This window comes from Paenibacillus sp. FSL F4-0097 (genome assembly GCF_038593125.1).
GTDB classification, from domain to species: Bacteria; Bacillota; Bacilli; order Paenibacillales; family Paenibacillaceae; genus Paenibacillus_AQ; species Paenibacillus_AQ odorifer.
Genome location: NZ_CP151965.1, coordinates 5,075,086 through 5,132,200 on the forward strand (window position 1 = coordinate 5,075,086; position 57,115 = coordinate 5,132,200).

The 57,115-nt window shown below is 43.5% G+C and carries 63 protein-coding genes and 4 tRNA genes (2 of these 67 running past the window's edge); 17 read left to right on the top strand and 50 right to left on the bottom strand.

What is annotated here, in order from left to right; translation table 11 throughout:
• From ascB to MHH86_RS22805, 13 genes are all read right to left on the bottom strand, one after another.
• Positions 1–137: the 5' portion of a 6-phospho-beta-glucosidase gene (ascB, locus tag MHH86_RS22745; protein WP_076099841.1), read on the bottom strand. Its footprint begins 1,324 nt before the window's first position; 137 of the gene's 1,461 nt are visible here — the first part of the coding sequence; it begins with the start codon at positions 135–137; its stop codon lies beyond the left edge, outside the window.
• An 18-nt stretch (positions 138–155) separates the two neighbouring features.
• Positions 156–1,454: a PTS transporter subunit EIIC gene (locus MHH86_RS22750; protein WP_036683289.1), complete on the bottom strand. Its 1,299-nt coding sequence runs from the start codon at positions 1,452–1,454 to the stop codon at positions 156–158.
• Between the two features lie 3 nt (positions 1,455–1,457).
• Positions 1,458–1,763, bottom strand: a complete 306-nt coding sequence (locus MHH86_RS22755) for a PTS sugar transporter subunit IIB (RefSeq protein WP_036683292.1) — start codon at positions 1,761–1,763, stop codon at positions 1,458–1,460.
• Position 1,764: 1 nt separating this feature from the next.
• Positions 1,765–2,103 (bottom strand): PTS lactose/cellobiose transporter subunit IIA, encoded by a 339-nt coding sequence (locus tag MHH86_RS22760; RefSeq protein WP_038572728.1) that lies wholly within the window; start codon positions 2,101–2,103, stop codon positions 1,765–1,767.
• A gap of 29 nt (positions 2,104–2,132) precedes the next feature.
• Positions 2,133–4,055, bottom strand: a complete 1,923-nt coding sequence (locus tag MHH86_RS22765; RefSeq protein ID WP_339210463.1) for a BglG family transcription antiterminator — start codon at positions 4,053–4,055, stop codon at positions 2,133–2,135.
• A 392-nt stretch (positions 4,056–4,447) separates the two neighbouring features.
• Positions 4,448–4,906: a TIGR00366 family protein gene (locus tag MHH86_RS22770; protein ID WP_248549335.1), complete on the bottom strand. Its 459-nt coding sequence runs from the start codon at positions 4,904–4,906 to the stop codon at positions 4,448–4,450.
• Positions 4,907–4,994: 88 nt separating this feature from the next.
• Positions 4,995–6,953 carry a carbohydrate-binding protein gene (locus tag MHH86_RS22775; protein ID WP_076279257.1) on the bottom strand — a complete coding sequence of 653 codons (1,959 nt, stop codon included), beginning with the start codon at positions 6,951–6,953 and terminating at the stop codon, positions 4,995–4,997.
• A gap of 330 nt (positions 6,954–7,283) precedes the next feature.
• Positions 7,284–8,294, bottom strand: coding sequence for a glycoside hydrolase family 130 protein (locus MHH86_RS22780; protein ID WP_143762734.1), 1,011 nt, complete (start codon positions 8,292–8,294; stop codon positions 7,284–7,286).
• Positions 8,295–8,350: 56 nt separating this feature from the next.
• On the bottom strand, positions 8,351–9,187 hold the full coding sequence (locus tag MHH86_RS22785; RefSeq protein ID WP_342479436.1) for a carbohydrate ABC transporter permease: 837 nt from the start codon (positions 9,185–9,187) through the stop codon (positions 8,351–8,353).
• A gap of 14 nt (positions 9,188–9,201) precedes the next feature.
• Entirely contained in the window at positions 9,202–10,104 is a 903-nt protein-coding gene (locus MHH86_RS22790) for a sugar ABC transporter permease (protein WP_036683309.1), read from the bottom strand.
• Between the two features lie 104 nt (positions 10,105–10,208).
• Positions 10,209–11,591: an extracellular solute-binding protein gene (locus MHH86_RS22795; RefSeq protein ID WP_036683312.1), complete on the bottom strand. Its 1,383-nt coding sequence runs from the start codon at positions 11,589–11,591 to the stop codon at positions 10,209–10,211.
• 172 nt (positions 11,592–11,763) lie between these two features.
• The gene (locus tag MHH86_RS22800; RefSeq protein WP_036683314.1) at positions 11,764–13,395 is read right to left on the bottom strand and encodes a response regulator; all 1,632 of its coding nucleotides are present in this window, start codon (positions 13,393–13,395) and stop codon (positions 11,764–11,766) included.
• Between the two features lie 3 nt (positions 13,396–13,398).
• A complete protein-coding gene (locus MHH86_RS22805; RefSeq protein ID WP_076317109.1) occupies positions 13,399–15,207 on the bottom strand; it encodes a sensor histidine kinase in 1,809 nt (602 codons plus the stop codon).
• 200 nt (positions 15,208–15,407) lie between these two features.
• Between MHH86_RS22805 and MHH86_RS22810 the strand changes: the two genes are divergently transcribed.
• Positions 15,408–15,695, top strand: coding sequence for a hypothetical protein (locus MHH86_RS22810; protein ID WP_076187406.1), 288 nt, complete (start codon positions 15,408–15,410; stop codon positions 15,693–15,695).
• 141 nt (positions 15,696–15,836) lie between these two features.
• Here MHH86_RS22810 and MHH86_RS22815 read toward each other — a convergent pair whose 3' ends face one another.
• The 8 genes from MHH86_RS22815 to MHH86_RS22850 all read right to left on the bottom strand — a co-directional run bounded on the left by MHH86_RS22815 (position 15,837) and on the right by MHH86_RS22850 (position 19,987).
• Entirely contained in the window at positions 15,837–16,127 is a 291-nt protein-coding gene (locus tag MHH86_RS22815) for a helix-turn-helix transcriptional regulator (protein WP_076317110.1), read from the bottom strand.
• Between the two features lie 204 nt (positions 16,128–16,331).
• Positions 16,332–16,592, bottom strand: a complete 261-nt coding sequence (locus MHH86_RS22820; protein ID WP_305953628.1) for a hypothetical protein — start codon at positions 16,590–16,592, stop codon at positions 16,332–16,334.
• A 1-nt stretch (position 16,593) separates the two neighbouring features.
• Complete coding sequence (locus tag MHH86_RS22825) at positions 16,594–17,022, bottom strand: hypothetical protein (protein ID WP_076317111.1); 429 nt, start codon at positions 17,020–17,022, stop codon at positions 16,594–16,596.
• 62 nt (positions 17,023–17,084) lie between these two features.
• Positions 17,085–17,381: a hypothetical protein gene (locus MHH86_RS22830; protein ID WP_051491284.1), complete on the bottom strand. Its 297-nt coding sequence runs from the start codon at positions 17,379–17,381 to the stop codon at positions 17,085–17,087.
• A 126-nt stretch (positions 17,382–17,507) separates the two neighbouring features.
• Complete coding sequence (locus MHH86_RS22835) at positions 17,508–17,642, bottom strand: hypothetical protein (protein WP_256715948.1); 135 nt, start codon at positions 17,640–17,642, stop codon at positions 17,508–17,510.
• Positions 17,643–17,819: 177 nt separating this feature from the next.
• The gene (locus MHH86_RS22840; protein ID WP_076191854.1) at positions 17,820–18,266 is read right to left on the bottom strand and encodes a sigma factor; all 447 of its coding nucleotides are present in this window, start codon (positions 18,264–18,266) and stop codon (positions 17,820–17,822) included.
• Between the two features lie 226 nt (positions 18,267–18,492).
• Positions 18,493–19,617, bottom strand: coding sequence for a M56 family metallopeptidase (locus MHH86_RS22845; protein ID WP_076317112.1), 1,125 nt, complete (start codon positions 19,615–19,617; stop codon positions 18,493–18,495).
• 1 nt (position 19,618) lies between these two features.
• Positions 19,619–19,987 carry a BlaI/MecI/CopY family transcriptional regulator gene (locus tag MHH86_RS22850; protein WP_036683325.1) on the bottom strand — a complete coding sequence of 123 codons (369 nt, stop codon included), beginning with the start codon at positions 19,985–19,987 and terminating at the stop codon, positions 19,619–19,621.
• Positions 19,988–20,290: 303 nt separating this feature from the next.
• Between MHH86_RS22850 and MHH86_RS22855 the strand changes: the two genes are divergently transcribed.
• Positions 20,291–20,959: a hypothetical protein gene (locus MHH86_RS22855; protein WP_036683328.1), complete on the top strand. Its 669-nt coding sequence runs from the start codon at positions 20,291–20,293 to the stop codon at positions 20,957–20,959.
• 262 nt (positions 20,960–21,221) lie between these two features.
• Here the strand turns inward: MHH86_RS22855 and MHH86_RS22860 are convergent, their stop codons facing one another.
• From MHH86_RS22860 to MHH86_RS22885, 6 genes are all read right to left on the bottom strand, one after another.
• Positions 21,222–22,814, bottom strand: a complete 1,593-nt coding sequence (locus tag MHH86_RS22860; RefSeq protein ID WP_076317113.1) for a sensor domain-containing diguanylate cyclase — start codon at positions 22,812–22,814, stop codon at positions 21,222–21,224.
• Between the two features lie 321 nt (positions 22,815–23,135).
• Positions 23,136–23,210 (bottom strand) — tRNA-Leu (locus MHH86_RS22865).
• Positions 23,211–23,531: 321 nt separating this feature from the next.
• Positions 23,532–25,418, bottom strand: coding sequence for an ATP-binding protein (locus MHH86_RS22870; protein ID WP_076317114.1), 1,887 nt, complete (start codon positions 25,416–25,418; stop codon positions 23,532–23,534).
• 68 nt (positions 25,419–25,486) lie between these two features.
• Positions 25,487–25,747 carry a nucleoside triphosphate pyrophosphohydrolase gene (locus MHH86_RS22875; RefSeq protein ID WP_306019520.1) on the bottom strand — a complete coding sequence of 87 codons (261 nt, stop codon included), beginning with the start codon at positions 25,745–25,747 and terminating at the stop codon, positions 25,487–25,489.
• A gap of 486 nt (positions 25,748–26,233) precedes the next feature.
• Positions 26,234–26,644: a hypothetical protein gene (locus tag MHH86_RS22880; RefSeq protein ID WP_076187658.1), complete on the bottom strand. Its 411-nt coding sequence runs from the start codon at positions 26,642–26,644 to the stop codon at positions 26,234–26,236.
• 44 nt (positions 26,645–26,688) lie between these two features.
• Entirely contained in the window at positions 26,689–27,087 is a 399-nt protein-coding gene (locus MHH86_RS22885) for a hypothetical protein (protein WP_076187660.1), read from the bottom strand.
• A gap of 120 nt (positions 27,088–27,207) precedes the next feature.
• On the opposite strand from MHH86_RS22885, the gene MHH86_RS22890 reads away from it, so the two are divergent.
• The 3 genes from MHH86_RS22890 to MHH86_RS22900 all read left to right on the top strand — a co-directional run bounded on the left by MHH86_RS22890 (position 27,208) and on the right by MHH86_RS22900 (position 29,003).
• Positions 27,208–27,597 (top strand): restriction endonuclease, encoded by a 390-nt coding sequence (locus tag MHH86_RS22890; protein WP_076187663.1) that lies wholly within the window; start codon positions 27,208–27,210, stop codon positions 27,595–27,597.
• A 167-nt stretch (positions 27,598–27,764) separates the two neighbouring features.
• Complete coding sequence (locus MHH86_RS22895; protein ID WP_139329992.1) at positions 27,765–28,007, top strand: hypothetical protein; 243 nt, start codon at positions 27,765–27,767, stop codon at positions 28,005–28,007.
• On the top strand, positions 28,008–29,003 hold the full coding sequence (locus MHH86_RS22900) for a hypothetical protein (protein ID WP_081384446.1): 996 nt from the start codon (positions 28,008–28,010) through the stop codon (positions 29,001–29,003).
• A 284-nt stretch (positions 29,004–29,287) separates the two neighbouring features.
• Here the strand turns inward: MHH86_RS22900 and MHH86_RS22905 are convergent, their stop codons facing one another.
• The 4 genes from MHH86_RS22905 to MHH86_RS22920 all read right to left on the bottom strand — a co-directional run bounded on the left by MHH86_RS22905 (position 29,288) and on the right by MHH86_RS22920 (position 31,371).
• Positions 29,288–29,788 carry a hypothetical protein gene (locus tag MHH86_RS22905; RefSeq protein WP_139329993.1) on the bottom strand — a complete coding sequence of 167 codons (501 nt, stop codon included), beginning with the start codon at positions 29,786–29,788 and terminating at the stop codon, positions 29,288–29,290.
• A 57-nt stretch (positions 29,789–29,845) separates the two neighbouring features.
• On the bottom strand, positions 29,846–30,016 hold the full coding sequence (locus MHH86_RS22910; protein ID WP_179088446.1) for a hypothetical protein: 171 nt from the start codon (positions 30,014–30,016) through the stop codon (positions 29,846–29,848).
• Between the two features lie 78 nt (positions 30,017–30,094).
• Complete coding sequence (locus MHH86_RS22915; protein WP_076317115.1) at positions 30,095–30,478, bottom strand: hypothetical protein; 384 nt, start codon at positions 30,476–30,478, stop codon at positions 30,095–30,097.
• Positions 30,475–31,371, bottom strand: a complete 897-nt coding sequence (locus MHH86_RS22920; protein ID WP_076187674.1) for a DUF5677 domain-containing protein — start codon at positions 31,369–31,371, stop codon at positions 30,475–30,477. The genes MHH86_RS22915 and MHH86_RS22920 overlap by 4 nt, the downstream gene beginning before the upstream one ends.
• Positions 31,372–32,268: 897 nt before the next feature.
• Between MHH86_RS22920 and MHH86_RS22925 the strand changes: the two genes are divergently transcribed.
• On the top strand, positions 32,269–33,324 hold the full coding sequence (locus tag MHH86_RS22925; protein ID WP_076187677.1) for a hypothetical protein: 1,056 nt from the start codon (positions 32,269–32,271) through the stop codon (positions 33,322–33,324).
• Between the two features lie 454 nt (positions 33,325–33,778).
• Here the strand turns inward: MHH86_RS22925 and MHH86_RS22930 are convergent, their stop codons facing one another.
• The 5 genes from MHH86_RS22930 to MHH86_RS22950 form a co-directional block, all read right to left on the bottom strand.
• Positions 33,779–34,540: a hypothetical protein gene (locus MHH86_RS22930; RefSeq protein WP_076187679.1), complete on the bottom strand. Its 762-nt coding sequence runs from the start codon at positions 34,538–34,540 to the stop codon at positions 33,779–33,781.
• Between the two features lie 32 nt (positions 34,541–34,572).
• The gene (locus MHH86_RS22935) at positions 34,573–35,031 is read right to left on the bottom strand and encodes a hypothetical protein (RefSeq protein WP_076187682.1); all 459 of its coding nucleotides are present in this window, start codon (positions 35,029–35,031) and stop codon (positions 34,573–34,575) included.
• A 173-nt stretch (positions 35,032–35,204) separates the two neighbouring features.
• Positions 35,205–35,290 (bottom strand) — tRNA-Leu (locus MHH86_RS22940).
• A 159-nt stretch (positions 35,291–35,449) separates the two neighbouring features.
• Positions 35,450–35,926 (bottom strand): WGxxGxxG-CTERM domain-containing protein, encoded by a 477-nt coding sequence (locus tag MHH86_RS22945; RefSeq protein WP_052097266.1) that lies wholly within the window; start codon positions 35,924–35,926, stop codon positions 35,450–35,452.
• A 75-nt stretch (positions 35,927–36,001) separates the two neighbouring features.
• Entirely contained in the window at positions 36,002–36,688 is a 687-nt protein-coding gene (locus tag MHH86_RS22950) for a M15 family metallopeptidase (protein WP_076275661.1), read from the bottom strand.
• A gap of 117 nt (positions 36,689–36,805) precedes the next feature.
• Between MHH86_RS22950 and MHH86_RS22955 the strand changes: the two genes are divergently transcribed.
• Positions 36,806–36,970, top strand: coding sequence for a hypothetical protein (locus MHH86_RS22955; RefSeq protein ID WP_169744799.1), 165 nt, complete (start codon positions 36,806–36,808; stop codon positions 36,968–36,970).
• Here the strand turns inward: MHH86_RS22955 and MHH86_RS22960 are convergent.
• Together MHH86_RS22960 and MHH86_RS22965 are read right to left on the bottom strand one after the other, a co-directional pair.
• A complete protein-coding gene (locus tag MHH86_RS22960; RefSeq protein WP_036683341.1) occupies positions 36,967–37,302 on the bottom strand; it encodes a YolD-like family protein in 336 nt (111 codons plus the stop codon). The genes MHH86_RS22955 and MHH86_RS22960 overlap by 4 nt on opposite strands.
• A gap of 207 nt (positions 37,303–37,509) precedes the next feature.
• Positions 37,510–38,070: a hypothetical protein gene (locus tag MHH86_RS22965; RefSeq protein WP_038572817.1), complete on the bottom strand. Its 561-nt coding sequence runs from the start codon at positions 38,068–38,070 to the stop codon at positions 37,510–37,512.
• Between the two features lie 117 nt (positions 38,071–38,187).
• Here MHH86_RS22965 and MHH86_RS22970 point away from each other — a divergent pair, with 117 nt between their 5' ends.
• Positions 38,188–38,676 (top strand): PH domain-containing protein, encoded by a 489-nt coding sequence (locus MHH86_RS22970; protein ID WP_036683346.1) that lies wholly within the window; start codon positions 38,188–38,190, stop codon positions 38,674–38,676.
• 73 nt (positions 38,677–38,749) lie between these two features.
• Here the strand turns inward: MHH86_RS22970 and MHH86_RS22975 are convergent, their stop codons facing one another.
• Together MHH86_RS22975 and MHH86_RS22980 are read right to left on the bottom strand one after the other, a co-directional pair.
• A complete protein-coding gene (locus tag MHH86_RS22975) occupies positions 38,750–40,225 on the bottom strand; it encodes a glycosyl hydrolase (protein WP_076275662.1) in 1,476 nt (491 codons plus the stop codon).
• A gap of 174 nt (positions 40,226–40,399) precedes the next feature.
• A complete protein-coding gene (locus MHH86_RS22980; protein ID WP_038572821.1) occupies positions 40,400–40,816 on the bottom strand; it encodes a cytidine deaminase in 417 nt (138 codons plus the stop codon).
• Between the two features lie 106 nt (positions 40,817–40,922).
• On the opposite strand from MHH86_RS22980, the gene MHH86_RS22985 reads away from it, so the two are divergent.
• Positions 40,923–41,354, top strand: coding sequence for a NucA/NucB deoxyribonuclease domain-containing protein (locus MHH86_RS22985; protein WP_036683407.1), 432 nt, complete (start codon positions 40,923–40,925; stop codon positions 41,352–41,354).
• A gap of 81 nt (positions 41,355–41,435) precedes the next feature.
• On the opposite strand, the gene MHH86_RS22990 is transcribed toward MHH86_RS22985, so the two are convergent.
• Entirely contained in the window at positions 41,436–41,585 is a 150-nt protein-coding gene (locus MHH86_RS22990; protein ID WP_155288175.1) for a hypothetical protein, read from the bottom strand.
• Between the two features lie 149 nt (positions 41,586–41,734).
• On the opposite strand from MHH86_RS22990, the gene MHH86_RS22995 reads away from it, so the two are divergent.
• The 3 genes from MHH86_RS22995 (at position 41,735) to MHH86_RS23005 (ending at position 42,855) form a co-directional block, all read left to right on the top strand.
• Complete coding sequence (locus tag MHH86_RS22995; RefSeq protein ID WP_076098563.1) at positions 41,735–41,911, top strand: YjfB family protein; 177 nt, start codon at positions 41,735–41,737, stop codon at positions 41,909–41,911.
• A 164-nt stretch (positions 41,912–42,075) separates the two neighbouring features.
• The gene (locus tag MHH86_RS23000) at positions 42,076–42,627 is read left to right on the top strand and encodes an ImmA/IrrE family metallo-endopeptidase (RefSeq protein WP_076275677.1); all 552 of its coding nucleotides are present in this window, start codon (positions 42,076–42,078) and stop codon (positions 42,625–42,627) included.
• Between the two features lie 66 nt (positions 42,628–42,693).
• A complete protein-coding gene (locus tag MHH86_RS23005; protein WP_155288176.1) occupies positions 42,694–42,855 on the top strand; it encodes a hypothetical protein in 162 nt (53 codons plus the stop codon).
• Between the two features lie 83 nt (positions 42,856–42,938).
• Here the strand turns inward: MHH86_RS23005 and MHH86_RS23010 are convergent, their stop codons facing one another.
• Positions 42,939–43,085: a hypothetical protein gene (locus MHH86_RS23010; RefSeq protein ID WP_155288177.1), complete on the bottom strand. Its 147-nt coding sequence runs from the start codon at positions 43,083–43,085 to the stop codon at positions 42,939–42,941.
• A gap of 109 nt (positions 43,086–43,194) precedes the next feature.
• Here MHH86_RS23010 and MHH86_RS23015 point away from each other — a divergent pair, with 109 nt between their 5' ends.
• The 5 genes from MHH86_RS23015 to MHH86_RS23035 all read left to right on the top strand — a co-directional run bounded on the left by MHH86_RS23015 (position 43,195) and on the right by MHH86_RS23035 (position 47,085).
• Positions 43,195–43,530, top strand: coding sequence for a hypothetical protein (locus MHH86_RS23015; protein WP_036683354.1), 336 nt, complete (start codon positions 43,195–43,197; stop codon positions 43,528–43,530).
• Between the two features lie 445 nt (positions 43,531–43,975).
• On the top strand, positions 43,976–44,470 hold the full coding sequence (locus tag MHH86_RS23020) for a sigma-70 family RNA polymerase sigma factor (protein WP_076275663.1): 495 nt from the start codon (positions 43,976–43,978) through the stop codon (positions 44,468–44,470).
• A complete protein-coding gene (locus tag MHH86_RS23025) occupies positions 44,467–45,456 on the top strand; it encodes a hypothetical protein (protein ID WP_081389421.1) in 990 nt (329 codons plus the stop codon). The genes MHH86_RS23020 and MHH86_RS23025 overlap by 4 nt, the downstream gene beginning before the upstream one ends.
• A 25-nt stretch (positions 45,457–45,481) precedes the next feature.
• Positions 45,482–45,739, top strand: a complete 258-nt coding sequence (locus MHH86_RS23030; protein WP_076275664.1) for a hypothetical protein — start codon at positions 45,482–45,484, stop codon at positions 45,737–45,739.
• Between the two features lie 671 nt (positions 45,740–46,410).
• The gene (locus MHH86_RS23035; RefSeq protein WP_036683363.1) at positions 46,411–47,085 is read left to right on the top strand and encodes a hypothetical protein; all 675 of its coding nucleotides are present in this window, start codon (positions 46,411–46,413) and stop codon (positions 47,083–47,085) included.
• 288 nt (positions 47,086–47,373) lie between these two features.
• Here MHH86_RS23035 and MHH86_RS23040 read toward each other — a convergent pair whose 3' ends face one another.
• From MHH86_RS23040 to carA, 8 genes are all read right to left on the bottom strand, one after another.
• Entirely contained in the window at positions 47,374–47,877 is a 504-nt protein-coding gene (locus MHH86_RS23040) for a hypothetical protein (RefSeq protein WP_076098561.1), read from the bottom strand.
• 698 nt (positions 47,878–48,575) lie between these two features.
• A tRNA-Ile gene (locus tag MHH86_RS23045) sits at positions 48,576–48,649 on the bottom strand.
• A gap of 44 nt (positions 48,650–48,693) precedes the next feature.
• Positions 48,694–48,770: transfer RNA gene (locus MHH86_RS23050), tRNA-Met, on the bottom strand.
• 359 nt (positions 48,771–49,129) lie between these two features.
• Positions 49,130–50,617 carry an extracellular solute-binding protein gene (locus tag MHH86_RS23055; protein WP_076275665.1) on the bottom strand — a complete coding sequence of 496 codons (1,488 nt, stop codon included), beginning with the start codon at positions 50,615–50,617 and terminating at the stop codon, positions 49,130–49,132.
• Between the two features lie 1,061 nt (positions 50,618–51,678).
• Positions 51,679–52,317, bottom strand: a complete 639-nt coding sequence (pyrE, locus tag MHH86_RS23060; RefSeq protein WP_036683370.1) for an orotate phosphoribosyltransferase — start codon at positions 52,315–52,317, stop codon at positions 51,679–51,681.
• A complete protein-coding gene (gene pyrF, locus MHH86_RS23065; protein WP_036683371.1) occupies positions 52,314–53,060 on the bottom strand; it encodes an orotidine-5'-phosphate decarboxylase in 747 nt (248 codons plus the stop codon). The genes pyrE and pyrF overlap by 4 nt, the downstream gene beginning before the upstream one ends.
• Positions 53,061–53,171: 111 nt before the next feature.
• Positions 53,172–56,399 (bottom strand): carbamoyl-phosphate synthase large subunit, encoded by a 3,228-nt coding sequence (gene carB, locus MHH86_RS23070; RefSeq protein WP_036683372.1) that lies wholly within the window; start codon positions 56,397–56,399, stop codon positions 53,172–53,174.
• Position 56,400: 1 nt separating this feature from the next.
• Positions 56,401–57,115, bottom strand: the 3' portion of a protein-coding gene (gene carA, locus MHH86_RS23075; RefSeq protein WP_051491286.1) for a glutamine-hydrolyzing carbamoyl-phosphate synthase small subunit. Its footprint extends 467 nt past the window's final position; the window shows 715 of its 1,182 coding nt (coding positions 468–1,182); its start codon lies beyond the right edge, outside the window — the gene reads right to left on this strand; its stop codon occupies positions 56,401–56,403.

The window sequence follows — 57,115 nt, forward strand, 5'->3', positions numbered from 1 at the left end:
TGCCGTTCCTTAGGAGGACAATATTTGACTACATCAGCAGTAGACAAACCCTTCCCGCCCTCATTATACGCGCCTTCGACCTGATTGGCGGCTACCGCACCGCCCCACAGGAAGTTTTCCGGAAATGGATAAGTCATCGGTTGAGTCTCCTTTTATTAATTGGTGGCAGCGGTTGCTGCCGCTTTAGCTTCAGCCTGCTGTTCTTGCTCCAGCGCTTCGGCATCGGCTTTTTTGAAGAATGGATAGTAGATCATGAAGCTTGCGCCAATCATAACCAGCTGGAACGCACTTACGCGCCAGCCCCCGTTCATCCAGCCATTAACCAGCACCGGAATGCCCAGCGGTACCTGAATCCCGTGCAGCACAGGAAGGATACCCAGCGTCGTCAGAAGAATCGCCAGACCACTACTCACCAGCGGAGTCAGGATAAACGGAATCATAAACCGAACATTCAGCACCAATGGCATCCCGAAAATCACCGGCTCATTGACACCGATCAGACTTGGGATAATTGCCAGTTTACCAAGTGTCTTATAACGTGTAGATTTGGCGAACAACATCGCAATAATGAGACCTAACGTTGCCCCCGCACCACCGATCAGTACATAAACCGGGAAGAACGGTGAACCAATGATATGCGTACCTTCCACACCTCTTTGGTAAGCGTCCAGATTCTCAAGTCCCAAAGCCACCCAAATCGGGCCGACAACGGAATAGACTACCAAGGTGCCGTGAACTCCAAAGAACCACAGCAGGTGAATTACGAAGATGCAGATCAGCATCGCCCACCAGGTACCCCCCAGACTAGTCAGTGGCAGCTGGATAATCGAGAAGACAAACTCGTGCATATTGCCATATTTCGTTGCGGCGAAAATCGCCGTCAGCACTAGCATCAGAACCGCTACGATAAAACCAGGCGTAAGTGCGGCAAAAGATTTCTCGACCGTGGGCGGAACACCCTTCGGCATTTTGATATAGAATTTCTTTTCCAATACAAAGGTATAGATCTTACCTACCAGCAGTGCCAGGATGATTGCCACAAACAATCCCTTGGCGCCTAACCAGGAGTAACCAAATGCTTTGGTCACACCGTCATCCAGCAGTCCTTTTGGTGTAACTAGCAAGAAACTCATCAGCGCCAAAATCCCTGCCGAAAAGCCTTGCTGCTTATGTTGGGTAGCAAAATTATAAGCGATGGAGAACACCGCGTAGAGTGCGATCAAATCAGTGGTTACGGTTGCCGGAATCGAAGTATAAGTTTTGAGTCCAGTGCTTTCCAGGAAATTCTGATAAGGATCAAGCTTGAGTGCATTAATCAGGGAAAAAATAGCGCCCAGAATCAATATTGGCATCAAGGCCATCAGACCGTTGGAAATAGCGCTGATATAGGTGTTTTTTTGGATTTTCGTGCTGACTTTCTGGATCTTGGCTCTCCATTCTGCGCCGCCTGCCATGACTTAAGCCCCCTTCTCCATCAGTTCAAGTGCTGTAGCCAGCACCTTGTCCCCATCCATCATGCCATAGTCCATCATATCGATCGTAGTTACTGGAATGTTCGGATATTCTGCGGCCAGATCGCCTTCGGCGTGTCCCATTTGTGGTCCAAGCATAATGATGTCAAAAGGCTTTTGATCGGCGATATCACTCTCCGCCACTGCATCAATAACCACTTCAACCCCTTGTGTCCGTGCCGATTCTTTCATCCGTTCCACCAGCATACTTGTCGAGAATCCGCCTGCACAGGCGAGCAATATTTTTTTCATCTTAGTTCACCGATCCTTTCAATTCTAGTTCGAGTGCTTTGCGTTCTTTGATCTCTTCGATCAATTCCACAGCCAGTTCTCTAACCGTAAGGGCATTCATCAAATGATCCTGCGCGTGAATCATCAGCAGCGTAATTTCTGTCTTTTCGCCCCGGCCTTCAGCCTGGATCAGCCCCGTTTGCACTTTGTGTGCTTTGGTCAGGCTGGTCTTGGCGTTCTTAATCATCTCGCCCGCTTCTTCCAGGTTTCCGGCGCGCGCGGTTCTTACCGCTTTTAGGCTAAGGCTTCTAGCCTCTCCGCTGCTGGCAATAATCTGCATAATCGTTTGTTCATAATCCATGGGTTCTCCACTCCGTATCGTCATTTTATTTATAGTAGGTTCTCTATCTCATTCATAAATTGCTCATAACTATTCGTGTTTAGCAGCCGGTTACGGCTGTCTTCCTTCTCCATTAGAACCAGTAGCAGCTTGCTGATCTCTTTGTGCAGGAACAACTGCCCCGGACCCAGATTGATCAGAAAAATCAACTGGACCGGCTTACCCTCATAGATCAGCGGTTTCTTCAACACGGTAACACTTATACAGTCGCGGATCGCGCTCATCCGCATCGGATGCGGGCCGGCCACCCCATTTTTGTAAATGGTGGTGAATTTCTGCTCTCTGAGCAGCACTTGTTCAGGGAAATCGTCAGCTGCATAATGATTGCCCACGATCTCCCGGCAGCGCTGCTTTAACAGCTCCATGTAATCTTCGTCCGAACCAGACAGATGGAACAGCTCCCTGCGGAACAAATCCTTGAAATCCATCAGCTTGTAGGACGGTTCTGTACGATTAATCTGCAAAGACAATATTTCTTTGATCCGCTGAATCTCTTGATCATCCAGCAGCTGTTTGATATGGATCACCGGTTTTTCCTTAATCTCTGTTGCCAGCGGTACAGTAGAGAGAATCAGATCCACAGGCTTGCTGCTGATCTCCTCCACCTCCGTAATGGAGGCTGTGATCACCGACGCTTTGGGGAATACCGCTTCCAGCTTCAGCCGGATTAACTGGGCACTGCCCCCTCCCGTCGAGCAGATCACGGCAATCCGCTTGAACTTCTCCAGATTGCGCTGCTGCATCCGTTCCAGATGGGTGGCAAAATGCAACGCGACATACCCTGCCTCATCGCGCGACATCCGAAACCCGTACTGCTCCTCTACAATCTCAGCGAAACGGAAGGAAATGACGAACACATTGGCATACTGGCTGTAAACATCCTCCACCAATGGGTTGCCGAGCTGAAGATTGTAATACAACCGGTTCAGCAGCGGGAACATATGCAATAGAAGCGCTTCGCGCAGCTCGTGATCTTGAGTGAATCCAGTGAGGAACTCGCGGTCCAAGCGCTCCAGAATAGCCGTAATTCCCTCCCGCAGATGCGATTTGGTCTCTTCCGACATCCGCTCCATAATGGTCTTACCAGAAATGTGCAGCGCCAAATAATCAATCTCATCCGCCGGAAGCTTAATCCGGTAGTGAGAGGAGATAAAATCTGCGATGCTCCTAGCAATATCCTGATACAGCGGCTCAGGTGTTCCCTGCAAGGCTTGACCAGCCACAATGAAATTGTGCTTGGAAACCCGGTATAGAAGAATGAACAGATGGGTCAAGATATTATCCAGAAACACATCTGAGATCTTCAGTTCTTTTTCCTTGAGGATTTGCAGTAGAAATCCCTTAAGCTGCTCAGCATCAAAGTCCTGACTGAAGGCATGAAAATCCTCCGTATGCTGCAGTGTATGACCCGATTGCAAGATAAAGTAAGAAAAGGCTTTGCGGAAGTCTTGCTCTTCCCCCTCGATTTTCATGCCATAATGAGCCCGACGTTTCAAGCTAAGCCGGAAAGCGGCCAGTCGCTGCTCTACTTCCTTCAGATCGGAAATAATGGTAGAACGGCTGACGCCGATTTCTTCCGCCATGTTATCCATAGACTGATAGCCATCGTTCTGCAAGAGATAAAATAGCAAATACTGCTGGCGTGACTGCTTATTATCGAGATCCACCTGATCCAGCTGCAGCATGCCTTTTTCTTGGTAGCTACTGAATTTGGCTTCATCACCAATCTCCAGCAGATAACCCTGGCCGCGGATCATACGGATACCGAAACCATTCGCCTCTCCTGTTTTGTCGAGTCCACGGATCACGTCACGGAGAGTCCGTTCGGACAACCCCACTTCGGCAATCAGCTCACTCATGCGCACAGGACTCTTGCGGGTATATAAAATATTAACAATCGTATATTCTCTCACCTTAAATTCCCTCATTTGTGATACTAGTATCGGATGAAGCACTCAGCTGGTTATGAATACATCATACGTGGAAGCGTTATCTTCTGAACAGTTTATATTCTGCTGTTTGGAACGGCAGAAACTGACGGATAGGTAAATAACGGATTAAATTCTTAGCATACATTATTTGTGGCCACAAATCAGGAGGAAATATACAACAAAGGGGAGAGTGCCGATTAATTGTTAAAATAAACAAAAATAAATTAGTTAGGAGGACGATTCATTTTCTACAGATGGGATGTGAGGGGAATAGGATTAATATATAGAGTCAAAAATCCCAAGATCAGTATGACCTTGGGATTTTGATTATCTTCTGCGGGAATCCCGCATGGCTTTGCAATATTTTTTATCCACTACATGCCTACAGCTGAGGAAACTGCGGCAAAGATTGCCGCCACCAGCCAAAGAATCGGAAACAGCTTGAGAATTACCTTTAACCATTGTCCAAAATTGATCCGGGCGATGGCCAAACCTGCCAGCAGCACACCGCCTGTTGGCGAAATGAGATTCGTTAATCCATTTCCAAATTGGTATGCGGTTACTACTGCTTCGCGGTTAACACCCACAAGATCGCCTAATGGTGCAAGCACAGGCATCGTCAAGGCCGCCTCTCCTGATGAAGAAGGAACCAAGAACGTAATAATATTATGCACGACCAGCATGATGGTGGTGAACAAGTAATTCGGCAAACCCTTAAGCATAGTAGCCAGGCCATTCAAAATGGTATCGATAATCATCCCGTTCTCTGCAACGACGAGGATCCCCCGGGCCAAACCGATGATCACAGCAGCGTAGTGTGAGTTATATTTCATCTTGGCATTAAAAAGGCCTCAATTCGGCGATTCTGCCACAACAATAGCTAGATCCATCTTATTGCAATTAAATCAAACCGTTTCCATTCTATTTGAACTGGAACCAGGTTAAATTTGCAACTGTGGTTGAATCTGACTTAACAAAAGTTACATATACGGTATGGGTCCCTACGGCGGTTCCGGCATTAAGCGGGATATTCTTGACTGACCATGTCTGCCATCCGCCTGTGCTTTCTGCTGTCCAATAACCCAGCATAGTGCCCGTAGGACTGTCCAAGTGGAATTCTATTCTTCCGCCGGAATTAGCGGATGCAACCTTCAAATCAATACTTGTTTTAGCTGTACTACCAAAATCTACATTTTTAAATGCTATATAGTCGCCATTACTCCCTCCACCAACATCCAGCCCACCATCAGTGCTTGCCTCATAGGAAATAACACCTGAACTAAGGTTATAGCCTTCCGCTTCAAATTTCAATGTGTTGAATTTTGGAGCTGCAGCATAGCTGTTAGTATCTGTTATTTTCAATTCTGCCAATGTAGTTGCCGCAACTCCACCGACGCGAACATTGTTTAATGTAACTCCGGAGACAGTAGATGTGTCACTCCAACCCTTCATTATTGAAACTTCACCTAAGGCGCGTAAATTTATATTATTATAGACCACATTTTTTATCGGACCGGTTTTCGCAGAAAGATCAAACCATCTGGAGTGAACACCGGATCTTGGCCAGAAGCCTTCTACATCTATATTGTCAAATATGATGTTTTGTGCTGCTGGAGTTCCATAAAGATGACCTACTGCTAAAGCACGCCAGCACCGGTATACATAAGAGTTTTTAACAACTATGCCATCCTGAAGCTGTTTCACTCCATCTCCAACCTTAAATGCTCCACATCTGCTCCAAGCCAAAGCATCATCCACAACTACATTTGACTGGCTTTCAGGACTTCCAGGCCAGTTTGCAGCTATATCCGTAGTTTCTACATCCCATGTCTTAAATGAGTATGTGTCATCCTCCGATACTGCTACAGTGTGCTTTATGAGTACATTCTGGCTCTCTTGAATGTCGATTGCATCATTTTCATAATCAAGTTCATTGTTGTTGAAGTGCTTTGTATTCTGGAATGTTACGTTATTAGATCTTGTAACTATTGTAGCCCAGCCACCGCTGTCTCTTATTGTTATGCCGTCAACCGTGAAGTTGCTGCACTGCAAGGGTACAAGAATATTGTTCAAATAATTGTTTGTATTTCTCATATAATGGCCATTGCCGTCAATAGTCCCCCTGCCGTATATCTTAATATTGTTTGCATTTGTTTCAGTATAAATAAACCATGTTCCATCCTTACCCAGAGAATTCTTATGAAAATGGGTAGTGTAATCGCTTGGATTTCCTGAACCCCTTATAACAGAACCACCCTCCAGATAAACCGAAACATTGCTTTTTAAAACAAGGTTTCCGCACTTATAAACACCGGCTGGAACGTATACTATACCGCCACCTGCTGCGTTAGCCGCATTTATGGCGTTTTGTATTGCAGTTGTAGCCATAGCGGCACCGGTACTGTCGGCACCGTACCCGGTTTTAACATTGTATATACCTGTACCGGATGAAGCCGGAACATTGGTTTCAAGAGCATCTGCCGCAATAACCAGATCTTTCAGGTTGTTGATTTTAACTATAAGATATGTTGGTGATGAAAGTGTAAATGTAAGTGTATTTCCGCTCTTTGTTGCAGTGATTCCCAAAGCTTTGGGAGAAATATTATAGGTATTGATTGTCTCGCTTGCTGTTATTGTGATTGTAGTAGTTCCTGAAAAAGAGAAATTACAATAATTATAGTTTACAAATACCGCCGAAGTGTCGATTACCGGTATATTTGTAGAGTCTGCTGTTACCGTGTATTGACTGGTCGTGGTATAGATCGACGGTAATGGATAGCTTACAATTGTGCCCGCCGCTCTTGCTGTCAAAGGAACGACAGCTAAAAGACTGGCGAGCATACAAACAATTAAACTTAATAGTTTTAACCTTTTTAGCATAAATAAACACCTCTTTCATATCTTCAGAAAATACTCTGTCATCAGTGAATAATGATTTCACCAGTGATGCTCTATTACTCTTTTCATAAAATCGTCATATTCCTGTTCAGCTTCGGAAGTGGCAGAGTAATACTAACCTTTTCTGCATCAGCAAAGTTTCCTTTTAAAATACGGCCCCGGTTTTGTTCACCTTGTACAGGATTTCTGCGTTGGTCGCTACTACTGAGCTGTATTGTTGCATTTTATGCACAATCTCCGCGTAAGCCGCTCCAATCATGGCACATGGCCCTACTGTTACTCCGCATTTCCGCCCTCAGCCTGCTTCCAATCTTATCTATGCTCCGGCTCCAGACAGAGCCGGAGCAGATCGTCCACATGGGCCGTTGCCAGACATTCCACCGTATCCGCAGAGCCGTAATAGATCTTGACCTCGCCGTCATCCTCCAGAATCATCCCTCCCGGAAAAATCACATGATTGCGGAAGCCCCCGCCAATCTCATAGTCTGTCTCCGGTGCCAGCAGCGGCTGCCTGCTCATGCCGATCACCTTGCGGGGGTCCTCCAGATGCAGCAGCATAATTCCGGCGGTATAGCGCTTCTTCCAGGTGTCCTCCCAACCTTGCTTGCCTCTGGCCGGGTCCACATCCACCGCATGGAAGGTGGTCAGCCAGCCCTTATCCGTCCGGACCGGAGGTGCGGCCGGGCCAACCTTGTCATTGGCAAACGGCACCTGCTCGACGGCGAGCAGTAGGCTGGAGTTGCCCCAATGCTTCAGGTCCGGCGACTCGGAGATCCAGGCATCGAAGCGGTCCCGGCCGCCGCGGCTGTATACCGTGAAGGGACGCTCCAGCCGGACATACTTGCCGCCGATCAACTCGGGAAACAGTACCATATTGCGCAGGTCCGGTGTAGACAGGCTGAGCACCTCGAAGTGTTCCAGATCATCGGTAACGGCAATTCCGCCGCGGATGCCATGGTGCGTATCCACGGCAAAACACATATAACAACGGCCGCCGATCACGGTCAGGCGCGGGTCGTAGGCGCGGATAATTTCCTCGTCATGAATTTTGAACACTGGCTTCGGGCCGGCGGTCCAGCTCAGCCCGTCGTCACTGTAAGCAATGCCGAGATCCGTGGTGTGGTGCGGCTCAAGCGTCTGATCTACCAGTGAGCCGTAATCATTACGGAAGATCATCACATACTTGCCGTTAAATTTCGTTACACCGGCATTGAATACCAGTGCGGTGGGGTAAGGAACCTTCGTTGCATCCAGCACAGGATTGCCCGGATACCGCCGGATGAACGGGGCAGATTGCAGAATTGCCGGAGCGTGTTGAGTCATGGGATGTACCTCCTTGAATGTTAAATATGGAATATGGGTTGCGCAGGGCCGGACCGCTACCCTTTGAGGGAACCGGCTGTCATCTGCATGAAGGATTTGTTGGCGAACAGATAGGCTACGAGAATCGGCAGAATGGACAAGCAGGCGCCTGCCATCATATAGTGGGTCTGGGAAGCGGCCGAAATCCCGTATTTCAGGTTCGCCAGCCCGACAGTCAGCGTCTGCAGCTCCGGCTTCGTCATCGTGAACACGAGTGGCAGCAGATATTCATTCCACGCGCCGCGGAAGGTGAACAGCGCACCTACGCCGAGTCCAGGTCCGAGCAGCGGCAGAATAATCCGCCAGAAGGTGCGGCCGGGGGAGCTGCCGTCCATCAGCGCCGCCTCATCCAGCTCACGGGGAATCCCCTTCATGAAGCTGGACAGAATGAAGAAGATCGAAGCATGGGCGGAGATCAGAATCAATATGACCCCCCACAGGCTGCTGTGCAGATGAAGCTTGACCATCAGATCAAACTGCGGACGCAGCACGACCGCCCCTACTGCCACGAACATAGTGAAGGATTGCAGGCCGATATACAGTTTCTTGCCTGCAAAATCCATCCGGTCCACCACATAAGCCGCCATGGATGATACCAGCAGCGTGCCAACCACCGCCGCCAGAGAGACAATCAGGCTGTTCAGCGTATATCTGGAGAAATTCGCCTGCGCCCAGGCTTCGGCATAGTTCGAGAAGTGCCAGCTATCCGGCAGGAAGGTGGCTCCCGCAGTCAGTTCGGCATTTGTCTTGAAGGAGCCGATAATGGTGATAACAACCGGAATCAGGGTGATAAAAGCAAATGCCAGCAAAAAAATCCACAGGATGATATTGCCCAGTATGGTTCTTATTCTCATAATAGCCTCTCTCCTCAATCGGTCTGATTCATACGTCTGGATGCGTAGAAATAAATGAGCGATATGATCCCGACGATGACCGCAGACACGAAGGCGACCGCACTGCCGTATCCGAACTCTTGGACCTGGACCGCCGCGCTGCCTCCGCCGACAGGGAAAAATAATTTGTACAAATACAGGAACATCACCTCTGTCTTGCCTACAGGACCGCCTTCGGTCAGCACCATAATGCTCTCGTATCCCTTCAAAGCTGTAATGATCGCCAGCATAATGACCATCTGCATGACAGGCCCGAGCATCGGCAGGGTGACATAGCGGAACTGCTGGAGTCTGCCTGCTCCGTCCAGGGAAGAGGCTTCATAAACATCCTCCGGGATATTCTGCAGACCGGCGAGGAAGAGCAGCATGTAATTGCCGACCGCCCCCCAAGCCGCAACCAAAATGACGGTGAGCATGGCATATTTCGGCCCCAGCCAGTCCACACCGGAATCGGAAAGGCCCGAACGGATCAGGAACTGGTTGAGAATCCCGTTATACGAGTTAAAGATCGTGAAGAAGACTACGGCCATTACGGCGGTACTGATGACGGTCGGCATGAAGAAAATCCCCCGCAGCAGCTGTCTGCCCCGCAGCCCCCGATTCAATATGGAGGCCAGCAGCAGAGCCAGCGGAATAGTGATCAGCAGCTTGCCGCCTGCATAGACAAACGTGTTCACCACCGAATCCCAGAACTGGGTATCCTTCAGGATGCGGCTGAAATTGGCCAGCCCGGTAAACCGGGCCGTTCCGAACCCTTTGTAATCATAGAACATATAGCGGAACGCCCAGGCAATCGGATAAATCCCGAGGACCAACGTGAGCAAGGCACTTGGAAAGATAAAGCTGTATGAAAATAAGGCTTGTTTTGTTTTGTTCATCTGGTTTCTTCCGGCTCCTCTCCCTTGCGGCCAGAGCAGAGGGATGGGAAAGCTGCTTCCTCATCCCTCTGCTTTGGCCTATATCTCTATCCCTGACCTTCCATCTACTTGGCGAACTTGCCGCCCAATGCGGCGGGGTCAAAGCCGGCATCCGGCTCGGCCTTCACGCCATCATTCGCAATCACGCTGTCCAGTGCAGTGTTATAGCGTTTGTTCAGATCGGCGATAATTGCCTTCAGATCGCCGCCGTTCAGCATATACTTGAAGAAGGCGTCATCCGATTTCATCCCTTCCGGTGCTACAGACGGATAGACCGGCCACACTCCATCGTGCTTGTTCGGCAGGAAGCCTTCAATGCCGTTCACATCCGGTGTCTTGGCTACTGCGCTGACGGATGGAACCATGGAGATACCAAAGCCTTTTTCCTGATAATCCGTCAGCACCTGATCGCCGTACATGAACTCCATGAACTTCCAGGCTGCTCCTTTGTGCTCCGACTTCGAGCTCAGCGCCAGCCACTGGCCCCCGAGGAAGCCCGAAGCCCCCTTCACGGTGCCGTCGATGGTCGGAACCGGAGCGGCTGCCCAGTCAATCTTGGCCGGGAACTGATTCTTGTAGACGCCCGGCTCCGAGGAGTAGGACATATACATTCCGATTTTGCCCTCTGCAAACTGCGCCCGCAGCGGATCAATATCCAGCGATTCCACACCCGGCAGCATGCTGCCGTTGTCCCGGATCTGCTTAAAGGCATTGATGATCGATTCGAAGCCGCTGAAATCGTAGCGGGCCGTCTTGAAATCATACCCGAAACCGCCGTAGCCGCTCATCTCCGCAATCACCCGCGCCGAACGCGCAAACGCGCTTCCGGGGCTTTTGAAGTTCTGGGCGAAGCCGTAAGCGCCGTCCGCTTTACCGGCTTCCGTCAATTTTTTGGCGGTATCCACCAGCTCCTGCAGGGTAGCTGGCGGATGCTCAACGCCTGCTTTGGCGAACAGATCCTTGTTGTATACTAGACGCATGGTTGTTCCATAATTCGGCAGACTGTAACGCTTGCCGTCAAATTCATTCAGATCCGGCATGACCGGGAATTTCGTCTTCAGCTCATCGGTGAGGAACTCGTCAATGGGAGCGAGAAAGCCTTTTTTGTAGAAGGTCTGGATGGTATTCTCCTTCACCCGGATTACATCCGGCGCATCGGAGGTCTGGAAGGACAGATCGAGTGCGGTATCGAAGTCGTCGCCCTTGACGACCAGCTCCACCTCAATCCCGTCAGTATTGGTTGCGTTGAACTCGGCTACCTTGTCCTTCACGAAATCCGCATCATGACGGTCGCCGGTCCAGTAGCTGATTTTGGTCTTGTCCCCCGAGCCGCCTGTCTTCCCGTCTCCCTTACCTTCTGCAGCATTGCCACCGTTACCGTTGCCGCAGGCTGTCAGGCCAAGTGCCAGGACCAGGCTCAGAGATGTTATTAGCATACGCTTCATCATTGGTAGTTCCCCCTTATATATCCCTGTTGTATTCGCTTACAACCTGATTATAGACGGATTGGCGCATCCGGATAAGGCGGGTAAGCCCACTTTAAGGGCAGATTTCTGCAGGAGCTTTATACAGTGAAGGGAGGCCACCTCCGCCCTGCGGACATGCCTCCCCTGCGCATTTTTATTCTTTTCCAAGATAATGCAGTTTGAACTCGGACGGGGTCATTCCGGTATATTTCTTGAACACCTCGCTGAAATAGCGCCTGTGCTCATACCCGAGATCCTGGGCGATCTCCTGAACCTGCCGGCCGCTGATCAGCATCGCCTTAGCCTTCTCCATCTTCTCGTGCATCACATACTGCTGAAACGAAATCCCCTGCACCTTCTTGAACAGGTTGGAGAAATACCCCTGGCTGAGGTTAATCTGCTTCGCCACCTGCTCCAGCGACAGCCCCGTATCCAGATGGCTATCGATATAAGCGGCGGCCTGGCGGATAATCCGTGTGGACTCCAGGGAACGGACCTCCGTAACCAGCGCACAGGCCTCCCGGCACAGCCCGGACAGCAGGTCCCGGATATCCTGCAGGGAAGGATGCACCCGGTTCTTCATGACGGCAATCCTGCGCTCCAGCGGCTCCACCTGCCCGTAGGGGAACTGCTCCAGCAGGACCCGGCAGATCCTGTAGCCCAGCTCATAGCCGACGCTTTCCACATAACGCGGCTCAGGCAAAAGCCCGCTGTCCAGCAGCTCCGCGAATAGCTGATCGAGCATCTGCAGGCTTTTGGCAGAATTGCCGGAACGCAGGGCGAACAGCAGCTCCTGCTCGACGGCGGCGGAGTAGCTGTGAAGTGCGAGCGGTTTATTCTCGACATTGCTGTAAATGTAGACCCCGTTTCCTCCGGTGTAGAAATGATAACCCAGCGCGCTAATCGCCTGCCTGTACGCTGTGCCAAGCTCCTGAATCGCCGCTGCGCCCAGCCCCACGCCAATGGAAAGCGTATGCCGGGAGAATCGGCTTACATTCGTGCAGCAGGCCTCCGTAACCAGCGCGGCCGTATCCGGGTCCGAGCCGTTCATGATGCAGACGTACCGGTCTGTCGCCTCCCGGATGATAACGCCGCGGGTCCAGGCGGAAATCGTCTCTTCGAGAATATTATGCAGGCTGAACCGCAGCAGCTCGACCTCCTGCACAGGCTGGCCGCTCAGCTTCTCCGTGAAATGATCGATTTCGGCGACAAACACGAAGAAATCATGCTGGTCCAGAGGGATATCGAGATAGGCCCAGCGGGAACGTGCATCCGATTCTGTCGTCTGGTGATGCAGCAGGAAGATGAGATATTCTTGGCGGAGAATAGGCAGACTTTCTCTAATTTTAGCCTCCATCACAGCAAGTCTGGTGGTCTCCTGACGCTCCTCCCGGCACAACTCCCTGGCCTTCAACACAGCCTGCACAATCTCGTTCAGGGAAAAGGGCTTCTTGACGAAATCAAGCGCCCCTAGTCGGATGGCTTCCTGGGCATAAGAGAACTCCGAGTAGGCGCTGAGGATAATAATCTTGCAGTCCGGCAGTTCCTCCAGAATAGCCCGGGTCATCTGCAGGCCGTCCATTCTTGGCATCCGGATATCAGTCAGCACAATGTCCGGCCGGGTCTCGCGGATAATCTGCAGCCCCGCTTCACCGTCCAGCGCTGTACCGACTACCTCAATACCGTGCTCCTGCCATGGCGGCTTGCTCGAGACCATCTCCACCACACTTTTAATATCGTCGATTACACATAATTTGAACCTTTCCAGCTCCAGCTTCCGGTCCATCCTTCATCTCTCCTCTTCTGAGGGAATCCACAGATCCGTCCGTGATCCCTTACTTGGTTCGCCGCCCACATCCATACGGGCTTCGTCCCCGTAATACAGCGCCAGCCGGTGCCTGATGTTGAACAGGGCATAACCTTTCCTCGACTGCGGAGCACTGAGCATCCCCTGCTTGACCCGTACAGCATCAAGTCCCCGTCCATTGTCGGTAATGCAAATATGCAGCAGCCCCTGCTCCCGGCTGACCGTGATGTCTATCCTGCCTCCTAAAGTCCGGTCGCTGAATCCATGCTGGATGCTGTTCTCCACCACCGGCTGCAGGATAATCTTGGGCATTAGACAGGTAAGCAGTGCCTCATCCTCTACCGTCACCGTGTATTCGAACAGACCTTCATAGCATTTCTGCTGAATAGCGAAATACTGCCGCACGTGGGACAGCTCATCCGCAAGGGTAATCAGATCCTTGCCGCCACTGAGCCCGATCTGGAACATCTGCGACAACGACAGGATCATCTCATTTACATCGTCATTCTCCCCCATGACCGATTTGCAATAGATGGTATTGAGTGTATTGTACAGAAAGTGCGGCTCCATCTGGGCCGTAAGCGCGCGGATCTCTGCATGCCGCTTATCCTCCTCCTTGGTCTTCACATCCGCGATCAGCGTCTTAATCTCTGACATCATCCGGTTGAACTGAAAGCCGACCTGGGCAACCTCGTCCTCATAACGGCTCTCATACACCACGCTGAGCTGGTTCTCTTCGACTCTGCGCATCAGCCGCCGCAGCTTGAACAGGGGCTTCAGCAGCACAGATGTCAGCTGGTTGGAGATCAGCCAGGTGGCCAGCAGGAAAACAACGATGACATAGAGGGTAATGCGCTGCACCCGCTGCAGCTTGCCCAGCAGCTGGTCCCGCGACTGCATGCCGGAGATGATCCAGTCGGGTGATACCGCTGAGCTTGTATAATTAACCAGATACTCCTTGCCGCCATAGCTGTAGTAGTGGTCCTGCGGATCGGCCGCTTTCCCGGCTTCGGCAAGCACCGGCTTCCAGGGGAACCTGCCCCGGAACGGCCAGCGGGACTCCACCACCGCCTCTCCTTCCCCGCTCACCAGATAATAATTTCTCCCTGCTTGTTCTCCGCCTGTATTCAGCAGCTCATCTATCCGGCTCTCCCTGATATTGACCACAATAAATACATTGCTGATCGGCGTGTAAGGGTATTCATAAATCCCCCGGACTACGAAGGAGACCACCCGCTGGCTGCCCGTGAACAACCGGTCATAATGTCCTTTGGCCCAGTAGCCGCCCGGCCGCTCCTTGCTCAGATCATATAATTCCGAGCCGTAGAACGAGTTGTCCTGCGCCCGGATCTGCGTAGTGGAATAGAAATCGCCAATCGGGGTAACGATCAGCACGTTTTCGATGATCGGCTGATTGAACGTTACCTGGGAGAGCACATATTGCAGATCCGACAGATGGACATAGTAATTCGACACATCATGGCTGAACACATCGAGCATCATCTTGCGGTACGCATCGCTCAGCATCAGGGACTGCACAGACAGCGCCACATCATTCAGGCGGGAATCCAGCAGCTGTGCCGTCTTGCTTACGGTCTCCCGGCTGCCGGCGTAGGCATTATCCTCGATCTCCTGCGCGGCAATCCAATACGAGAAGCTGCCCATTGCACCGATGGACAGCGTAATCAGCACGATGAACGAGAACAGAATCCTCTGTTTGATGGATATCCGGTAATACCTGCCGGCGATCTGCTTCCGGATCTTACGGCCATAGGCTGTGAATGTATTCATAGTTCCCCCTTCTTGAGCATGTATCTCCCTATGTTTGTATGTTCTTGTCACTTGTACCATATGGCTGCTCCAGTCCGGTGTCAAGACAGGGCATGATTATTTAGCGGATTCCGTCCCTTATTATCAATAGGCAGGGGGCCCTCCGCATAACATGGTGCGGATTCACTAATCATGGCTCAAGTTGACGGGAAGCTGCGCGATTGAGTAATTATGCTTGTGACGGTCAGTCCATTCCGTTTGATGCCTTTCTGCGGCAAATGTTGAACAATCCAACAGTAGCAGAGCTCACTGATTTTGTTGCCTCATACGTAAAAAATAATACAATTAGCCAAACTGACGGTTTCAAGGGCGATTCTATGAAGCATGAAACAGAGATGGGGGGAACGTTGAGCGAAGTCCTGCCCCAACTGAATACTGGCGGCAACGCAGTGTTCACTTATTATGGCGGCGGGCAATCTGGTCTGCTTCATGTGGTATTCCATGTATAGGTCTGGTAACAATATACTGCTTCCATTTGCTGCTTCGACATCTGGATGTGAAGATGTAAAACTACGTCAAAATTTCAATTTTACGTTTTTATTTCCGCTTGATCATCTTTACAGTAAATCACGCTTAATTTTTGCGATCTGTCACAGTTCTAGCTGTTCTCTAGGGTTAAGCCCCTTAACAGTCTGCAATAACTCCACTACTGTACCACTTAATTCACCAATAGTTGAATGCTCCTTCCCGGTTAAAAGCCATTCATAAGAACAACCGAACTCAGAGCAAATTGAGAAAACCGTCTCTATTGCCGGCTTACCTTTTCCAGATTCCAAATCACTAAGGCTGCCTTGAGAAACACCGATTTTATTAGCTAAATCCGTTTGATTAAGATTATGTATTTTTCGTAGTTGTTTAATATTTGCCCCAATAGTGTTCATTTAACCGCCTCCACACTACGATTTGTGCCAACAATTGATCCACGAGCTTTTGAACCTAAAATCAGTTTTAGCCATTTAGAGTATCTTTAATAATACTCAAGGAAAACCATTAAAAAAGCCCTGATAAATCAAGGATTTCTTGACCATCAGGACTAAGATACTTGTGCCAAAAATCGTTACAAACGCAACAAGATAAATTACAACTCACACGTAGATAAATTCTCCGCAACCTTTAACAAAATTCTCGGCAATTTCCTTTTGACTCATCCGGGTGACAATCCCTGAAAAAATACCAAGTGCAAAGAAAAGCGCTCCGATCTCAGTCATATACCAGCCTTTGCTCAGTATTCCCCAGACAATAAGTCCCAAGGTAAAGATGAAGCCGCCAATAATTAATTTATCCCGATTCGAGAAACTTACTTCTATCCCATCGTTCTCCTTGATGAAGCGTTGGCGGTTTAGAATATCATTTTGGAATACCGCTGAAAATCACCATGGCTATCGGAATCAGTAATATCCCTTTACTTTTGAGTCTTCCGGCTAAAGCCATCAGTGCCCGGTCAATCGCCCCCGTCTGCAGAATAATTCTAAAAGCTCCCCCTACAATCAGGACGAAGGCGACGACATCAGCAGCATTGATGATTCCCTCCAACGGCGCACTGGCAATTTGGGCAAATCCTTGTCTCAAATCCCCTTGCTCACTGATTTTAGGAACGGTATGATAGGTTCCCGGGATGATGGCTGTTCTGGAGGAACCATCCACCAGCACTTCCTGGCGGTCAAATTGGCCGCTCGGGACAATCCAGGTTAATCCGGCAATAGCCACGATAATCAGAAAAATCAATGTATAACTATGAGGAAGGGACCATTTTATTTTAAGTTTAACCGTTTCCATTTCTACCCATCGTAATCGGAACATTGGCCTCAAGCATGGACTTGTAATTATAAAACCGGCTTTCATTTTCTTTTCCGGCCACAGCAGCCATATAAGCATCCAAGCGCGAAATGGACCTGCAACGGCAGCTCTCCCGCTGCTTCCAGCTCTTCAAGGACCGGCAGCAAACCGCTATGCCTGTCAAAGCCTATATCTTTTATCGAAGTTACACCCCGCTTAGCAAGCATTCGGGCAAAGTCCAAAAACTCTTGTCTGACTAATTCCTGATCCTGCATCATGTCATGAAGGAGACGGGCGCGTGATTCCGCGCTGCATTGGTTAGGGAGAAACTGATACTTATCCTGGGCAAGCTTGTTCATCCAACAATAGCTTTTCGTCAAATTAATGGCGATTACAGCCCTGGCAGTAAAAGCTTCGTCTAATAAGCTTTGCCCCGGAAGCTCGCCCCAACACTCTTCACTCCACCCGTAAGCGTATACATTTTGCTATAAGGTTTTTTTTGCCTCTTGTTTTAGCAACTCTAAAGCCTCTTGGATTGTAGCGACATTCGTCAGATCCACTCCACGGTGCATGGACATGTAACCGGTAAAAAATACATGGTTATCATGTACACCAGGCATAATGAACGCATCCTTCAGATGATGAACAAATGTTGCCGGTCCTATCCATTTCTCTGCTTATTAAGCAGCTCCACGATAGCCGTAACCTCTCCTGCATAACAAGGTTGAATACAATACTTGCTGCGCCACTGTTTTTTGCGCCAGAACACTTATATTATTTTCATGATTGCTGGCTGGTTAAACTATGTTTTTCAAAACTTTTTTTAACTTCTTCTTTACTCGCTGAACCCGTTTTTTACAGGCCTCTACAGAAATCCCAATTTCATTAGCCGCCTCCATCATTGAATACTTCTCCAGAGTAATTTTTTTAAGTAATTTATAGTCTTCAATATTGGTTAAGTCAGAAAATATAAAGTCAACATCAAGTACGTCACTATCCTCAAAGATAACGTTTTCATCTATTTCGAATGAAGTTACTACTATATTTTTAAGGTATGCCCGACTGCGAACTTTGTTTTTAATAACATTCTTTAATGTATTAAATAGCCAGCCTTTCGGATTGGAACAAAATAGAAATTTGTCGGCTTTAGCACATGCGATTCTAAATGTGTCCTGAACGGCTTCTTCGGCCAGTGTGCGGTCATTCAACTTGCTTTGTGCATATGCCAACAATGAACTATACATTTCCGTATATAATACTTTTATGGTGCGACGTTGATTATCATTTAGCACCGCCTTCTCACCACCATTTCCTTTTTATGAAATACAATCTACTTTAGTTATAATTTTATATAAACATATAAATATTGGTATTTCAATACTACCCTATAAACAGATAATAGGAACACTTTTTCAAAAAAAATTAAAAATAAAAAAGCAACCCTCTAAAAGGTTGCCTTCTTCCTATTCATCATTTATATCCTAGGTTATTTGCATAGCGGCGCAATAGCTCTTTGAGGCGTGTTACCTCATTAACAATTTCACTATCGCTATCAATATTGTCATTTCTGTCATACGACGAAGTAACAACTTCGGTAGTAGTAGATGCTTGAGGTTCATCTGCGTTAGCTGAAACGGTTAACGCGGACCCTATCCATATAATTCCTATCAGCGCCACACAAAGGAATAGAACACCATTTTTCTTCTCTTTTAGGTCCATGATTGAAGAAATGCGATTTTTCAAACCTTTTTTCCCTCCATAAAAATTACTTGATAATGCTGTTTGGAGCTTCGCCCCATTCCTCGCAACAGTAATAATGATTTCCCCATATTGTATTCGCCGTTGATGATCTGCGTTTTGTAAAACCAATGCGTCACAAGAGATTTCACATTCTTCCGCTGCCGCTTTTGCCATAAGATAGACAACTGGATTGAACCAATGAAACGAGGTTGCAATCAAGATCATGGCCTTGCACCAGAGGTCATGCCGTTTAAGATGAATCAACTCATGCTTTAGAATTAGATACACTTCATCATCTGATAGTTTCACTCGCGGCAGTAAAATGACAGGCTGTATAAAGCCAATGAACATAGGACTTGTAACGCTTTCACATACGCATAAACCTATATGCTTTTTAATCCCGAGTTCCGACCTTACACTGTCTAAAATCCCTTGAACCTTCGCATCGGTTACAGGATCACTCCAACGACGTACCGTCTTCATAAAACGACTATGCCGTAGAGCATGATACAGTATTATGATTACAATACCGCACCCCCAAATCGCTGTAAGCACCCACCATAAAGAGATTGTTGCCCAAGCATCCCCCCTATCCCCAAAGTCCATTAAGGGGACAGTACGGATTATGGATGGAACAAGCGTTGCAGGAAGATCCGGCATGGTCACAGGGAGAACTAATAGGTCAATCTGTGGACGAAAGGGGAATATCCAGCCTACCGCAAGCAGCAGCCAAACCCTATAATTCCACTTTGCGACATATCGTTTGGATATAAAGGGCTGTATTGCCGCGTACACAAGCGTCAGCAATGACATAGATACAGAGCATTGGAGCACGGTAACTAAAAATCCCTGCATATCACTCCCTCTTATCTTTCAGCCAATTTTCCAATTGATCGAGGTCACTGTCCTTTACTTTGTTACTAGCATATAGCGTAGCAACCAAGCTAACGAATGAATTCGCATGAAAACGCTCCATAAAGTCGCCTGTTTCAAATTTCAGGTACTCCTCTTTGTTAATTAAAGGGAAATAAGTGCGCTCTTTTCCCTTTTTTTCAGTTCGAATAAAGCCACGCTCAACCAACCGTAACATAAGAGAAATGACCGTTTGCGCTTTCCATTTCCTATCATTTCCAAGCTGTTGCATAATAACATTAGTCGTTATAGGTGAATCATTGGCCCACACAACTTTCATGATATCAAACTCTGCATCTGGCAATTTTCTCATTATTTCTATTAATCAACTCCTTTAAGACAACTGTCTACAATGATATTCTACATTTGTCTTGAATTCATGTCAAATCTATAAAATAGAAATATTTTATCCCATTTATCACACACAAAAACAATATTGGGATATTTTTGAAAATCTTTGTCCCCAATTCGATACATTAAGACATATATATTATGAAGAAGCATTTTCATAGTTTAACACTAATGAAACGGAGGCAATTCCGATGAACAATTAACGAATACTTTCACGTTGAACGAAAAACCAAATTCCCAATTTTAGAATGGAGGCTACTAATTAATGAAAAAGAAATCTCTCTTTGTTTTCTCGGCCCTGGCTCTCCTCCTCCTCCTCACTCCAAGCTTTGCGCTTGCAAGTAATCAGCAGAACTACTTCGCTTCCCTGTCGGAAGAGAAGCTCGCTTATCAGGATGTTGACGCAGCTCCTACGGAATGGAAAGACGACATCTTGAATGCAAGGAATTCTATAATATACAGTACTTCTTGGACTGTTGATGGTCAGGTTGGCTATGAGTTGCCCGATGGAATGTTAGTAGAACTTCCAGAATTTTCGGACCTTTTTCCAGGTTGGGATGTTCCTAAATTGAAAGAAGATGTACGAAAAGAACAGTTAACTAAGCCTCAAACTTATGATTTTCATACCCTAGCCGCGAATTATGTTGGGTTTGTCTACTTATTTGAACCCTCAAATTCTGGAGCGTCACTACCGTTTTACACCTTTTATTCCAGCGCTAATAGAGTCACAATGATAGGTGATTCTTTACCAGGGACAAGCTATAATGCCGGTTTCACAAATCTTAACACTGGTTCGGATGTAGGTTATGCAAATAACTTACCGCAAGGTGGAAAACTATATCTCACTAAACTGAATTCAAACACTGCATATGGGGCTCGGGCTAGCACGTACAGCACAACAGGATATGCGCAAATGAGCGTAGTTGACGGCTAAACTCATCATCTGATTCTGTAGTGTCGGGTAGATGTTTGAAACGTAGATTGATATGTATGGGTAATCAAGGACTGCTTGTTCATTGAGGTTATTCGCTTTCTTCTAATTGATAGACTGTTTAATGCTTCTTCCATTATTGCTATTGCTGCCTTTTTAACTTTTGTTAAACGTATAGCCATTGACAAAACCTCCTTCTACTTCATCTGATTTAGTCAGATATAGCAAAGGAGGTTTATATGCTTCTATATTTCGAGCCATTGTTTCAAACATCAGCGACCATAGTCTGGTTTCTTCCCCTGCTCTTGGCCAAGTATAACGCCTGATCCGCCTTCTCCAGCAGCCCCTCCCGCTCCAATGTATGAAAAGGATAATGGGCGATTCCTAGAGAGATTGTAACCTGTGTCTCGATTGGCCCCCTGCTTTGTTCCATTGCCCGCCGGACTCTTTCAGCTATGATGAAAGCTTCCTCAGGTCTTGTGTGGGCTAGCAAGATGATGAACTCTTCACCGCCGTAGCGGTAGCAAACATCGTCTGGACGAACCGAGGTAACTATAACTTTGGCTACATGTTTCAGCACTTCGTCGCCGATGAGATGACCGTAAGTGTCGTTCACGAGTTTGAATTTGTCTACATCCAGTACAATGAGCGAAAACGGTTGTCCTGAGTCAATCCACTGACTCATCGTATACTCTAACGATCTCCGGTTCATTAAACCGGTCAGAGCATCCGTCGTAGCCTCTTGGGTCAGTTGATCCGTCTGCTTCTGAATATCCGTCACGGCAAGCAACACAGCCTTGGTCAGCAGATCTGCCTCTCGGCTCCATTGCGGCTTCGCTTCTGGCAATTCAATCTTCTCCTTGCCCATCCTGCTCACCAGATTTGCCAGGTACACAAAAGGCCGGGCCAGCTTGCGTGCTACGAGAATGACGCCCATCAGGAGGATAATGAACGGAAACAACGAATACCAGAGAATGGTCCGAAGGTGCCCCATCAGTTGATGATGGATGACACTAATCGGCGAAACGACCACAATTCCCCATCCGTTGGCTGGAACGCTGGAGTATCCGGCAAGCATTTCAACGTCACGGGTGTTACGCACTTGCTGTTCCCCACTCTCCCCATTCATGAGTTTCTGCACAACCTTGTTATTGCTGACATCCTCCCCAATGAGCTGCTTATCCGGGTGGTACAACAGATGCCCACTTGAATCCACAATATAATAATAGGAGCCAGAATCGTCTACGTTATTGTCGCCAAAAATCATAGACAAAATATTGTTCTCCTGCAGATAAAATGTGCCGCTCAAAATACCGCGATATGTACCATTCTTGCTAAAAATCGGCTGACTCATAAAAACGATTAGTCTCTTTGTGGTTTGGGTCATGTAGGGGGAGGATATGTAAGGTTTTTTTAACGCCAGAGCTTCCAAACCGACCTTAGAAGTAATATGGTTTCCTGCTGACCCCAAACTAGCCGGTACTACATTGCGGATCAGCCCGTCGGCATCGAGCACGGCGATAGAATTGAAGTAATTGCTACTATTGCGCATCAGTTCCAAATTATCATCCACTTGCTTCGGCGTTGAGGTTTCGTCATCGGAGAGTGTGTCAGCACTGTATTCCAAACTGCTGCGCATGGACTGAAATAAGGAATCCATTGTTTTGGTCATTCGGTCAGCGTTGTAGTAATTCAGATGGAGTGTAGTCTCCATCAAGGACTGTTTTTTGGACTCGTAAGAGCCAATCAGAAGAATGCTTGAGGTTAGTAGAACCACCAGCGTAACCAAGCCCGTAAGCAGCGATGTAAGACTGAGCTTTTTACTTTGACGCGGGTCGGCTCTTCTCAGTGTAAGCAAACTTTAACCCTCCTTGGTTCTTGAAAACTAGATTAATTAATAATACAACAAATTAAGATGTTATTCGACAGTAATCAAAAGGCTCGGATCTCTCATACCACTCTGCTTACCGTTTGATATACGGCGGTTCATGAAATCTTACATATTAAAAAACTCCCTCCAGAGCTTGTGATTAGACAAGCACTGAAAAGGAGTGTTATCAACCTGATTCTGTGAGCTCGGATGTGATTCCAAGACACACAGAACCTTTAGTTTTTGACGGAAGTTTTACTCAAGAAAAACAAAAAAAACCTTGATTTCTCAAGGTTTTCACTGTGATGCCGAGGACGGGGGTCGAACCCGTACGGTACTCACGTACCGCAGGATTTTAAGTCCTGTGCGTCTGCCTGTTCCGCCAAAGCGTTGATATTACTGCATTTTTCAGTGATTGTCTCTTCTAGCTACACAGGACCATTCTACGTATTACTGGTATAAATTAATGAGGTACTGCATGTCTTAATGCAATTTAAGTGCTTGCTGCACTTAATTCTCATGTGTAGGCAGAAATCCAGTTTAATGAATAAAAAGAAAATAATTGAATAAATACGCATATATGATTAACCATGAAAGCTCCTTACATATCGGTTGTCGCATAACTTCAATTATGCGACACTTAAATTCAATCATTTTTGAATTATGCTCTTAATTAATGAAAGATATGATTGTATTTTTATTCGTTTAATTTATAACAACTTCAGTGAATTTAGTAGCATTCATCTTTTGAATAAACTCATAAATTAAAATTGTTAACTCTTTTGCTTCTGTAGATAGATCTTCAAAATTATAGATTTTTCCAATTGTTCTCTCACAGAAATCAATCTTATTGCTTACTGCTCCAGATTTGGACTGATAACTACCTCTTCTGTTTGGAGCATTATAAAATATGTTTTGTAAAAAAGAACCTATGTGCTCATCTTGATAATCAGCTTCTTCAAAATCTTTTAAACATAGTTCACTTACACTTACCCCCTCATAATCTGCAAGTACATTTTTTAAAACCTCTTTGCTTATCAAGTTTTCAATCTCTCTTGATTTAAGACAGTAGTATCTATTACCAAGCTTGGTTTGCAATTTTTTTTGTCTTGGTAGTTTGCTTTCACCATCTTTGTCTGTAATTAAAAACAGTCGACCACAAAGTCTTTCAACATTAATTGTCTTTTTGGTGACCTCTTCTTCGTCTAAAAATGACCAGTGCACTATATTGTTTCCGCTGTATTCAACGAATGAATAATGAATATCCTCAAATAATTTTTGAGCTTCTGGTATCTTTAAATGTGACTGATACAAAAATAAATAATGCCGAATGTAATACCTGTCTGTTATTCCTTCAACCCAAATCGTACAGTTTGACAAGAACACTGAAGAATTTCTAACTCCGAGCATTTCGAGAACTGTATTATCTTCATTACTTATATTTTCTATTAAGAACTTTGGTTTTTCCTCAAGGTTAAAGAAATCATTAGAGTCCTTTTCAAATTGTTTTTTTACTGTATAAATTGAAACTTTCGAAAAATCAAGTGTCAGATCAAGAAAGTGATTTGAGTGAGTAGATATAAAAAACTGACAGTGTCCAAAATACTTATTACTATAAAGAACTTCTAACAGTTTCCTTTGTAAACCTGGATGCAAATTCAGCTCTGGCTCCTCAATAAAAACTTTTAATTTATTGAATTTATAAAAAAACAATGGAAATGTAATCAATATTATCGACTGAATACCGTCACCTAAATTATAAATTGGTTGTTCCTTTTCATTACCAATCTTTATTAATAAAACATCTGAGTCTCTATCTGCTGTTAAAGTCACTTTCTTGTCCATAAAAAATTCTTCTGACAGGAATAATTCAAACTGGTCTAATCTTTTTCTTTCTTCAAATTTACTCAACCTTAACGCTTTTATTCGTGAGTACATTTCGTATCCAGTAAACACTCTCATCTCTTTCGAATACTGAATCTCATCATTAAAATAATCCTTTAAAGTCCTATCATAATAACAATCTTTTTCCGTTACAGGTCTAAGACCTCTTAATATTGGTATATACAGATTAACGTATTTTTCATTTAACTCGCCTATTATACTTTCTGTGTCTCGTTTCAGTTCATTTCCTAAAGCTTTTATTTTATCTACAATTTCAAATTTTTCCGAGTGTTGTAAAGTTTCTTGCTTATTTAAGAACCCACTAAGATTTACTTTTAGCATTTTATCAATACACTTTTTTAACTCGGTATAATTTTCCGAATAACTAGATAATGTTTCTGGAATGTTTATATTTGTAAGTTCATTTATAATGATGTCATAGTCACTAATGCAGTATGTTGAAGTAATAACTGTTAACAAGTCCAAATAACTATCTATAATTGTATATAATTTATTATTCATGTTCTCTTTTAAACTATATTCAAAATGCGTTAATTTAAATAAAGTTCTTAATAAAAGACTCTTACCAGAATTATTTTCTCCAACCAAAATATTAATCTTTGATAGATTATCAATTAAGTCTTTATCATCGCCTATTATCAAATAATCAGTTTTAAAATACTGGGGAAGCACTATACTTTTTATCATAAAAATCAATCCCTTGAGTCAGTTTTAAGTCGTTTTATCATGGAACTTACAAATAGTTACTATAGCTTCTATTTGACCTCAATTAGCAGCAGTCTTTCTTGAAATCCGCCACGCTTATCAAACTTGTCTTTACGAATCCTTTCCAGTTCTTCAGAACTTACACCTTTAGTCTGAATGAAGCCACACACCACTTCAAGCAAATCAGCAAGTTCCTCCAATTGCTGATCTTCAGGAGCTTCAAAAAATTCACTCAATTCTTCTTGCATTTTGGTCTTCAAGGCTTCAATATAGTCAGCATCATCAAGCACCTTTACAGTATTGTTTTCCACTCGCTTGAATAATATCGGGTATCTTATCACGTATCAATTTATTATAAGTCTTCACCGTCTTTATTCTCCCCCTTAGTTCATCCCTGACAAACAATTCAGAACTTAAGTACAAGATTGTTACACACTGCCAGTTGAAGCTCTGAGACATGTTTATTAAGATTACCTTATCCCTTCATGCGCTGAAGGAGTGTCTTATTCCTCACATCAAGCCGCTCAATCATGTTTTCACTTGGTATCGCATTTAAATTACTGCTGTTACATGATTGGTGTGCAAACACAAGATTCCACATATCATCGAATCGAGATATGACCACGGAATCACATGATCAAATGCAGGAGTTTCATTCCCAAGCTTTTCTCCAGAAATAAACATGGTCTGAGTTTTCGGCATCTAAGTACATTAAGAACTTTGCAAGGGGTTTTTGGGGTACTTGATCATTATCTATTATTCGTCCTATCTTCGACATTACGTCATAAAGACGTACTTTATAGTAACCATTCCCCTGTATTTAAATTAACGAATTTCGATAGTGTTATATCAGATTTAAATTCATTTCCATATTCACCTGCTCTGGTTTGGTTATCCAATTTAAATGATATATTGTATAAGCTTCCGTTCTTCTTTCTCCTGATAAGATCATTTTCTATAAAGTACATTATAATTTTTTTATGCGTGTCGATATTATCATAGTTTAAATAAAAACAAGCAACGCCTTTTTCATCATCGCTATGTTTAGATACACTAACAATATTCGCTTTAACAGCATCCTCACACATTTTCGCAACAAATTTTTTATCTATAAAAAAATACATCCATTTTCCACACTTGTCCGTATCAAGTTGAGCTTCAACTTCACCACGATAGTAAACCCACCCAGGTACTCTTTCTGTTTTCATAAATCATACCCCCGCTGTTGTTACTTACTTACTTACTTACAAGTTTAATTCCCCACGATCAATTTGTTGTTCCAGAGTGAGAGTACGACATCCATTTGAGAGTTATGGGACATTTCCACACCATTCATGACCTCTTTCCACAACTTCACCTTATCATCTGCCAACTCTGGCTTTTCCTTCAGCAGTTGTACTGCTCTAATTGCATAGCCCTTGTTCTTCTGTGACGTACTCCTGTTAACATAGTAACCTTCTTGGATACCTTCCACCATACCAGCTTCACACAAGCCCAAGAATGCATTCTTAGGGCAACCCTTACGCTGCGATGAACTCCCCACTCGGAATACCTCTGACGCAGCTACAGTCCATGCAGCAAGCGGTTCAGACTGTTCATCCATCCTTAGCAAATCCACAGCCTTAAGTGCGACAACTCCATACTTGTTCATTTGCAATTCCCCTCGAATTATGCAAATATATTTGATTTCATCTATTCCATAAATCTACAAAGATAGTTATAATGTCCTATACATATACTACCATAACCCAAGTGAACAGGAGCATCAAAATTGGCTAGAAGACGAAAAAAAGAACCATCCATTGTAGAACTTGCAACGCAATTAATTCTGATCTGTGCCTTCTTACTTGCGTTCAACCTTACCTTCAGCAAATATGGAGCATCATTAGGAGGTTCTTGGCTAAATCCTTTGTTAATCTTTGTGATCGTTGTACTGACAATATCAATTGCTTTGCGTATTGCCTATGTCCAAGAAAAGCTAAAGAAGGCTAACATCAACGAGATAGACAAAATGAGTGGCACAATGTTTGAACGTTATTTGGAGCAGTTTTTCAAGCGTCAGGGATGGCAGGTTAAACGTACTGGTGGCAAAGGTGATTATGGTGCCGATCTTATTTTGTCGTCAGCAACGAAGAAAGTTGTTATTCAAGCCAAGCGCTGAAAAAGAACGTAGGCTATGAAGCCATTCAGCAGGCTTATACTAGCAAAGACGTATACGGCTGTGCCGAAGCTTAGGTAATAACCAACAGTGGATTTACAGCTCAGGCTAGAGATGGTGCGAAACGTCTTGGGGTGAAATTGTGGGACAGAGAAGTTCTAATAGATAAAATGTCGAAGGTAAATGCAGCTCAAACGATAGCGGTATCTGATCAGGAGCCTGTAATTGAAGTTATGATGTCAGTTGTTGTTTCTCCCAGTAATGTAGAAGATGACCTCTACATTTGTGCCAGATGTGGTAAGCCTGTCACGCATAAGGTTAAAGAATATTGCTTGTCCAATACAAAACGCTTTAAAGGACGGATATATTGTTATGATCATCAAAGAATGTTAGTTCATGGGGAGGTTAAATAATTGAATAGGGATGTAATGGAGTCATGGAAAAATGAATTTCTTGAAGTTGATGATACCTACATAAATCATGTATCAAAATTTGTTGATTATTTAAATGTGATTGGAAAAGCAAATCAACCAAATAACATTACTATAGAAGATGTTATTAATTGTGTAGGGCATTACAATAGCATGAGTAAAATCAATACCAGAACCAGTATGGTGAACCACCTTGAAGGAATAAAATCATTTTTCAAATTCTTAGTCAGTAAACATTATACAAATGACATATTTAATAATATGGTTTCTTACCAAGACTTCAAAGATAACCTTTCACTTAAATTCAATTTAGTACCAGTCAGAGAAAGAGGAGTTTGGTCTGAAGTAGAATTAGTTCAAATAATTGAAAGTCTGGATAATTATTTTGAAAGAAATGATTTAAGCATATTAACAAAAACTAATGATATAAAGAAATTCTACAAATTCTTAGTATTACGTATTTTTATCAAACTTACATTAATAGCCCCAGCAAAAAAATCCGTCATTTATTCTATAAAAATTAATGATTTCAGTTCTGATTACAGGTCAGTAATTATTAATTCTGTAAATATAAAAATTCCAAATGGATTAAAAAGAGACCTTCAATTCTCAATTAAGTGCGTTAAAAAAAATCTAAACAAGACATTTGATACAAGTACTGGACTGCTAGCGTTTTTGTATCCAAATCTCTTTCCGGTAGAACGCCTTAACGAGTATTTTTGTTTATTTCTTAAAGCTCACCCCGAGATCGTAGATGTAGCACCAGATACAGATACTTTTGAACTTGAAGGAATTATGAACTCTGCATTATTAGGTCTTGTACGAAACAATGTTAACCCTGCTTTAATATCCAAAATAAGCGGAGTTAAAATCTCGAGCCTTGAAAAAAAATTCTATACTAATGGCTTCCACATTAATAACGCTGATGAACTAATTAATGATGAAATAAGTAGAAACTCGTATTATCATTATATTTAGATAGCTCTAAGTTGATTCCTTCAACTATATAAAATTCATATTTCATATATGGTACAGCCTACGTTAAGTGAGTTTTCAACTAACGTAACTGTGCCTATTTTTATTCCGAACTTCAAACTATGTGCTATATTACCTCAAACCTAACGATATCAGTAACATCAGTCGAGTTGCTGTAGTGCCTTACTATATTCATCAACATTCAAAGAGTTGCATTAACGGAAATACTTTTAAGTCTTACGTTGAAATATTTGCAGCCAAAAATATACCAAAGTCTGTCCAGTAGATTATTTAACACCTAGCCATTTAATATACTTGTGATTGTTCATAAACTCATCTCGTATCTCCATGTTGCTTTTCTTTAATTTGTTCATGCTTCTGCTATATGATTTTGCGAACTGTACAAGAGGATAACTTTTTGAAACATCTTCAAGCATGTCCATAATGAATATTGTAGTATTAGCAATATTCCATAAGAAAACATATATTTCATCATCGTCTTTAATAACATCAAACAAACTATAAGAGAAGTCATTTATGTCAATATTTTCGAAAGTATTAAAGAGATTTGAATGTGTTGAGAACATATTCAACATTTTTTTCTTATTCTCAATTGATGCTGAGTGTGTTGGATAGTTGGTTTCTAACCAAGCATAACATTTCTTTTGAGTTTTCGATTTCAAAGTTGCTCTACCGTATTCATCCGTATATAAATAATTATTAGTATTAGTTTTATATAAACTATAAGCTGCCATTGTTGACGACTCTACAGCATAACGCATCATCATAGATGCTTGAATCTCGTGTAACCTCAGCATGGAAAGGAGAGCGAGTTGAAGAGACTTTTAAATTTGAAAATAGAATGAGTGAAATACAAATTCTGAAATATCTATTGATTCAATACTCTCATCTAAAAGCTCTAACGCATCTACAGCATTTTTGTAGTATTTACCGTATCTTTGAGATGACTTCAAAATAAGTTCATTTTCAAATTTTGATATTTCATTGATATTCAAATTAATCCCTCACTCACATATTTTTTGATACCTGCTCATATAAGGTATTAGGTATTAGTTATTTGAAATCTCTTAATTCTACTCAAATAGTCCATTCCCCCACAACGCAAGTACAACATTCATTTGAGAGTTATGCTTCTTATCACCTTTAACTACTTCGTTCCACAACCTTTTTTTATCTTTGGCTAATTCCGGATTTGCTTTTAGCAGCTCCACCGCTTTAACGGCATATACTTTATTTTTATTCTTTGATTTAAGAATGTACGTTCCACTTCGTACACCTTTAATTAGCCCTTCTTCACATAACCCAAGAAAAGCATATCTTGGACAACCCTTCTTTTGCGAATCACTGTCCCTTTTATAATGTTCTAATGTAGCTGTGTTCCAAGCATCTATTGGAGAGACCTTAAGCTCGTTGCATAACTCTACTGCCCTTATTGCAGACTGAGCATATTTATTCATTTTTCATTCCTCTCCACATCTTCATTAAAACCTGCAAACATAATTTGATCTGATATATTTACATCTAAATGAAAAACATGATTCACAATAGCTACCACATAAGTCATTACTCTAGTTAGCAACGGAAGAACAATATCAATATTCTTGATGCTCACTCCAAAGTGAACTGAAATTTCTCTCTCAGTTGCAGCCATATACATTTCAGATGAGCTACTTAATCCGTGTACATATTCACTACTCCAACGATAAACTGTGTTGTACATTTCTTCTAAATCCAATCCTGGAAGAATACTGATCTGCAAATCATCGACAGCCCTTGCCCTCTGTTCTACATTCTTCAATTTGGACCATTCATTTCTTTGATACTTATCTTTAAAAAGCTTGGCTTTTTCTTTAAAATCAATTGAATTCTCGTTAGTAAAGAGCTCCTCTGGAGTTGCCAAAGGTATGGAATTCCTTTTCCTATGACTCTGCATATTTTTCCAAGCCTGATCCATTTTGTGGCGAGATATGTTTATATACTCCATCCAAGCTGCTCTTTCTTCATCATTTCCATGTATCTTTTTGACTTGCCATAAATAACTCATATTCACCAAAGACTCTACAACTGTTCGTACTAAAATAAGACCACTAGCACCAAACCCTAATTTAGATAAATGATATACAGCTAACGATTGATGATAGGTATGAACAAAATAATAAGAAACAATAAATTGAAGCTGGTCAAGATTATATGGGTTGATCTTCTTTATATTAAAGCTATCAATTAATACTTCAGACGTGTGCAATACGGAAACCAGTTTTCTAAAGTTAGTATAATTTTCTTTATGAGTGTTGGATAACTCTTTCATTTCATTTTCCCAAACAATGTCTAGTTGAATTAGTTTTCTCATATTGAACCTCCAAGTCTCTTATAGAAAGTTTTTTCCAAAAACCTTATCCCTGTGTTATTATATAGTTTATCGGATACTATAGTAGGTTGCCCCCTTAAAGGATTCCAGGAGGACAACAAATATGAAAGTTCAATTCTTTTTTGTTTTAACATTGCTATTGTACTTATTTAAAAGTATTCTTGCTATGAAAATTAAATTTAAAATGAACATCCGATTTAAACTTAAGAAATAACATTACATCCAACCACTATTCTTTAACTCTATCCGAAATCATCTCTTTAAGGGGGATGAGGATAGTTAAAGAACCTAGATATAGTGGTAGAATAAAAAGCCGTAACCTCATTATTAAAGGTTACGGCTTTTTTGATATTGTTTTGTACTCCGTCAAGTTCTGGACTTGCATTTAGGCGCTCTACAACTTGAACAAGCTACCCCAGTTATATGTTTAATCTCCTTTTGGAATGATCAGTCTCTTAAGGTGGATCAATAACAGAAGTCGATTTACTGTGTTGTCTAACCCATTCATCAACGTTCAAACAGTTGAATTGCTGATCATCATCGACAACATCCTTAAATTCTACGGTGAAGAGTATTTAACACCATGCGCAATTACGAGAAAGTCATCCACTGGCAACATAAATTGTAAGTACTCAATAAGCATATGTATAAGAACCCTTGTTAAGGGTCACTAAAAATGAAATTCATTTGACAGAAACATCTGTAAACCAAATATGCCAAATAGTGGATTATGTGCTAATATAAATAGGACTAATAGTTACATATATCAGCTTCAACTCATAGTGCGAACATTCAGATTTGATTGCTACGAAGAGTTAGAGGTGCCAGAAATTAATATAGAAAATTTACCATAATATTTTTTTGTGACAAAGGAGAACAATGAAAAAAATACAAAGCAACTCTAAAACCCAACTTAGAAACAACTTAAAAAGATTAAAGCAACTAGACGAAGAACAGCAGTGTTTATTCAAAGAAATCAAAATCAATTGTAGAGTCTCGACTGAAAACAAAAAAACTATTAATAGTCATGTTATTTCTGAGAAAGACTATTTAAGCAGAATTTCAGAAGAAAAGTTTGTAATAGTATGTGATCATAAAAGTGAACAATACTATGCTAAAACTGAAGATAACCAGTTAAGTGAAATGAAAAAGTCATTTAAAAAAGTCAAAGTTGCTAATGTAGCTAATACTAGGAACCTACTGTGTGGTGACCATGATAAAATCCTTTTTAACAGAATTGAGAATGGAAGACATTTTGATATAACGAATAGTGATTATCAAGAGCAATGTTTTCAATTTGCACTTAGAGCGTTTCTTTTCGGATATATACATAGTAAACGATTAGACGACCCTGAAATACAGACTGGACATAGCAAAACAGCGAATAGTATATATGAGCAAAGAAAAGATGAAAAAGAACAAGTCTTAGAAAAGTTTAAAAGAGCATATCTACAAGAAAAATGGGATGTATTACATACCGAAGTTTATACATTACCTAAAGAAATTCAGTTCATATCATCAGTATCTTTCTTTCCATATTCATACATGAAATATAAATATGGAGGTCATATTAAAGAAAATATTTTTTTGAATGTTTTTCCAGATGGTAACAATACTAAAATTGTAATTGCTTATTTTAAAGACAATTCAAAACATAGCAAAGTAATAGTAGAGAAAATTTCTGCATGGTATAAAAAAGGATATTACAAAAAAATAGAGCAATTTTTAACCCGTTGTATACTGCTTTATGATTTGAATGTTACTTATCGTCCCTCTTTCTATGAAAAACTTTTAAGCAATGATGATAGCGCTAAGCAATTCTTTGAATTGTCCTTTTTAATTAGAACAGCAAGAGGAATGAGGTTTATGTTTGATTATCCTTATTCTGTGCTAATCAAACGACTTCGAATAAATATTTTTGAAGGTTACAAGTAGATGAGTAATGAATATTGTATCATTGAGATCCAGCAAAAAATACTGAAGTACGAAAGTAATTTAAGTCATGATTTTAGAATCATTTAAAATCTTTATGCTTCTTATGTCTATTTTATGGTGATGTCATTTAAGAACATATGTTCATTTCGTTCAATGTCATTAGGAGAATAAAGTGAATTTTCTTGTTTAACGTTTGTAGAACATAGATAGAATTTGTACAACAACTGTTAAACAATCATTCGTATCATAATGTGATAGCCCTCAAATCACTGTTTTAAAGCTATGGGTCATAAAAGGTACGTTATGTGGGGTTAATATAATTAAGTAATATAATATACAGACAAGCTCTTAGGAGAGAACTGCTCTTAATTATATTAACCCCGTATAACCAACCTTTTAAATTTTTTGACACTAAACTTGCTAAAATGGTAAGTCTTCAGCTACTAAGTATTCTTCAATGTATGTGCCCCTCAACATATTGGTATACCTTACGTGTCTTAACATTCCCCTTACCCTCACCGAAAACATTATACCCTTTCACGGCATACCTATTTGCTTTACGCAAATGTATTGGTAAATCAAATACAAAATCCTGAACTATTACGCTTATCATGTTATGGATTTTCATTCGTTTCAAGCATTCGTCTATCTTAGTAGGCAAGATGCCTGTTTCTTGAGAAAGTTTCACATGTGATATATCAATACCTAGTTTGAATATGTCATTACGGTGCTTTAAATATGCGTATAGGTAAAACCCAATAATTCCTACATCCTTATGAGCCATACAATAGACGAACACTTCAAACGGAACTTGATGAGTGTTCTCTACTTCATAGAAAGTACCCTCCAGCAACCTTTCTTCAAAGGATTCATTTGTTCTGTGGAAAGCTCTTACTGGAAATTTAATTTTATAGTTCTTATCATTAGTGTAATACTTTCTACTTTCTCCAGTAGCATCGTGCTTATATTCGCTAATAGTTTTAAATTCGATTGTATTGATTTCATCAAATGAATAGGATAAAGGATAGTCAGTTGTCGTAAGCAAATACCCTAGATCCTCCAGCACGCCATTCTTTTTAATAATATAATCAATTGTTTTATTTGCTCTTGAGTATCCCAATACTTGTTTTAGATCAGCTTGAGTTATTTTCTTTTCCCCAACCCACTTACAATATCTATAGAGCCAGTAGCAGATATATGTATAGGTATATGCCACTGCTCGTGGGTTTGTCTGTTTTAACCTACCTTCTACAAGCTCAGTACAGAACCTGTGTCTAAGGTTAGAAGAATCAAAGCATAGTCCCTTAATCCCACAAAGGTATCCCTGTTAGGAAGAGATAGCAATTTTATTAGTACCTCATGATCAATGTTTACAACTCGCCCTTCATCCTTACGCTTCTTGAGCGACTTCACAGGATTGGTGTCTAACAATTCTTGTTCTACACAAGTCCGTAGGTAAACAAGACGGTTGTTATAGGTACATGGCTTAATTCCTTCTTGTCCAAGATATTCAAACAGATTGTTTTTAAAATAGTCTGCTGTCTCAAATGAGTTACTGTATCTCTTGAAAAAGAGCTTTACATGCTGCTCGTAGTCCTTCTGTGTCTGTTCACTTACCCCCTCTGCCTTCTTCCAAAATAGGAACTGCTTTAATGCATCCGTCCAAATCACCGCTTTGATGTTTTTGATTTTTGTAACTCTAGCCATAATAAAAACTCCTCTCTAGGACTTGTGATTAGACAAGCACTGAAAAGGAGTGTTATCAACCTGATTCTGTGAGCTCGGATGTGATTCCAAGACACACAGAACCTTTAGTTTTTGACGGAAGTTTTACTCAAGAAAAACAAAAAAACCTTGATTTCTCAAGGTTTTCACTGTGATGCCGAGGACGGGGGTCGAACCCGTACGGTACTCACGTACCGCAGGATTTTAAGTCCTGTGCGTCTGCCTGTTCCGCCACCCCGGCATATTATGTGTTGAAGCTTCATACGTTGTTCACATATAACGCGACAAGAAATATAATATCATGAATATCGATAACGCGCAATCCTTTTTCGAAAAAAATTTATTTACAATAAAAATAACCCGTTCAGCCTAAACCGACACGGGTTATTATAGACGTGGATTATCTACGCTCGTCACTTCTGCTTCTCATTCCGGCAAGACCCAAAAGTCCAAGCAGACCGAGCCAGCCCCAGTTAGATCCTTTGTTAGTCGCAGCATTCGTTGTTGTACTAGTTGCACGGTATTTACCGGTCTGTGTAGTGTTGGTTGCCGGGTTAACAGTGCTGTTGGTTCTGTAGTTATTGCGGGTGTCATTGTAGTTATTGGTGTTGTAGTTGTTAGGTCTGTAATTATCATCGATGCGGATCTTATCTTTCATAATGCTCTCATGCTGATTCATTGTTCCCGTGGTGCCATTCATTAGATTGCCTTCCGTATTCATCATCCGAGTGTGTTCCGCAGTGCCATCCATTCCGGTATTCGCGGCTGGGATACCGCCCAATGCTGCTGATCCAACGGCATTTGATGCATAGCTAGCTCCCATTAGACTCATTGACAGTACAGTACCGCATGCAAGGCTTGTTATCAGCTTGTTCACAGTGTTATGCCTCCCTTTAAGGTTAGTTATCACTGATAATTTCCCCTTGGACGGCACTGTCTATGCATGATGATTTTACTCTTTTACTACATTAACTGTCTTGGTCACAGCATCATAAGTAACCTTTGCTCCAAGTGCCTCAGCCAGCGCACGTATGGGCACATAGGTTATTCCGGTATCGAGAACGCCATCGGTAAGCTTACGGCCGTTTAGGTTAATGGTCACTGTAACGTCTTTGTTCACCTGATCATCCCCTCCGGTAATCTTTTTTAAAGCCTCTTTGGCTTGGTCCGTCGTTGGACGTTTACCTGCCCGAAGTTGATCTATAGTTAAACCGAAAGTCATTTGCAGATGTGAATAATCTTTAAAAGAGGTCCAGTCCCCGCCCCATTCTAATCCAAGCCGCTTAGCCTCCTGTACAACCTCTTGCCAATCCGCAGTCTTATCTTTATCACCATCACGATTGATATCCCAAGAAAGGCTAGTGCCATTCGGCAGCAAAAGCGCAAAATCAAACGCAAGACCATAATTATGATAGCTGGTACCGCCTTTAGCATTGGTAACTATCGGTCCCGGCTTACTTCTACCCTGCGCATACAAAGCATTTTGTTCAGCAATGGTCCGTAGACCCTGAGTAATAACGATAGGGACTCCTCTCGCATGGCTTTGCTGAATCAAAGCATTTGCACCTGCCGCCAAGACAGGGTGAAGCCCGACCAGACGCGCCGCGGATTTTTCCCTCAATTGCTCCAAAGTCAGCATAGAATCACCCCTTTGGTATATTCAATGATGCCCCTGCCCTATTTGCCTGTACCCCTGTCCCCCTTAGGATGATTTCCACAAAAAAGGACAAAATATTTAACGAAAGGTGGGAGACATATGGATATTCATAGCGATAGCTATAAAGTTGCAGCCCTTAGTGAACAGGAAGAAGCACTGGAAATTATTCGGAATGCTGAAGCTTCCATTGCACATCTGACCGGTAACCCTACCGTTACCTTAATCGCTTATGAGAAAAGCGAAGGCAACGGTTCTCAGCATTAAACGATATAGACCTCGACAATATCATCCACATCGATCCACTTCCATTCCTCCGCCCACTGCAGCTTAAACTCACGCGAGTGGGTGTGAATGGAAGTCACAAAGCCACTTAACATCGTATTTTCAAAAGGTTCAAACAGAACAACTGTCACTCGTACATGACTCCGCAACGACAAAGCCAGTGTACATTCGATCTCCTCCAGCTTTTGCTCATCCAGAATAGGCTTGATGCGGCGCAGCGTCTCCCGTTCATCTCTTATAATTCTTGTCTTATGCTCCGGCAGCATCATGCGGCTGCTTTCCCACAGCCCGTTTTTTTCCAGCTTTTTGCCCATGGTAACCCCTCCCTTATAATATATCTATTCTTCTGAACACGAACGTATGTTTGTATTATATCCGCATCTTCGCATATTAATCAATAATCAGGAAAAAGATACCTTTTTGAAGGAGCGCTTTTTATCCAAAAGATGTATATCAATGTATATCCATGTAAGCGCAGCAAAAAGACGCTGACAGATAAACTGTGCAGCGCCTGATTTGATTTATTCTTGAACAACATCTCCAGATACTGAGGTAGCTTCACCTTCGGAATCTATAAGTCCAGTTGCTTCTCTTGCCTCATTAAGCTTGGAGATACCGAACAACATCGCTATATCAGCTTTTTGATTCAATTCATTAAATTGCTCAGCCGTAACATTTGCGGAATCTGCGCCCTGAGAAGCCTCTTTTTTTAAAGAATAAGCACTTTCAAAGGAAATTTTAGACTCTTCAAGCAACTTACGAATGTCTTCAGGCAAGCTGGAGGAAATTTTTACTTTCTCGGCTTGATTCGATAAATCAATTGCGGTACTCTGAAATTGCTTAATTTTCTTCTCCAACTGCTTGTCCGTGAGTTCTCCTGCTGAATAACCAGCAATGGCTTCGTTGAACTCCGCTAAAGAAGATTTTCCCGACTCTTCAAGTTTAGACATTTCATTGTAGAAGTTTTGCACAGTCTCCTGCACTTCTTCTTCCGTGGCAGGTGCCGATGAAGTTGAATTATTGCTGCAGGCGCTAAGGATGACAGTCATCATCAGCATTCCTATTAGTAAAGCTTTTTTCATTATTTATCCCTCCACTTAACAGGATAATGTCGGTTTGTGTAAAGCGCAAATGAAATATATGTAAAATGACTGTTATGTTATAATTATTTTAATTGTGATCAGAAAAGGAGGGTATTTATGCCTTATTGCACCACCTGCGGAGCGGAATACAAGCAGGGCGCTAAATTTTGTGGAGAATGTGGAACCAGCCTTAACGGTACCGCTCCAGTGACCGCCCATCGACCAGCAGAAGATAATCATGTCAATCAAGAAGTTGTGCTCTGGAAAGGCAAACCTGCCGGCATCTCAGATCGACTTAAAGGAATTATAGCTCTTAACACAACTTCATATACCATTACAAGTCAGCGCATTATGTTAAAGACCGGACTTATCGGTAAAAATGTTGAAGAAATCGAATTGCTGCGCGTACGCGATTTATCCGTGAAACAGTCAATAATGGACCGGATGCTTGGCATCGGGTCATTAACTGTATTTTCTGATGATGCCTCAGCGCCTCAGCTTCTTTTTCGAAAAATCCATGATGCCCAAACCGTCAAAGATGTTCTGCGCAAAGCCGTTCGTGACGAGAAGATCGCCAACAACATTAGCTACCGCGAACAAATTTAAGACGCTCATACGTAAAAAGGCCCCGGAAAACCGGGGCTTTTTGCTTGCGCTTGTACACTTGAAGTACTCTTTTTTAAGGAAGATAAAATGCCCCCGCTGGGATAACCCCCTTGATCTGGCTAGGACTCTCCCACTGCAAAACAACCCGGGCGTCGCCCGCATTCTCATAATACTCCACCTTTATTTCATACGGCTTACCTGCTATCAGACTTATGCTTCCTTTTCGTTCCTGGCCGCTCTGATTTACCCAACTATCAATGACTAGCCCGCCATCAATCCATACCCGTATCCCATCATCAGAGTAGGAATAAATGGTATAAATCTCGCTAAAAGCAGCCGTCAGCTTCCCACTCCACCGCACAGAAAACGCATCTACACGAATGGCAGGATCAGGCGAACCTTGTCTCCATGAAAAGTTAATATTGGCATCCGTACGCAAAAGTGCAGGTGTGCCGCTAAGCGTCATGTTATTGTAGTATTGCCCACAGAGTCCACTCTCCAGCACACTATCCCCGATAGCAGCGAAAGCGGCGGCCTCAGCAGCATACTCCTCTCGTGTGAATACCATTTTGTCGTTCATAAAAGCTTTTATCACAGCATCGGTATTCTTCTCATAGAGGAGTTTCCCCCAGGTCAGCTGATAAGACCATTTGGGCTGCGTTTTGGACAACAGTTCAGCAGACGGAAGCTCTCCATTCTCACCAATCGCAATCAGCTTGCCACGACCCAGATCCCATAAATTATCATAATGGCTAATCTTGAAATCCGCGTCATAAATGTCGAGCGCCAGCACATCTACCTTATCACTGCCCGGATAGTATTCTGCCGGCTCATCACACCACTGATTTTTTGCATTTGGACTCCAAACCCACAATAAATTATGCAGCTTATGATAATTGGTAAAACGATCGAACATAAGGTTCCACAATGCAACGTAATTGCTCTTTTGCCCCCACCAAAACCATCCACCATTCATTTCATGATACGGCCGCCAAAGTACAGGAATCCCTGCGTCATTAAGCTTTTTCAGCGACAAGGCTATCTTATCCAGATCAGCTAACAGCGCATTATACTGGGTGGTACCTGGGGTTATATATTTATCAAAATCAGCATTGCTTAGGCTCGTATTTACATTCCCCCAAGTTGGCGCTGTCCCCGGTAATGCAGCGTGATAACACATCGTTACGATCCCGCCGGACCTAGACCAGCGTATCGCACTGTTGACGACCCAATTCCGCTGATTGTCAATTAGAGCCTGGGACTGATTATTGATTGCGCCCAGCTCGTAGCCATGAAGCGCAGCATATTGCCCACTGGTATTTTTAAGCTTCTCCATAAGCTCGTCTGCACTTTCCAAATAATCATGTTGGCCGCTTATCACACCCTTTCCCTGCAAGTAATAGAGGGTATTCAGCAATAGCTGAGCCGAGGACGACAGTCCCGAATCCGCCGGAGCCATTTGTAATCTGCGAAAAGCCATCTGCCACTGCACATCGCCCACGAACCTTGATGCTGAATCAACCATCTGACGAATAATCCGCTGCTCCATCTATTCTCACCATCCTTTTAAATCTTTTTAAGTTATAGTATGGGGACAATAGTGACATGAACTCAGCGAATGGACATGAAGTTGTAAAATAAGTTGGGACGATATAAGGAACTGCTGAATAATTTCACGGCTCAACAAAAAAAGGAGCTCAGCGGCTCCTCATTACTTTTTTTCTTATCTCGTGTACCTTAAAGGCAATAGCTCAGTGATTTCATATTTAGCTAATCGGTCATCCTCCGATACAATTATCTTGCAGTCTATTCCGTAATCCGCAATTAACTCTCGGCACATGCCGCAGGGAGAGACTACTTTAATCTCTTTTTCCTCGCTGTCTGGATCAGAATGCCTTACCGCAACAATCGTATCAAATTCCTTATAACCTTCGGATATCGCTTTGCCAATCACCATCGCTTCTGCACAGACTGTAATCCTCCCCATGCTGGCTTCCACATGTACCGCTGTAAAAATCTCTCCTGTTTTAGTACGAAGCGCTGCACCCACATGATGACGCCCCCATTCATAACGTCTGGTAATTATATCTTCGGCAGCCGTAATAAGCGTCTGATCCTCAATGGTAATTATGTACTCCATATCCAGTTCCGTCCTCCTTTATTTTCCCTAATTATATTAAATCGCACTGAATTATGATATAAGATATACTATTTTAAGTGCCAAAAAAGGAGGAGCAGAATTGAAAGTGAAAAAATGGATCTCCAGTCTCATCATTGTTGCATTACTTGCTTTGGCTAGTTACTGGTTTGAACAAAACGGAGAGCCTACAGACCCCTCGTCTCCATCCAATTCGAGTGTTGTTCAGCTAACCTTCCCATCAGACCGCTATCCTGAGACCGCCAAGCATATTCAGGATGCCATTGCGAAAGGTGAATCCGCCACATGTACGATTAACCGAGAGCAGGCTGAAGAGAACCGCAAAGAGTCCTTAAAAGGGATCCCTACTAAAAAGGGATATGACCGGGATGAATGGCCAATGGCTATGTGTGAGGAAGGCGGCGTTGGTGCCGACATTGAATACATAACGCCAAGCGATAACCGCGGGGCAGGAAGCTGGGTTGGCAATCAGCTGGAGGATTATGCAGACGGAACCCGGGTAGAATTTATGTTTAAATAACGATCTGTCTGACCATCCCCAGGCAACAGAATAGCCCCACCTGGCATTCGCCAGACGGGGCTATACTTCACATCAGCTAACTTAGAATAAGCAAGCTTTAGTGATGATAACCAGCAAGATGAAAAGTACCAGGATTGCTCCTGTAGAAGTCCAAGGACTACACACCGGACCTACTGATGCTGGACTTACTACCGGACCTACGTTACAACCACAACCATGTTCCATACCCATTTTCAATTCCTCCTAATGATTAATGACTACAGCACAAGATATGTAAAAAGGAGATAAGCCGTTTGGGCGAATTGGCAAACAAATGCCAATCACCTAATGAATTGAAGGCGGACAGTCGATAAACAGGATATACACAAAGGAGGTGCAATATGGATATAGCTGCATTATCAATGGCAATGAGCCAAGCATCCTTAGCTCAAAATGTTGGGATACAGGTCATGAATATTGCCAAGAATCAGGCTGAAACCCAGAGCCAAACTATGGTGGAAATGCTGGGCAAAAGCGTTGCTCCGAATTTGGGAAAAACACTTGATATTAGTGTGTAATTGCTTTATGCTAAGGATACATGAGAACGAACGTTCCTATGTATCCTTAGACTTTTTTTTACTCTACATAGCCCTTCGGGCTTTTCTTTTGCACATTTATGCGAACATACGATCCCATTAGTGATTTATTAGTGATTTTAAACGAGGTGAATAAGTTGGAGAACATGAAATCATATTATCAAATGACTGTGCTTGAGAAATGGACGGAGGATTTATACAAGCGATTAAATCTTCATCAGCCTTCGCAAATTTCAATATCGTATATTGCAGAGCGGCTTAATATCTGGGTTCATTATTTGGATGTGAGAAGCAAGAGCATTGAAGCGTCTGCAGGGATGTACAGCCTGTTTATCGACAACCGCCTTCCAGCCAATCTTCAACGGCTAGAGTTTCTTCATGAACTGTGTCATCTACTTCGCCATGGCAGCGATAATCAGACCTTGATGCCAGAGCATTTCACGCGGGCACAGGAGGACGAATCCGAGCGTTTTATCTTGTATGCGGCGATGCCTTACTCCATGATCTCCCGCATGACATTGCCTGAGCAACGGGAAGATGCCATCTCCTATCTTGCAGCAGAATTCCAAGTACCTGCCGAGCTGGCCTTACAGCGGATTGATCAGATCCAAAGACGTGTGTTCCAAGGGCAATTATTGGCCGTGATGGGAAGAAACGAAGAACGACAGACACATATTCGCAACGGATCACGGAGATAATAAGCTTAGTTGCAGTAGTTCTCTGCATATTCATTTATGGTGGAATTTCTCGTGAGGGGGAACGACATGGAAGCCATTAAAGTAATTGAATTATTACTGACTCATCCGGATTATAATGTAGATGCAGTACACCCCGAAATCCCGGATTTTGTGGGCATTGAGACGATTGAGGTGGATCACGAAACGGGGACCTTCTCCATTTTATTGCAAGAACCCAAAGAAGACTAAAAGAGAATCATTATTCTTCATAAGTTAAAAGGCAGCAAATATAGTATGTCCCGGCAATTCTTCGTTCGCCTACGCCTGGATTACTATCGGTATTTGCTGCCTTTTTGTATTACACAACCCCAAATTAAAAACCATAAGATTTTCATCCCCGGCAGCCTCGGACTTGCCTGGTTTTCCAGCACCTTAATTCGCTGCTCCAGCTCCAGTATTTTCTCTTCTTCCTGCGTCATATTCTTACCTCCTTTCTTATTTGTACATTTACAAGATATCTATGAATGACATAATAGTCTCTGTATATTATCTTATACTATATACAAATTATCTATATGGAGGGAATTAATGAAGAAAAATACAAAATTAATCTTCATCGTTCTAATCCTGTTAATCTGTGGAATAACATCCTTAGCCCTCCACTCCTTCCGAAATCATATGAACAGAGAAGTCATTCATTATCTAATAGAGACAAGAAATTATAAGAAGGAAGATTTTTATAAAGTATACACCCAGATTGCCAAAGCTCCCCTCGTAAGTACCACGGTGATTTTTGCAGACGAACCCTACGCAAGATACTTTTATCGAAAAGAAAATGGAAGGATCTATCAATACAGCAGGGCTCCTGTTAAAGGTAATGATCCTAGCTATACATATAAACATATCGAAGAGGATCTCCAGTGAAGGAGTCACTCTATTAAAAAGACGCGTTTGTCCAGCAGTCAGCACTTGGTGCTTGGGCAAATGCGTTTTTTTTGATCTCCTCTGTTCTAAATAAGTAACCATCGTTTGCGTAGACAATATTGGCGTGCTGCTTAGCAGCTATCGGACACAGTTGATCTTATGCGTAGCATAACCCTCCATTTCGAAGTGTAACGGACCCCATCGCCTTTATTGGCATGAGCAACACCTTACAAGGCCCACTTTTTAAGGAATAGCGTCACTGGGGTCCGCGAACTTGCTCAAAAGTCTATTTATATGCAAATAACGACTTCTGAGTCCATAACCCTCTGGCGATAATTTATGAATAGGCATCCTCTACTCTCAAACACAAAGAAATTTTCTCAGGAACAAAATGTGACCTAATGCCGTCCTAAATGGTGTTATAGGTAAAGGGGGGCACAGTATCATGCAGCGATCCATGACCCGGCCGGGAAATCATGTGATGAAGAGTTACGAAATCTACGCAGATATGCTGTTCCGGATCGCTTTGGTCCATCTAGGCAGCCGGCAAGATGCCGAAGAAGCCACTCAGGATACCTTCATCAAGCTAATAGAAAAAGCGCCAAAGTTCAAAGATGCCGAACATCAGAAGGCATGGCTGATCCGGGTAATCACCAATCATTGTAAAACACTACTGGGCAGAGGCTGGCGCAAGCGCGAGGTTAAGCTGGAGAGCGCTGAGCCAATTGCGGCAGACAGCCCCGAGGATTGGGCTCTGCTGCAGTTAGTTATGGCGATGCCCATGAAGTATAAAACCGTAATCCATCTTTATTATTACGAGGACTATCCCATCCAGGAGATCAGCAAGATTCTGCAGATTAGCCAGTCTGCCGTGAAGATGAGACTTCAGCGGGGACGGCAACTGTTAAAACTGGAGCTGGAAGGAGCGGAACCACAGTGAAGGAAGATCAGTTTCGAACAACATATAAGAAAGCGGTGGATTCGATGAAACCAGGTGAAGAAATGAAAAAAGAATTGTTCGACAAAATGGAGCAGCGGCAGGAGCGGAAACGTCCGCGCAAGACGGTTTATATCGCGGCAAGTGTCGTGCTCGCCGCAGGAATCGGTCTGGCTGGGCCTAGTATATGGCAGCAGTTGAACAGTCAGAGCTCCCCGGGGCAGGTTGCCCAGGTAACTCCGGGTGTAAGCAATGCTGGCAATTCGGGCACAGCTACATCGGGCAGCATTGTCATTCCCAAGCTGAAACTGCCAGATAAGGAATCTGGCGTGAAGGCAGATATGATCGCCTTGGTCGTGTATAAAAATAATATTTACACACAGTCAGCGACTCGCATCGACGCTGCCGATGCTGCCGCTCTGCGCGGTGACAAGTTAGGACGCACTACAGGCGGCATCAACGAATGGAGCGGTAACGACGAATATATTGAGTTAGCCTCGAACATCGGCGAAACGGATCTCTATTCCGTGAAGGGCTATGATTCCAGCTTCCTGATTATGTCCTATTCGGAAATCAACGGCGAGGTATTCGCTGAACTGTATGAGCACACGAACGGCATCACCATAAACAGCGGCGCCGACCTATTCGGCAAGCTGAATCTTGAAGGCCGAGTTACTTCAGCTCAGTGGGAAAGCTTCAACAGCTGGAACAACGGCCTCCAGCAGCAGGCGCCAATCGCCAATGGCGAGGCGCTTGAAGGTTTTCTTACAACACTTCAAGCGGCTAAACCACTGGCAGCAGAGCCGCTGATCGAACAAGGCATCTACGACAGCGAGGACCGCAAGATCATCTATTTGCAGCTGGAAGACAATGCCCGAGTAGAGTTGACGCTGTTCGGTCAAGGCCTTGTACGCTACGGTCTAGCACCGGTATTCTTCGATGTCGAATCCGGGGCATTCCAGCAGCTGTGGGACAGCATGAAACTTTAGGGATGTTGGTGGATACCCAGGGCCTGTGGTTGGGACTGCGGTTGGGATCGGGATTGCGACTGAGATTAGGACTGTGATCGGGACTGCGATCGGGATTGCGACTAGGGCTGCGGTTGGGATCGCGATTGCGATCGGGGCTGCAACTGCGGTTGGGATCGCGATTGCGATCGGGACTGCGATCGGGACTGCGATCGAGATTGAGATTGGGACTGCGGTCGGAAGCAATTGGGTACATCGTTTCGATCGCCTTGCTCTCCATTGGAGGAATTTAGCTGACTGCTAACAAAAACGGCGCTGCTTCCAAACCATTTCATGGTTTGGAGCAGTGCCGTTTTGTGCTTTACTGTATGGTTTATGAGCCCGCATACTAGATATGCTGGTTGTAGAGGTGAAACTACTGACTGTTCCTTTATAGGCTACTTCTCATTGTAATTTCTGCAACTACATCTGCGAGGAGCATGGCACTAACGAGCTAACGAACTAACGAACTAACATCCTCCACCTCGAGCTATCGGACCCAGATGCCGCTATTTGCTGATTTTCAGCCTTTGGAGCATGGTTTCGGACCCCATGGTCGCTAATGCCTAGAAAGAGACTCAAATGCGGTACTTTTTATGCCAATAGCGACTATGGAGTCCGTTAGAATTGCAAATGTGGAGAAAAACCTCTTTAAGGGTCAGCTGGGTCCGATAGGAGCCTCATACCAAAAATGCTCCCTAATCAAACGAAGTTTGGTGTTTAGTATAAGTAAGTTTGCAGCAAGAAAAAGTGCCCCAACAGCTATTTTATCGGATACTGGATAACTCTTTCTTTTTTTCTGTCCATAACAAATCTTTCATACTCCAGAGTCCTTATGTTACTAATCCTCAGTCAAATACAATTCAAATTTCCTCACTATTAAACTATTTCACATGGTAAAATAAACCTGATTTAAATAAAAGGAGAGTACATAATATGGGATTTTTCAAAGGAGTATTACAGGGTCTTCTTACAATAATAGAAGATAGAGAATATCAGAAACTTTCGGAATCAAATACTATAAAAATCGATAATAAATTAACTTATACTCCAACAGTAAACAGACAATTCGCCATCATTGAAATTAAAGGTAATAATTATCTGCATAAAGATAGCATATTGAGCATGAAATTGAGTTCAGGATTTTTATCCATTGGAAACGTTATGATAAGTCGTTCATTAGTGTCAGGAAATCTTGATATGCTTAATTTATCGCAAGATGACTTTAACAATGGCGTTAACCTATATGGAATGATTTCCGATGAACGACAGAATGTAACAGAGATAGTATGTTGCTTGAAAAATGATATTTCCTTAATTCAAGGGTACGTTCAAGAAGCGCTCGCTATTAAAAAGAATGAAGCTGAAAGAAAATTCATAATTCAACAAAATGAACAACTTAGGAAAGAAGAGGAAGAAAAACGAAAAAAATCACAAAAAGAATACTTCCAAACGCATATCAAAGAAAAACAAATTATGAAATATGGAATACGTCACACTAAATGCTGGAGATGTCATGCTCCTTTAGGCACTGAGACACACCCTATTCATTATTCTTGTGGTTGGCTCCAGTGTGACTGCGGTGCATGTAAATGCAATTATCACAGATAGTAAAAGAGTATTTTCGTTTTCATCGGTTACTTCTCCTTAGTGGGTACTTGTAAACTCAACCGCGGTGACCGGGGGCTAGAGTTATTGCTGGATTAATTCTTTAGGAAGCAATTCGCCCCAAAGGCAAATCAAAAGTACGCAGTATTTAGAGCATGCTTCTACATTGTGCGTTCAGTCATTCGCGAGCATCTCCTGTTGAGCATTATAATCCGACTACTACGACATAAAAAAGGAACGCCCACCATGGACGCTCCTTTTTTTCTTATTCGTCTACAAAATTCTAGCTAGTTACGCATTTACACTTTCCGTTTTTCGATCCTGTCTTGCGTGTAATGTTTTCATCGCAAATCTTGCTATCGGCTGCGCAACCAACAGTTCAATCCAAAATGCTATACCAAAGTTTCTTGGCCAGATGTGAAGGAAGTTTTTAAGTGGATCCAGGCTTATTTGTTTCGTCCCAACCCATGTGCCAATAATTGATAGTAAAATAGATAACACCGTGACATTCAATAAAGTATTCAACAGAATCCTTGCATTAAATCCATCTGTTTGTCCCATGAATTTCGGCATCACTTTCCCGACAATCGGTCCTGCAACTAATCTTACAGATAAAACTACGATCATCCACATAAACGGAATAACCTTTAGTGTATCTATATACACTTCCTTACTGAAGCCACGTTCCAACCCCACAATAATAGGGGCAATAGTGTTTACTGAAATGATTGAAATAATGAGTAAAAATAGTATACCTTCTTTTCCGTTTCTGGGCAGTCTTTTGTCTCCATGCATGTTTGTCATCTCCGTGAATAATATTTCAGATGGCAGACGTATCATGAGACATATATTTTTGGCCCAACAAAAAAGACCAATATCTCTACACACTGATTTAATAATTATAACATTTATTTAAAATGAATGTCAGAACTTCTACTAAAATTTATTAAATCCCCCTACTAACAAAGAACAGCTACCTGCATGCGCCTTAACAAGAGCGGCAGTGGCAGAGAAGTAAACTGCCGTACTCTACAAATGACACTAGAAATATTCTAGATTGGCTACAATGATAACCAGTGGTACTTTGCAAGGTTTTTCAGAATATTATTGATGGTCTTAAGGAACGCTATACGCAAATCGGGGCTAAAAAAAAGAATACGAGGACTCATACAAGGAAATTGACTTAGTATGTTGCTACTCTGGTCGGAACTATATAAAGCTAAAGGTAGCTGCTGAACGACTGGGTATGACTCCAGCGATGTTCAACGAATAATACTCACACCTACTCCCAATCATGCAAGAAGAGGCCGTTGATAAAATTGAAGCAGAACTGAATAAATACGCTGAAAAACAGCTCGAAACTGCAGAAAAATAATTCCCGTTAGCAAATCCGTTAGCAAACTCAAAATTCTGTTCTTTATCCATTCTACTTTCTTATATTGCTAAGCTTATAGACAGCAAAAAACCCTTACAAAGTAAGGGTTTTTGATAAGTGGGCCCTGAGGGACTCGAACCCCCGACCAATCGGTTATGAGCCGACCGCTCTAACCAACTGAGCTAAGGGCCCGGATCTAAAAATATCCGAATGTACAATTGCTGTTGTAATAAAATTGGTTGCGGGGGCAGGATTTGAACCTGCGACCTTCGGGTTATGAGCCCGACGAGCTACCGGGCTGCTCCACCCCGCGTCAGAAATAATATTCAAACAGCGACAATAAATAATATACAGTACAAAATGGGTCTACGTCAAGGATGAATTTGTAAAAGTTCTCAAGGCAAAAATCTAACCCCATATCTTCCTTTGCGGGATCGATAAATTTCCACAAAACTTGGGTCATGGTAGCCATAAATCCAGCCATCTTGCTCCAACCTTTTTGCTAAACAACCTGCTTGAAATCTCGTTCTGAACAGTTTCGCGAAGTATATCCAATTCATGATGCCCTCTTCTCCTTTTTGCAAATTAATCTCACGCTGCTCTGAACTTATCATGCCCAAGTTCCACAAAATAAGCCACCGGAAATCCGGTGGCCGCTACATATTCCAAAACTTAATCCCCTATAGAGTCGAAATAATATGTGGGATCTTTTTCGAGCGTACCCAGCATGGTATTCCCTTGCTTCTCCCAAGCTTTGAGGGCACTCTCCACCGTTCTTTTGCCCTGATAAACTTCTGTGAATAGTTGGCGCCCAACATCGTTAATACGGCTAATTCCAGGCTTCTGTGTTTGTAGGACGTTCATCAAAGGATCATTGGCTGGTAATGGTTTGAGCGTATAGAAGGATTCCAGATTTACTGAAGGTACCTTCGTGGTAATGTAATCCTTACGGGAAGTTAGTTCCCCGCGGGTATGAGCTTTAATTTTGGCTACCTCATTACTGTTGACGAACTTGATCAAATCCCAAGCATCTTCCTTATTAGCAGCCATAGTGTTGATAGCCATCATATTACCTACCCAAGTACCTACAGCCACTCCTGGTTTCTCCTTAAAAGTAGGTACGGTAACGAAACCCCAATCGACGGGACTGTAATTTTTAATTTTTGCTGCATTGCGGCTCACACCTGCAAGCTCATTAAGATAATCGTATTCTCCAATTACCATTGCAGCTTTTCCGGTAAGGAATAGATCCCCTTGGACAGGACTATAGGTGCTCCGTTCTGTTTCTATAAAATCCATACCGTTTAACCCAGGTGTAATTTGCTTTTTCACCAATTGGCTGTAGGTCGTCCAAGCTTGACTCCACTGTGTTTGGTTTACCTCCATCTTATGTCCCTTGTTGTCATACATAGCAAGCTCAAGCGGTGAGACATAGGTCTGCATATCCCAGAAAGGATCGCTCATATAACGGTTCATCGAAAATCCATATATACGCTTATCTTTATTTGTCGATTTCTTGGTCACCTTTTCGGCCAGCGCGAACACTTCATCCCAAGTCATTCCGTCCGTCGGATAACCTACACCAGCAGCATCAAAAATACCTTTGTTAAAATATAACGCACTCGACATAAAGGTCGGCGCTAACGCGTAAAGACTTCCTCCACCCAGCTCACGTACTCCATTTAACATTGTAGGTGCCATATTGCTTAAATCATATTGATCTCGTGCGATAAGCGGCTCCAGCGATTGCACCAGATTATGCTTCACCAAACTCTTCACCAATGTACTATCACCGACGATTACATCAACTGGCTGTGCACCGCCCATAATTGCTCGGATATTCTCCAGATTATCTGGGTTAACCTCTGGATAGGTGCTGTCAAAACGAAGCTCATTCATATTGATGGCTGGAATAATCTCAAGTTTGATTTCAGGATGCTGCAATTCATACATATCTGTAAACTGCTGACGAAAAGAAGAATCGTCCTCTCCAGACCAGAGGCTGCCAATACGTAGTACACGCTGTTCTGTAGATGGCTTAGAAGCCTCCGCCCAAGCTGTGTGCCTGCTTTCAGAAATTAAAGGCAATAGCAGTGCAGCACATACTCCAAAGCTTAACCAGCGCCGCCATAGCCTTCTATTATTATTTATATGATTCATTCTTGAACCCTCCCATAAAATACTCAATCCATCCACCTTATGAATAATTACCCATAATTCTAGTAACAGTATATAGCTTTATTCAGGAGGGGAAGTTACAGGCTGTTTAAAGTTATGCTACGATTTCTTCATATTATTTCTATAAAAAACATTCCGGGAGTTTTCTGAGGATCCTGATATGCCTTTCTACGGTAAGATAATTGCACTTTGTGCAACTATTACAGCTGTGTGTGTTGCGCTTCTCCTTTTAATTGCACTATGTGCAGTTAAAAAATGTTACTAGGTGCTTTCGGCGGATTTCTGGCGGATATAATTGCACAAAGTGCAACTATATCGCCAGATCTTCTAAGGAAGGTTAGTTTAAGTGCACGAACTGCAACTATTCTGCGTTTGAGACGACAGTGCGATGAAATCACCGGGTGTCAGTGCTAGTGTGACAGAGCGCAATATACCAGAGCGACAGAGCGTAATATACCAGAGTGACAGAGCGCAATAAACCAGAGTGACAGAGCACAATATACCAGAGCGACAGTGCGCAGGTCAGCCAAATGTCAGAATGTGAATGTGAATGCAAACACCAAAACCCTACTCTCCACTCCACTCCACTCTACTTTTCCTTTTACCAATACAGCATTTGCCTTCCCTACTAACTAACCTACTAACTAACCTGCTGCCTTTCCTATGACCGGCACAAATCGCCCCTTCTACGCAGGATAATTGCACTTTGTGCAACTATTAAAGCCGAATGTATTATGCTTCTTCCTTTTATTGCACTATGTACAGTTAAAAAACGTTATTAGGTGCTTTCGGCGGATTTCTGGCGGATATAATTGCACAAAGTGCAACTATATCGCCAGATCTTCTAAGGAAGGTTAGTTTAAGTGCACGAACTGCAACTATTCTGCGTTTGAGACGACAGCGCAATGGAATCACCGGGGCAAAGTATAGTATTCCAGAGTGTCAGAGCACCTTTTCCTTTTAATTGCACTCGGTGCAGTTAAAAAGAAAAGCCTCCCACCAAAATGTGAGAGGCCCGTCCAATCTATACTCAAATATTTAGTTTAAACGCCAAATGCGGAAGGATCTTTTCTCCAAGATTTCAGCAGTTCCACATCCGTAGCTGCGATCTCGCCTTGTGTAAGAGCCACATCAATCAATGTGCTGTAGTTGGACAAGCTTTGTAATGGCATTTCAGCGGCAGCAAAAGCATCGACCGCACGATCCAGCTCGTAGCTGAAGATTGCCAATACAGCCAACGCTTCTGCGCCTGCTTCTTGCACAGCTTGTGCTGCTTTGATGGAGCTTCCACCAGTGGAGATCAAGTCCTCGATAACGACTACCTTTTGCCCTGGCTTAATTAGGCCTTCGATCTGATTCTGCTTGCCGTGACCTTTAGCTTTATCGCGGATATAAGCCATTGGCAGATTGAGTTTATCAGCTACCCAAGCTGCGTGAGGAATGCCTGCGGTTGCTGTACCTGCGATCACCTCTGCATCTGGATACTGGCTTTTAATAAGCTCAGCGAAGGCATCAGCAATATAGTTACGTACCTCTGGGTAAGCCATAGTCAGACGGTTATCGCAATAGATCGGGGACTTAATACCAGAGGTCCAGGTAAAAGGCTCCTGCGGTCGCAGTGCCACCGCTCCTATCGTAAGCAGATAACTTGCTACTTGTTCACTTCTATTTAATGTACTCATGCTAGGGTCATCTCCTCAATAATATTTAGTGCTGCTTGACGTGGATCAGCTGCAGTTGTAACAGGACGGCCCACCACCAGGAAGTGGCTGCCTTGCTGAATGGCTTTGCCCGGCGTCATCACCCGGGACTGGTCACCTAGGGATGCACCTGCTGGGCGGATACCAGGTGTAACTGTGCAGAATGCGGGCCCACAAGCCTCTGCGATCGCTGAAGACTCTTGCGGTGAAGCCACTACCCCATCCAGACCTGCAGCGGCTGCCAGCTTAGCGTATCTGACTACAGTATCTGCTACGTCTCCTGCGATTCCAATTTCGTTATTCATCACTTCTTGGCTCGTGCTGGTTAGCTGTGTAACTGCGATAATCAAAGGCATTTTAAGCGTAGCATTCCCATTAACTACTGAAGCAGCGCCTTCACGGGCTGCAGCCATCATTGCCGAGCCTCCTGCGGCATGTACGTTAAACATATCTACACCGAGGTTCGTAAGGCTTTCTGCCCCGCCTTTTACCGTGTTAGGAATATCATGCATTTTGACATCTGCAAATACAGAATACCCCCGAGATTTCAGTTCATTAATGAATTCCGGTCCTGCTGCATAGAAGAGCTGCATTCCCACTTTCATATAACAAGGAATCCCTTCCAGCTTGTCAATCAAGGTTCTTGCCCCAGCAACATCAGGGTAATCCAAGGCGATCATCAAGCGATTCGCCATTTCATTCCACTTTGCATCTCCCTGTCCCATAACCGTTCTCCCATCCAGTGCAGACTTAAATCCACACTCTTCATTTATTAGCCCCTAGGCATAGCGGAACGGTCTGCGTAAACGCAAACCGCCCTATGCATCTTTATGAGATTAGTTTAATTGTCCGACAAAAGCAGGCATGGACTGTGACGAGAAGTTGATCGTCTGCAGCATTCTGAGCAGTGCCGTTACTGTATCGAGTGATGTCATACATACGACGCCATTCTCAACCGCTTCACGACGGATACGGAATCCATCACGCTCTGGTGTTTTCCCTTTAGTCAGTGTATTAAAGACGAAGTTGGCTTGCCCACCACGAATCAAGTCGAGAATGTTCGGTGCACCTTCATCCAGCTTGTTCACGTTCATTACGTTGAGACCTGCTTCTTCAAGCGCTTGAGCGGTGCCTCCGGTAGCAATGATCTTGTAACCCAGCGAGTGGAAGCCTTTCATAAGCTCCACAGCTTCTGCTTTATCTTTATCTGCCACTGTAACGATGATAGCGCCAGTTGCTGGAATTTTCATTCCTGCTCCGATTAGACCTTTATACAAAGCTTTTGCATATAATTTATCGCGGCCCATAACCTCACCCGTCGATTTCATTTCAGGTCCGAGTGTTGGTTCCACTCTACGCAGCTTGGCAAAAGAGAACACCGGCACTTTAACCGATACATAATCACTTTCCGGCCATAGACCTTCTGTATAACCATCATCTTTCAGCTTGCCGCCGAGAATGATTTTGGTTGCCAGATGCGCCATTGGAATTCCAGTTACTTTACTCAAGAATGGAACCGTACGCGATGAACGCGGATTTACTTCAATTACGTACACTTCATTCTGATAGATGACGAACTGGATGTTGACCAGACCAATCGTTTTCAGTTCCTTAGCAATCTTGATTGTGATCTCAGCAATTTTTGCTTTCAGACCTTCATCCAGATACTGCGGAGGATATACAGCGATGGAGTCACCGGAGTGAACGCCTGCACGCTCAACATGCTCCATGATCCCTGGAATAACTACCGTCTCACCGTCACAAATTGCGTCTACCTCAACCTCTTTACCTAACATGTAACGGTCAATCAATACCGGATGCTCCGGATTCACCTTAACCGCTTCTACCATGTAGCTAAGCAATTCCGCATCATTATATACAATTTCCATTGCGCGTCCACCAAGTACATAGGAAGGACGTACCAGCACCGGATATCCAAGCGATTGTGCAGTTTCTACTGCTTGATCTACGTTGATAACCGTCTTACCTTTTGGTTGGGCAATATCCAGACGAGCCAGCAAAGCTTCGAATTTCTTCCGGTCTTCAGCTTCGTCAATACTGTCTAGGCTAGTTCCGAGAATCTTAACGCCAGCCGCACTTAATGGTGCAGCAAGGTTAATGGCTGTTTGGCCTCCGAATTGTACGATAACTCCAATCGGATTCTCTTGCGCAATTACGTTCATTACATCTTCAAAGAATAAGGGTTCAAAATACAACCGGTCCGAAGTATTAAAGTCCGTAGATACAGTCTCAGGGTTATTATTGATAATAACCGCTTCATAACCTGCCTTCTGAATCGCCCACACTGCATGCACAGTGGAGTAATCGAACTCAATCCCTTGACCGATCCGGATTGGACCCGATCCAAGTACGATAACCTTTTGTTTATCGGAATGAATGACTTCATTTTCAGTCTCATAAGTAGAGTAGTAGTAAGGTGTAGAAGCTTCGAACTCAGCCGCACAGGTATCTACCATTTTGAATACAGGCGTTAATCCTCGCTCTAAACGAAGCGCGCGTACATCAGCTTCTTTGATGAATTTAACGTTCGCTTGTCCTTCTGCACGAATCTCAGCAATCGCACGGTCTGTAAAACCTCTGCGTTTAGCTTGATACAGGGTTTCTGCTGATAAGCTTTCATCCCCACGGATAACCTCTTCAAAGTTGATCAATCCCTCGATCTTGGACAGGAACCACCAGTCCACGTTAGTGATATCTTGAATCTCTTGCAAGCCAAATCCGCGGCGGAAGGCTTCCGCGATCAAGAACAACCGCTCATCATCAGGTTTTGCCAGACGTTCACGCAGGACGCTTTCTTCCAAATCTTCAGCGCCCGGCAGGCGGAAACGGTGTACACCGATTTCCAGGGAACGAATTGCTTTATGAATGGACTCTTCGAAGGTACGACCGATGGCCATAACTTCTCCAGTTGCTTTCATTTGTGTGCCCAGCTTACGGTTCGCATGAATGAACTTGTCGAACGGCCAGCGTGGGATTTTGCTTACGATATAGTCAAGTGTAGGCTCGAAGCAAGCATAGGTCTGTCCAGTAACTGGATTGACGATTTCATCAAGTGTGTAACCAAGCGCGATTTTGGCAGCCATTTTGGCAATCGGATAACCGGTTGCTTTCGAAGCCAAAGCCGAAGAGCGGCTGACACGTGGATTTACTTCGATTACATAATATTGATAGCTTTGCGGATCCAGTGCGAACTGCACGTTGCAGCCACCCTCGATATTCAGCGCACGAATGATTTTGAGTGAAGCGCTGCGCAGCATTTGATATTCACGATCGGATAACGTTTGGCTAGGTGCCACAACGATACTGTCACCTGTATGCACACCTACCGGGTCGAAGTTCTCCATGTTGCAGACAACGATACAGTTGTCGTTCGCATCACGCATAACCTCGTATTCAACTTCCTTCATGCCGGCAATACTTTTCTCCACCAAACATTGTCCGATCGGGCTATAACGAATACCTGCTTTGACAGTCTCAAGCAGCTCTTCTTCGTTGTCGCAGATCCCGCCGCCGGTGCCGCCAAGCGTATAGGCCGGGCGTACAATTAGAGGGAAACCAATTTCCTCAGCGAATTTCATCGCTTCATCTACTGTGGTAATAATAGTGCTCTCTGGTACAGGCTGTTCCAGTTCGCGCATCAGATCACGGAACAAATCGCGATCCTCTGCTTTTTCGATGGACTCAAGCTGGGTACCTAGAAGCTTAACATTCTCTTGCTCTAGTACTCCTGCACGAGCCAATTCTACAGCCATATTAAGACCTGTCTGTCCTCCCAAAGTTGGCAACAAGCCATCTGGGCGCTCCTGACGGATGATGCCAGTTACGAATTCAAGGGTAATCGGCTCGATATAAACTTTATCAGCCATATTGGTGTCAGTCATGATAGTCGCTGGGTTACTGTTGATCAGCACAACTTCGACGCCTTCTTCTTTCAGGGCCTGACAGGCCTGCGTTCCGGCATAGTCAAATTCTGCGGCTTGCCCGATAACAATCGGTCCAGAACCGATTACTAATATTTTTTTAAGCTTTTCATTCTTAGGCATGTTATAGAGCTCCTTTCACGGCTTCAAGCTGTTTTACTGTAGGTTTTGGCGCCGTGATTCTGGCGTTTGCCGCAAGCTGCGCCTGGCGCGAGCTTACAGGTGTGTTAGCTTTATGATCAGCGATCATCTGTAAGAAACGATCGAATAAGTAGCTGCTGTCATGAGGTCCCGGTGCTGCTTCTGGATGGTACTGTACTGAAAACGCAGGATAACGGGTATGTTTAAGTCCTTCAACGGTCTTATCATTATTATTAATGTGAGTAACCTCTAGATCCGTGCTCTTCACAGAGTCTTCATTCACTGTGTAGCCATGGTTCTGAGAAGTAATGAAGCAACGTCCGCTCTCCAATTCTTTAACCGGATGGTTACCGCCACGGTGTCCGAATTTCAGCTTCTCTGTATCCGCGCCACAAGCCAGTGCAAACAGCTGGTGACCTAAGCAGATACCGAAGATTGGGTATTCACCAAGCAATTCTGAGATCGTCTTCACTGCGTGTGGAACGTCTTTCGGGTCCCCAGGGCCGTTGGACAGCTGGATACCATCTGGATTGAGGCGACGAATCTCATCAGCAGTTACGTCATGAGGTACAACTACAACATCACAACCGCGATTGTTCAACTCGCGTAAGATACCAGCCTTCGCTCCGTAATCTACCAGCACGATGCGTTCTTTAGTTCCTGGGCTATTGTACATGCTTGGAGTAGATGTGCGTGCT

Bases quoted from the DNA above. Each gene is read 5' to 3' on its own strand.
- MHH86_RS22750 (WP_036683289.1), bottom strand. From the start codon at position 1,454: ATGGCAGGCGGCGCAGAATGGAGAGCCAAGATCCAGAAAGTCAGCACG.
- MHH86_RS22755 (WP_036683292.1), bottom strand. From the start codon at position 1,763: ATGAAAAAAATATTGCTCGCCTGTGCAGGCGGATTCTCGACAAGTATG.
- MHH86_RS22760 (WP_038572728.1), bottom strand. From the start codon at position 2,103: ATGGATTATGAACAAACGATTATGCAGATTATTGCCAGCAGCGGAGAG.
- MHH86_RS22770 (WP_248549335.1), bottom strand. From the start codon at position 4,906: ATGAAATATAACTCACACTACGCTGCTGTGATCATCGGTTTGGCCCGG.
- MHH86_RS22775 (WP_076279257.1), bottom strand. From the start codon at position 6,953: ATGCTAAAAAGGTTAAAACTATTAAGTTTAATTGTTTGTATGCTCGCC.
- MHH86_RS22780 (WP_143762734.1), bottom strand. From the start codon at position 8,294: ATGACTCAACACGCTCCGGCAATTCTGCAATCTGCCCCGTTCATCCGG.
- MHH86_RS22785 (WP_342479436.1), bottom strand. From the start codon at position 9,187: ATGAGAATAAGAACCATACTGGGCAATATCATCCTGTGGATTTTTTTG.
- MHH86_RS22790 (WP_036683309.1), bottom strand. From the start codon at position 10,104: ATGAACAAAACAAAACAAGCCTTATTTTCATACAGCTTTATCTTTCCA.
- MHH86_RS22795 (WP_036683312.1), bottom strand. From the start codon at position 11,591: ATGATGAAGCGTATGCTAATAACATCTCTGAGCCTGGTCCTGGCACTT.
- MHH86_RS22800 (WP_036683314.1), bottom strand. From the start codon at position 13,395: ATGGACCGGAAGCTGGAGCTGGAAAGGTTCAAATTATGTGTAATCGAC.
- MHH86_RS22805 (WP_076317109.1), bottom strand. From the start codon at position 15,207: ATGAATACATTCACAGCCTATGGCCGTAAGATCCGGAAGCAGATCGCC.
- MHH86_RS22815 (WP_076317110.1), bottom strand. From the start codon at position 16,127: ATGAACACTATTGGGGCAAATATTAAACAACTACGAAAAATACATAAT.
- MHH86_RS22825 (WP_076317111.1), bottom strand. From the start codon at position 17,022: ATGGAAACGGTTAAACTTAAAATAAAATGGTCCCTTCCTCATAGTTAT.
- MHH86_RS22830 (WP_051491284.1), bottom strand. From the start codon at position 17,381: ATGAACAAGCTTGCCCAGGATAAGTATCAGTTTCTCCCTAACCAATGC.
- MHH86_RS22835 (WP_256715948.1), bottom strand. From the start codon at position 17,642: ATGCCTGGTGTACATGATAACCATGTATTTTTTACCGGTTACATGTCC.
- MHH86_RS22840 (WP_076191854.1), bottom strand. From the start codon at position 18,266: ATGTATAGTTCATTGTTGGCATATGCACAAAGCAAGTTGAATGACCGC.
- MHH86_RS22845 (WP_076317112.1), bottom strand. From the start codon at position 19,617: ATGCAGGGATTTTTAGTTACCGTGCTCCAATGCTCTGTATCTATGTCA.
- MHH86_RS22850 (WP_036683325.1), bottom strand. From the start codon at position 19,987: ATGAGAAAATTGCCAGATGCAGAGTTTGATATCATGAAAGTTGTGTGG.
- MHH86_RS22855 (WP_036683328.1), top strand. From the start codon at position 20,291: ATGAAAAAGAAATCTCTCTTTGTTTTCTCGGCCCTGGCTCTCCTCCTC.
- MHH86_RS22870 (WP_076317114.1), bottom strand. From the start codon at position 25,418: ATGATAAAAAGTATAGTGCTTCCCCAGTATTTTAAAACTGATTATTTG.
- MHH86_RS22880 (WP_076187658.1), bottom strand. From the start codon at position 26,644: ATGAAAACAGAAAGAGTACCTGGGTGGGTTTACTATCGTGGTGAAGTT.
- MHH86_RS22885 (WP_076187660.1), bottom strand. From the start codon at position 27,087: ATGAACAAGTATGGAGTTGTCGCACTTAAGGCTGTGGATTTGCTAAGG.
- MHH86_RS22895 (WP_139329992.1), top strand. From the start codon at position 27,765: ATGTCGAAGGTAAATGCAGCTCAAACGATAGCGGTATCTGATCAGGAG.
- MHH86_RS22905 (WP_139329993.1), bottom strand. From the start codon at position 29,788: ATGATGATGCGTTATGCTGTAGAGTCGTCAACAATGGCAGCTTATAGT.
- MHH86_RS22915 (WP_076317115.1), bottom strand. From the start codon at position 30,478: ATGAATAAATATGCTCAGTCTGCAATAAGGGCAGTAGAGTTATGCAAC.
- MHH86_RS22920 (WP_076187674.1), bottom strand. From the start codon at position 31,371: ATGAGAAAACTAATTCAACTAGACATTGTTTGGGAAAATGAAATGAAA.
- MHH86_RS22925 (WP_076187677.1), top strand. From the start codon at position 32,269: ATGAAAAAAATACAAAGCAACTCTAAAACCCAACTTAGAAACAACTTA.
- MHH86_RS22935 (WP_076187682.1), bottom strand. From the start codon at position 35,031: ATGGCTAGAGTTACAAAAATCAAAAACATCAAAGCGGTGATTTGGACG.
- MHH86_RS22950 (WP_076275661.1), bottom strand. From the start codon at position 36,688: ATGCTGACTTTGGAGCAATTGAGGGAAAAATCCGCGGCGCGTCTGGTC.
- MHH86_RS22955 (WP_169744799.1), top strand. From the start codon at position 36,806: ATGGATATTCATAGCGATAGCTATAAAGTTGCAGCCCTTAGTGAACAG.
- MHH86_RS22960 (WP_036683341.1), bottom strand. From the start codon at position 37,302: ATGGGCAAAAAGCTGGAAAAAAACGGGCTGTGGGAAAGCAGCCGCATG.
- MHH86_RS22965 (WP_038572817.1), bottom strand. From the start codon at position 38,070: ATGAAAAAAGCTTTACTAATAGGAATGCTGATGATGACTGTCATCCTT.
- MHH86_RS22970 (WP_036683346.1), top strand. From the start codon at position 38,188: ATGCCTTATTGCACCACCTGCGGAGCGGAATACAAGCAGGGCGCTAAA.
- MHH86_RS22975 (WP_076275662.1), bottom strand. From the start codon at position 40,225: ATGGAGCAGCGGATTATTCGTCAGATGGTTGATTCAGCATCAAGGTTC.
- MHH86_RS22980 (WP_038572821.1), bottom strand. From the start codon at position 40,816: ATGGAGTACATAATTACCATTGAGGATCAGACGCTTATTACGGCTGCC.
- MHH86_RS22990 (WP_155288175.1), bottom strand. From the start codon at position 41,585: ATGGGTATGGAACATGGTTGTGGTTGTAACGTAGGTCCGGTAGTAAGT.
- MHH86_RS22995 (WP_076098563.1), top strand. From the start codon at position 41,735: ATGGATATAGCTGCATTATCAATGGCAATGAGCCAAGCATCCTTAGCT.
- MHH86_RS23000 (WP_076275677.1), top strand. From the start codon at position 42,076: ATGAAATCATATTATCAAATGACTGTGCTTGAGAAATGGACGGAGGAT.
- MHH86_RS23005 (WP_155288176.1), top strand. From the start codon at position 42,694: ATGGAAGCCATTAAAGTAATTGAATTATTACTGACTCATCCGGATTAT.
- MHH86_RS23010 (WP_155288177.1), bottom strand. From the start codon at position 43,085: ATGACGCAGGAAGAAGAGAAAATACTGGAGCTGGAGCAGCGAATTAAG.
- MHH86_RS23015 (WP_036683354.1), top strand. From the start codon at position 43,195: ATGAAGAAAAATACAAAATTAATCTTCATCGTTCTAATCCTGTTAATC.
- MHH86_RS23020 (WP_076275663.1), top strand. From the start codon at position 43,976: ATGCAGCGATCCATGACCCGGCCGGGAAATCATGTGATGAAGAGTTAC.
- MHH86_RS23035 (WP_036683363.1), top strand. From the start codon at position 46,411: ATGGGATTTTTCAAAGGAGTATTACAGGGTCTTCTTACAATAATAGAA.
- MHH86_RS23040 (WP_076098561.1), bottom strand. From the start codon at position 47,877: ATGCATGGAGACAAAAGACTGCCCAGAAACGGAAAAGAAGGTATACTA.
- MHH86_RS23055 (WP_076275665.1), bottom strand. From the start codon at position 50,617: ATGAATCATATAAATAATAATAGAAGGCTATGGCGGCGCTGGTTAAGC.
- pyrE (WP_036683370.1), bottom strand. From the start codon at position 52,317: ATGAGTACATTAAATAGAAGTGAACAAGTAGCAAGTTATCTGCTTACG.
- pyrF (WP_036683371.1), bottom strand. From the start codon at position 53,060: ATGGGACAGGGAGATGCAAAGTGGAATGAAATGGCGAATCGCTTGATG.
- carB (WP_036683372.1), bottom strand. From the start codon at position 56,399: ATGCCTAAGAATGAAAAGCTTAAAAAAATATTAGTAATCGGTTCTGGA.